The organism is Nocardioides sp. NPDC051685 (assembly GCF_044453405.1).
In the GTDB taxonomy this organism is placed as follows: Bacteria; Actinomycetota; Actinomycetes; order Propionibacteriales; family Nocardioidaceae; genus Nocardioides.
Window position 1 is genome coordinate 744290 of the sequence record NZ_JBITCR010000001.1, and the last position, 55734, is coordinate 800023.

54 protein-coding genes (1 of these 54 running past the window's edge) are annotated in these 55734 nt (G+C 68.9%); 19 read left to right on the plus strand and 35 right to left on the minus strand.

Annotation, left to right across the window (positions count from 1 at the left end):
* Positions 1-145 precede the first annotated feature (145 nt).
* The 3 genes from ACIA03_RS03625 to ACIA03_RS03635 all read right to left on the minus strand — a co-directional run bounded on the left by ACIA03_RS03625 (position 146) and on the right by ACIA03_RS03635 (position 3359).
* A complete protein-coding gene (locus ACIA03_RS03625) occupies positions 146-1075 on the minus strand; it encodes a hypothetical protein (RefSeq protein WP_396979326.1) in 930 nt (309 codons plus the stop codon).
* A 602-nt stretch (positions 1076-1677) separates the two neighbouring features.
* Positions 1678-2355, minus strand: a complete 678-nt coding sequence (locus ACIA03_RS03630) for a hypothetical protein (RefSeq protein WP_396979328.1) — start codon at positions 2353-2355, stop codon at positions 1678-1680.
* Positions 2356-2411: 56 nt separating this feature from the next.
* Complete coding sequence (locus tag ACIA03_RS03635; protein WP_396979330.1) at positions 2412-3359, minus strand: 1,4-dihydroxy-2-naphthoyl-CoA synthase; 948 nt, start codon at positions 3357-3359, stop codon at positions 2412-2414.
* 153 nt (positions 3360-3512) lie between these two features.
* On the opposite strand from ACIA03_RS03635, the gene ACIA03_RS03640 reads away from it, so the two are divergent.
* From ACIA03_RS03640 to ACIA03_RS03655, 4 genes are all read left to right on the plus strand, one after another.
* Complete coding sequence (locus ACIA03_RS03640) at positions 3513-3893, plus strand: MerR family transcriptional regulator (RefSeq protein ID WP_396979332.1); 381 nt, start codon at positions 3513-3515, stop codon at positions 3891-3893.
* Complete coding sequence (gene trxA, locus ACIA03_RS03645) at positions 3890-4225, plus strand: thioredoxin (RefSeq protein ID WP_396979334.1); 336 nt, start codon at positions 3890-3892, stop codon at positions 4223-4225. Before ACIA03_RS03640 ends, trxA begins: the two co-directional genes overlap by 4 nt.
* 46 nt (positions 4226-4271) lie before the next feature.
* Positions 4272-4718: a nitroreductase family deazaflavin-dependent oxidoreductase gene (locus tag ACIA03_RS03650; RefSeq protein WP_396979336.1), complete on the plus strand. Its 447-nt coding sequence runs from the start codon at positions 4272-4274 to the stop codon at positions 4716-4718.
* A gap of 74 nt (positions 4719-4792) precedes the next feature.
* The gene (locus ACIA03_RS03655) at positions 4793-5404 is read left to right on the plus strand and encodes an amino acid-binding protein (RefSeq protein ID WP_396979338.1); all 612 of its coding nucleotides are present in this window, start codon (positions 4793-4795) and stop codon (positions 5402-5404) included.
* 18 nt (positions 5405-5422) lie between these two features.
* On the opposite strand, the gene recD is transcribed toward ACIA03_RS03655, so the two are convergent.
* The 3 genes from recD to recC are packed head-to-tail and all read right to left on the minus strand — an operon-like array spanning position 5423 to position 13811.
* Positions 5423-7180, minus strand: a complete 1758-nt coding sequence (gene recD, locus ACIA03_RS03660) for an exodeoxyribonuclease V subunit alpha (RefSeq protein ID WP_396979340.1) — start codon at positions 7178-7180, stop codon at positions 5423-5425.
* Positions 7177-10443 (minus strand): UvrD-helicase domain-containing protein, encoded by a 3267-nt coding sequence (locus tag ACIA03_RS03665; RefSeq protein WP_396979883.1) that lies wholly within the window; start codon positions 10441-10443, stop codon positions 7177-7179. Before ACIA03_RS03665 ends, recD begins: the two co-directional genes overlap by 4 nt.
* Before the next feature lie 2 nt (positions 10444-10445).
* Positions 10446-13811 carry an exodeoxyribonuclease V subunit gamma gene (recC, locus tag ACIA03_RS03670; RefSeq protein ID WP_396979342.1) on the minus strand — a complete coding sequence of 1122 codons (3366 nt, stop codon included), beginning with the start codon at positions 13809-13811 and terminating at the stop codon, positions 10446-10448.
* Positions 13812-13919: 108 nt separating this feature from the next.
* Here recC and ACIA03_RS03675 point away from each other — a divergent pair, with 108 nt between their 5' ends.
* Complete coding sequence (locus tag ACIA03_RS03675; protein WP_396979344.1) at positions 13920-15314, plus strand: PQQ-binding-like beta-propeller repeat protein; 1395 nt, start codon at positions 13920-13922, stop codon at positions 15312-15314.
* Positions 15315-15323: 9 nt separating this feature from the next.
* On the opposite strand, the gene ACIA03_RS03680 is transcribed toward ACIA03_RS03675, so the two are convergent.
* Positions 15324-15728: a hypothetical protein gene (locus ACIA03_RS03680; protein ID WP_396979346.1), complete on the minus strand. Its 405-nt coding sequence runs from the start codon at positions 15726-15728 to the stop codon at positions 15324-15326.
* A 215-nt stretch (positions 15729-15943) separates the two neighbouring features.
* On the opposite strand from ACIA03_RS03680, the gene ACIA03_RS03685 reads away from it, so the two are divergent.
* Positions 15944-16474 (plus strand): hypothetical protein, encoded by a 531-nt coding sequence (locus ACIA03_RS03685; RefSeq protein ID WP_396979348.1) that lies wholly within the window; start codon positions 15944-15946, stop codon positions 16472-16474.
* 3 nt (positions 16475-16477) lie between these two features.
* The gene (locus tag ACIA03_RS03690; RefSeq protein WP_396979350.1) at positions 16478-17857 is read left to right on the plus strand and encodes a hypothetical protein; all 1380 of its coding nucleotides are present in this window, start codon (positions 16478-16480) and stop codon (positions 17855-17857) included.
* A gap of 132 nt (positions 17858-17989) precedes the next feature.
* On the opposite strand, the gene ACIA03_RS03695 is transcribed toward ACIA03_RS03690, so the two are convergent.
* The 4 genes from ACIA03_RS03695 to ACIA03_RS03710 form a co-directional block, all read right to left on the minus strand.
* Complete coding sequence (locus ACIA03_RS03695; protein WP_396979352.1) at positions 17990-19000, minus strand: hypothetical protein; 1011 nt, start codon at positions 18998-19000, stop codon at positions 17990-17992.
* A gap of 10 nt (positions 19001-19010) precedes the next feature.
* Complete coding sequence (locus ACIA03_RS03700; protein ID WP_396979353.1) at positions 19011-19508, minus strand: PGPGW domain-containing protein; 498 nt, start codon at positions 19506-19508, stop codon at positions 19011-19013.
* A gap of 56 nt (positions 19509-19564) precedes the next feature.
* A complete protein-coding gene (locus ACIA03_RS03705; protein ID WP_396979355.1) occupies positions 19565-19939 on the minus strand; it encodes a DUF805 domain-containing protein in 375 nt (124 codons plus the stop codon).
* A gap of 166 nt (positions 19940-20105) precedes the next feature.
* Positions 20106-21947 (minus strand): phosphoenolpyruvate carboxykinase (GTP), encoded by a 1842-nt coding sequence (locus ACIA03_RS03710; protein WP_396979357.1) that lies wholly within the window; start codon positions 21945-21947, stop codon positions 20106-20108.
* A 320-nt stretch (positions 21948-22267) separates the two neighbouring features.
* On the opposite strand from ACIA03_RS03710, the gene ACIA03_RS03715 reads away from it, so the two are divergent.
* Positions 22268-22729 carry a hypothetical protein gene (locus ACIA03_RS03715; protein WP_396979359.1) on the plus strand — a complete coding sequence of 154 codons (462 nt, stop codon included), beginning with the start codon at positions 22268-22270 and terminating at the stop codon, positions 22727-22729.
* Positions 22730-22765: 36 nt separating this feature from the next.
* Positions 22766-23914 (plus strand): bifunctional glutamate N-acetyltransferase/amino-acid acetyltransferase ArgJ, encoded by a 1149-nt coding sequence (gene argJ, locus ACIA03_RS03720; RefSeq protein WP_396979361.1) that lies wholly within the window; start codon positions 22766-22768, stop codon positions 23912-23914.
* Between the two features lie 32 nt (positions 23915-23946).
* Here argJ and ACIA03_RS03725 read toward each other — a convergent pair whose 3' ends face one another.
* The 10 genes from ACIA03_RS03725 to ACIA03_RS03770 all read right to left on the minus strand — a co-directional run bounded on the left by ACIA03_RS03725 (position 23947) and on the right by ACIA03_RS03770 (position 36070).
* The gene (locus ACIA03_RS03725; RefSeq protein WP_396979363.1) at positions 23947-24621 is read right to left on the minus strand and encodes a sirohydrochlorin chelatase; all 675 of its coding nucleotides are present in this window, start codon (positions 24619-24621) and stop codon (positions 23947-23949) included.
* Complete coding sequence (locus tag ACIA03_RS03730; RefSeq protein ID WP_396979365.1) at positions 24618-25772, minus strand: uroporphyrinogen-III synthase; 1155 nt, start codon at positions 25770-25772, stop codon at positions 24618-24620. The genes ACIA03_RS03725 and ACIA03_RS03730 overlap by 4 nt, the downstream gene beginning before the upstream one ends.
* 192 nt (positions 25773-25964) lie before the next feature.
* On the minus strand, positions 25965-26312 hold the full coding sequence (gene nirD, locus ACIA03_RS03735; protein ID WP_396979367.1) for a nitrite reductase small subunit NirD: 348 nt from the start codon (positions 26310-26312) through the stop codon (positions 25965-25967).
* A complete protein-coding gene (gene nirB, locus ACIA03_RS03740; RefSeq protein ID WP_396979369.1) occupies positions 26309-28915 on the minus strand; it encodes a nitrite reductase large subunit NirB in 2607 nt (868 codons plus the stop codon). The genes nirD and nirB overlap by 4 nt, the downstream gene beginning before the upstream one ends.
* Positions 28912-30393 (minus strand): FAD-dependent oxidoreductase, encoded by a 1482-nt coding sequence (locus ACIA03_RS03745; RefSeq protein ID WP_396979371.1) that lies wholly within the window; start codon positions 30391-30393, stop codon positions 28912-28914. Before ACIA03_RS03745 ends, nirB begins: the two co-directional genes overlap by 4 nt.
* Entirely contained in the window at positions 30390-32429 is a 2040-nt protein-coding gene (locus ACIA03_RS03750) for a molybdopterin oxidoreductase family protein (protein ID WP_396979373.1), read from the minus strand. The genes ACIA03_RS03745 and ACIA03_RS03750 overlap by 4 nt, the downstream gene beginning before the upstream one ends.
* Positions 32430-32659: 230 nt before the next feature.
* Positions 32660-33397 carry an ABC transporter permease gene (locus tag ACIA03_RS03755; protein ID WP_396979375.1) on the minus strand — a complete coding sequence of 246 codons (738 nt, stop codon included), beginning with the start codon at positions 33395-33397 and terminating at the stop codon, positions 32660-32662.
* 79 nt (positions 33398-33476) lie between these two features.
* The gene (ccmA, locus tag ACIA03_RS03760; RefSeq protein WP_396979377.1) at positions 33477-34190 is read right to left on the minus strand and encodes a heme ABC exporter ATP-binding protein CcmA; all 714 of its coding nucleotides are present in this window, start codon (positions 34188-34190) and stop codon (positions 33477-33479) included.
* A gap of 44 nt (positions 34191-34234) precedes the next feature.
* Positions 34235-34831 carry a TetR family transcriptional regulator gene (locus ACIA03_RS03765; protein ID WP_396979379.1) on the minus strand — a complete coding sequence of 199 codons (597 nt, stop codon included), beginning with the start codon at positions 34829-34831 and terminating at the stop codon, positions 34235-34237.
* A 36-nt stretch (positions 34832-34867) separates the two neighbouring features.
* Positions 34868-36070 carry a heparan-alpha-glucosaminide N-acetyltransferase domain-containing protein gene (locus tag ACIA03_RS03770; RefSeq protein ID WP_396979381.1) on the minus strand — a complete coding sequence of 401 codons (1203 nt, stop codon included), beginning with the start codon at positions 36068-36070 and terminating at the stop codon, positions 34868-34870.
* Between the two features lie 74 nt (positions 36071-36144).
* Here ACIA03_RS03770 and ACIA03_RS03775 point away from each other — a divergent pair, with 74 nt between their 5' ends.
* Complete coding sequence (locus tag ACIA03_RS03775) at positions 36145-37350, plus strand: MFS transporter (RefSeq protein ID WP_396979383.1); 1206 nt, start codon at positions 36145-36147, stop codon at positions 37348-37350.
* Positions 37351-37353: 3 nt separating this feature from the next.
* On the opposite strand, the gene ACIA03_RS03780 is transcribed toward ACIA03_RS03775, so the two are convergent.
* The 8 genes from ACIA03_RS03780 to ACIA03_RS03815 all read right to left on the minus strand — a co-directional run bounded on the left by ACIA03_RS03780 (position 37354) and on the right by ACIA03_RS03815 (position 43403).
* Positions 37354-37917 (minus strand): hypothetical protein, encoded by a 564-nt coding sequence (locus tag ACIA03_RS03780; protein WP_396979385.1) that lies wholly within the window; start codon positions 37915-37917, stop codon positions 37354-37356.
* 104 nt (positions 37918-38021) lie between these two features.
* A complete protein-coding gene (locus ACIA03_RS03785; protein WP_396979387.1) occupies positions 38022-38792 on the minus strand; it encodes a sugar phosphate isomerase/epimerase family protein in 771 nt (256 codons plus the stop codon).
* A gap of 10 nt (positions 38793-38802) precedes the next feature.
* Positions 38803-39759, minus strand: coding sequence for a Ppx/GppA family phosphatase (locus tag ACIA03_RS03790; protein WP_396979389.1), 957 nt, complete (start codon positions 39757-39759; stop codon positions 38803-38805).
* A gap of 56 nt (positions 39760-39815) precedes the next feature.
* Complete coding sequence (locus tag ACIA03_RS03795; RefSeq protein ID WP_396979390.1) at positions 39816-40313, minus strand: hypothetical protein; 498 nt, start codon at positions 40311-40313, stop codon at positions 39816-39818.
* Complete coding sequence (locus tag ACIA03_RS03800; RefSeq protein WP_396979392.1) at positions 40306-40893, minus strand: MarR family transcriptional regulator; 588 nt, start codon at positions 40891-40893, stop codon at positions 40306-40308. The genes ACIA03_RS03795 and ACIA03_RS03800 overlap by 8 nt, the downstream gene beginning before the upstream one ends.
* Before the next feature lie 65 nt (positions 40894-40958).
* A complete protein-coding gene (locus ACIA03_RS03805; protein WP_396979394.1) occupies positions 40959-42221 on the minus strand; it encodes an MFS transporter in 1263 nt (420 codons plus the stop codon).
* Positions 42222-42384: 163 nt separating this feature from the next.
* Positions 42385-42816: a YybH family protein gene (locus ACIA03_RS03810; RefSeq protein WP_396979396.1), complete on the minus strand. Its 432-nt coding sequence runs from the start codon at positions 42814-42816 to the stop codon at positions 42385-42387.
* On the minus strand, positions 42813-43403 hold the full coding sequence (locus ACIA03_RS03815) for an NADPH-dependent FMN reductase (protein WP_396979398.1): 591 nt from the start codon (positions 43401-43403) through the stop codon (positions 42813-42815). The genes ACIA03_RS03810 and ACIA03_RS03815 overlap by 4 nt, the downstream gene beginning before the upstream one ends.
* A gap of 135 nt (positions 43404-43538) precedes the next feature.
* On the opposite strand from ACIA03_RS03815, the gene sigJ reads away from it, so the two are divergent.
* The 5 genes from sigJ (at position 43539) to ACIA03_RS03840 (ending at position 47127) form a co-directional block, all read left to right on the plus strand.
* Entirely contained in the window at positions 43539-44426 is an 888-nt protein-coding gene (gene sigJ / locus ACIA03_RS03820; RefSeq protein ID WP_396979400.1) for an RNA polymerase sigma factor SigJ, read from the plus strand.
* A 40-nt stretch (positions 44427-44466) separates the two neighbouring features.
* The gene (locus ACIA03_RS03825) at positions 44467-44877 is read left to right on the plus strand and encodes a 4-oxalocrotonate tautomerase family protein (protein ID WP_396979402.1); all 411 of its coding nucleotides are present in this window, start codon (positions 44467-44469) and stop codon (positions 44875-44877) included.
* A 34-nt stretch (positions 44878-44911) separates the two neighbouring features.
* Positions 44912-45673 carry a hypothetical protein gene (locus ACIA03_RS03830; protein WP_396979404.1) on the plus strand — a complete coding sequence of 254 codons (762 nt, stop codon included), beginning with the start codon at positions 44912-44914 and terminating at the stop codon, positions 45671-45673.
* Between the two features lie 87 nt (positions 45674-45760).
* A complete protein-coding gene (locus ACIA03_RS03835; protein WP_396979406.1) occupies positions 45761-46417 on the plus strand; it encodes a VOC family protein in 657 nt (218 codons plus the stop codon).
* Positions 46418-46536: 119 nt separating this feature from the next.
* A complete protein-coding gene (locus ACIA03_RS03840) occupies positions 46537-47127 on the plus strand; it encodes a class I SAM-dependent methyltransferase (protein WP_396979408.1) in 591 nt (196 codons plus the stop codon).
* On the opposite strand, the gene tgmC is transcribed toward ACIA03_RS03840, so the two are convergent.
* The 3 genes from tgmC to ACIA03_RS03855 form a co-directional block, all read right to left on the minus strand.
* On the minus strand, positions 47102-48310 hold the full coding sequence (gene tgmC, locus ACIA03_RS03845; protein WP_396979410.1) for an ATP-grasp peptide maturase system methyltransferase: 1209 nt from the start codon (positions 48308-48310) through the stop codon (positions 47102-47104). The genes ACIA03_RS03840 and tgmC overlap by 26 nt on opposite strands.
* A 157-nt stretch (positions 48311-48467) precedes the next feature.
* Positions 48468-48725 (minus strand): putative ATP-grasp-modified RiPP, encoded by a 258-nt coding sequence (gene tgmA, locus ACIA03_RS03850; protein WP_396979412.1) that lies wholly within the window; start codon positions 48723-48725, stop codon positions 48468-48470.
* A 51-nt stretch (positions 48726-48776) separates the two neighbouring features.
* Entirely contained in the window at positions 48777-49493 is a 717-nt protein-coding gene (locus tag ACIA03_RS03855; protein WP_396979414.1) for a TetR/AcrR family transcriptional regulator, read from the minus strand.
* A 114-nt stretch (positions 49494-49607) separates the two neighbouring features.
* Here ACIA03_RS03855 and ACIA03_RS03860 point away from each other — a divergent pair, with 114 nt between their 5' ends.
* Both ACIA03_RS03860 and ACIA03_RS03865 read left to right on the plus strand, forming a co-directional pair.
* The gene (locus tag ACIA03_RS03860) at positions 49608-50450 is read left to right on the plus strand and encodes a GntR family transcriptional regulator (protein WP_396979416.1); all 843 of its coding nucleotides are present in this window, start codon (positions 49608-49610) and stop codon (positions 50448-50450) included.
* Positions 50447-51106, plus strand: a complete 660-nt coding sequence (locus tag ACIA03_RS03865) for an HAD family hydrolase (RefSeq protein ID WP_396979418.1) — start codon at positions 50447-50449, stop codon at positions 51104-51106. The genes ACIA03_RS03860 and ACIA03_RS03865 overlap by 4 nt, the downstream gene beginning before the upstream one ends.
* 72 nt (positions 51107-51178) lie before the next feature.
* On the opposite strand, the gene ACIA03_RS03870 is transcribed toward ACIA03_RS03865, so the two are convergent.
* On the minus strand, positions 51179-52021 hold the full coding sequence (locus ACIA03_RS03870) for a LysR family transcriptional regulator (protein WP_396979420.1): 843 nt from the start codon (positions 52019-52021) through the stop codon (positions 51179-51181).
* A gap of 101 nt (positions 52022-52122) precedes the next feature.
* Here ACIA03_RS03870 and ACIA03_RS03875 point away from each other — a divergent pair, with 101 nt between their 5' ends.
* A complete protein-coding gene (locus tag ACIA03_RS03875; protein ID WP_396979422.1) occupies positions 52123-52851 on the plus strand; it encodes an SDR family oxidoreductase in 729 nt (242 codons plus the stop codon).
* A gap of 100 nt (positions 52852-52951) precedes the next feature.
* The gene (locus tag ACIA03_RS03880; protein ID WP_396979424.1) at positions 52952-53716 is read left to right on the plus strand and encodes a D-Ala-D-Ala carboxypeptidase family metallohydrolase; all 765 of its coding nucleotides are present in this window, start codon (positions 52952-52954) and stop codon (positions 53714-53716) included.
* Between the two features lie 8 nt (positions 53717-53724).
* On the opposite strand, the gene ACIA03_RS03885 is transcribed toward ACIA03_RS03880, so the two are convergent.
* On the minus strand, positions 53725-54894 hold the full coding sequence (locus ACIA03_RS03885) for an NAD(P)/FAD-dependent oxidoreductase (RefSeq protein ID WP_396979426.1): 1170 nt from the start codon (positions 54892-54894) through the stop codon (positions 53725-53727).
* Positions 54895-54922: 28 nt separating this feature from the next.
* Positions 54923-55734, minus strand: the 3' portion of a protein-coding gene (locus ACIA03_RS03890; protein ID WP_160026416.1) for a LacI family DNA-binding transcriptional regulator. It continues 226 nt past the right edge of the window; 812 of the gene's 1038 nt are visible here — the last part of the coding sequence; its start codon lies beyond the right edge, outside the window — the gene reads right to left on this strand; it ends in the stop codon at positions 54923-54925.

The window sequence follows — 55734 nt, forward strand, 5'->3', positions numbered from 1 at the left end:
GGCAGACTCAGCCGCCATTGGTGGTAGATGACGGCAGTATGACACTGAACTGTGCAAACGTGCTTGATGGCGCTGGTGTTCGACGGTTACTGACGACCCTTCTGCCACATTTGCTACGCAGGACCTTGCCCAACGCGAAGTTGAACTAAGCCGCCTCCCCAGGCGCCAGGTTCTTCATCCAGTTGTGGCCATTAGATCCCATAATCAACTTCGTCGCGGGACTGTGCTCAAACAGGATCGTCATCAGGTGGTAGACGCTGAGCACCAGCTCCTGGAGCGGCTGATCATCCTCAAGCTTCTCGACAGTGAGCCCCTGAGCAACTGCTTCCGCTAGGTCGATACGACGTCCATGGCTCTTGTGGGTCGAGGCATCGTTGAAATGCTTCGCGACGGCCTTGCCCTTGGCGACTGCGTCCGCGTCGCCGCTGAACATCCACCGCGACAGCCATTCGGCCACCATCGTCTCCGAATAGTCGAGCGCCGCCTGCGCGTCCGCGAGGAGAGCCGGGCCGAGACTCTGCGTGATCGGTGCCCAGACGTGGGCCGCTGCTGGGTTCTTCAGGATCTCCGCGGAGGCGCGCGTGAACTGATCAACCACCCCACGGGCGGACATCGTTCGACCACCAACGGTCAATTGAGGATCGATCGGTCCCAGCTGACTCTGCCGCCCCATCGTGATCTTGTCCGACGCAAGACTGATCATCGTGCCAGCCGACATTGCCAGCGCAGGAACGATCACCTCGACGCTGGCGAACTTCGAGCGCAGGTACTCAACGATGGTTTGCGCAGCGTTCGGGTTACCGCCGGGTGTATGCAGTAGGAGCGTCAGCCCCTTGGACCAGTCCATCCCGTAGATCACACTCATGAACCCGTTGATGTCTTCATGCGTGATGGAAACCATTGGTGCCGGAGCCTGCTTCTGCAGGAAAGCGGCACCGTAGAAGATGACGTTTCGTCCGCCCTGGTGCCGGCTGACTCCTCCGAAGAACTCAGCCCGGCGATCTTCGATCCACTGGCTTTTCTGCGGATCCGGTGTACTGCTGAACTCCTCCAGCAAGTCGTTCCACGAAGGCATCAGTCACACAGGACTAGCCCGGCCGGCGGTGCGCCGTACCAGCGCGGCTCTGCTGGAACGGCTTCGGTGGCCCGAGCCAGCTCCGTGAGCGTGGAAATCTGCGCCACGTCGACATACTCATCGTATAGGCGAGCAGCTTCGACCAAGGGGTCAGGCGACGTCATGGCGCCAGTATGCCGCAGCCGGAAGAGCCGCGACCCATTTTGAGAAAATCGCCTCATGGCTGAGTCGGGCCGCATGCGCTATCGCGACGAGCGCATTGGGAAGCGCTTCGGTCTCTCGTTCTCCACTCATTCAGGCCGGACTCGTCGAAGTCGGCAAGAACCCCCAGACGAACTCACCGAACTCATCATGGGTAGTTGCCGGATCAGGGCTGACACGGTCGCACGGCCGGTCGCCCGAGCCGACGGCTGTCCAACGATTGGGCGACCGCGCCGATCTGGGTAGCGAGCCGCTCGAAGATCTGATGCGGCCCGCGCAAACCCAAGGGCACCAACTCTCTGCGCTCTGTGATGTTCCCGATCGTGATCGCCTCGGCCCGGGCCAGCCAGACCTCAGCGAAGTCGTTGTCGACCGATCGGAATTTCCACGCACGAAGCCGGTCATCCCCGAACTGCTGTGAACCCCGGGTCGTCGTAGCCCATGTCCCGGATCTTCTCGGCCGCGAAGACCACCATGATCTCATCACCCGGGATGAACACGCCCTCCATGGACGGTGGCTGCGGAATGGCGGCAGCCAGCCAGACGCGACCAGCGTCGAAGTCCAGACGGAGCGCAGTAGGTACATCAATCGCACGCGCAGGCTCGACGACCTCCCCGCTCGACAAGGTCGCCGGACCAAGTTCGAGCCGGTCCCACCAAGTCATTGCCTTCCGCACGGGACTGTCCAGGAAGGGTGCCCATCGCGCGTCGCTGTCGGGGCCGATTCGCTCAGGTCCCAACTCTCCGAGTACGAGGTGCCGCTCGATCGGGTCGTCGAAGACCTCGACGCCGTACGGGTGGAACGTGTTGGTCCAGGTCACCGTGACCGGGCCGACATCCGTCGAGAGCTGAACACCCATGACCGCGTGGTGCCAGTCGCCGTAGTCCCAGCGCGCGGGCTCGGGACTGAAGTTGTGGATGTCCCAGTAGTCGACGCCCAGGATTCGCCGACCCACCAGACTCCGGACCTTCGCCTCGAGGCTGGCCCGTGCATCCGGCTCGCTGGACCTCATGGGCTCATGCTTCCTGAACGTGGCAAGAAGCGCGCGCTGAATACCCGGCAGTCGATGCTCGACCACGTTTCTTGCCACACACCCGGGCCCAACAGGCCTCTGAACAGCACAAACGCGCCAGATCAGTAGTACCAGGGGTAGGGCGACCAGTCGGGCTCGCGCTTCTCCAGGAACTGGTCGCGGCCCTCCTGGGCCTCATCGGTCATGTACGCCAGGCGGGTGGTCTCGCCGGCGAACATCTGCTGGCCGACGAGGCCGTCGTCGAGAAGGTTGAAGGCGTACTTCAGCATCCGCTGGGCGGTGGGGGACTTGCCGTTGATCTTGCGGCCCCACTCGAGCGCGACCTCCTCCAGCTCGGCGTGCGGGACGGCGCGGTTGACGGTGCCCATGCGTACGCCGTCCTCGGCCGAGTACTCCTCGGCGAGGAAGAAGATCTCGCGGGCGAACTTCTGGCCGACCTGACGGGCGAGATAGGCCGAACCGTAGCCGCCGTCGAAGGAGCCGACGTCGGCGTCGGTCTGCTTGAAGCGGGCGTTCTCCGCGGAAGCGAGGGTGAGGTCGCAGACGACGTGCAGGGAGTGGCCGCCGCCGGCGGTCCAGCCGGGGACGACGCAGATGACGACCTTGGGCATGAAGCGGATCAGTCGCTGACACTCGAGGATGTGCAGGCGGGCGAGCTTGGCCTTGTCGATCGGGGTGGGCTCCTCCGCGCCGGTCCGGCCGGCGGCGTACGCGTCGGTCTCCTCGTACTGGTAGCCGGCCTTGCCGCGGATGCGCTGGTCGCCGCCGGTGCAGAAGGAGAACTTGCCGTTCTTCTCGGAGGGCCCGTTGCCGGTCAGCAGGACGCAGCCGACGTCGGCGGAGGTGCGGGCGTGCTCGAGCACGCGGAGGAGCTCGTCGACGGTGTGCGGGCGGAAGGCGTTGAGCACGTCGGGACGGTCGAAGGCGATGCGTACGGTGCCGTGCTCCTTGGCCCGGTGATAGGTCAGGTCGGTCAGATCCTCGAAGCCGGGCACCTCGTCCCAGCGGCTCGGGTCGAACGTGTCGGAGACTCCCTCGATGGCGCTCATGCGGCCGAGTCCGTTGAAGGAAGAGAAGCGTACGGCCTCGGCCGCATGAGGCTTGTTGTCGTTCGCTGGCGCTCACTCATGAGGGTGAGGCTATCCGGCCCGCTGATCGCAGGCTTGACCTTGCCCCCAGGGTCAAGGTCTACGGTCGTAGGCGTGCAGATCAAGGAGCTCGCGGATCAGGCCGGCGTGACGGTGAAAGCCGTGCGCTACTACGAGTCACGTGGGCTGCTCACGCCACGACGAGCAGGCAACGGATATCGGGACTATGCCGAGGTGGACGTGCAGGTGGTGCGCGAGATTCGCGCCTTGCTCTCGCTCGGTCTCACCGCCGAGGAGACGCTTCCGTTCGTCGACTGTCTGCGCGCCGGCAACGACCGTGCCGACCTGTGCCCGGCCTCGCTCGAGGCCTATCGGCAGCGCATCGCCGAGATCGACCGGCGGGTGACCGAGCTGACCGCCCTGCGGGGTGAGCTCGCCGGGCTGCTGCACGAAGCCGAGTCCTATCAACCGAACCGACCAGGAGAGAAGCGATGAGTCAGACCGCCATGATCGAGGACATCACCGATGCCCGGTTCGTCGAGGACGTACTCATGTCCGACACGCCCGTGCTGGTGGAGATCTGGGCCGAGTGGTGCCCGCCCTGCCGTCAGCTCGCACCGATCCTCGAGAAGATCGCCGCGGAGCGGGTCGGGAGCCTGCGGGTGGTGAAGCTCAACCAGGACGAGAACCCGGCCACCTCCGCCGACTACCGGGTCATGGCGGTGCCGACGATGCTCCTCTTCCGGGGCGGGAAGCCGGTGCTCCAGCTGGTCGGCGCGCGACCGAAGTCGCATCTCGACCGCGAGATCGACAAGGCCCTCGCCTGATCCCGGCCCCTCGGAATAGGTGCCGTGCCGTGGCGTTGTAGTGGGCATGACCGAACTGCAAGGTGAATACGTCCCGAGCACGGCCGACTGGGTGCGCGAGCAGGTTGCCGCGTTCGAGGCCTCCAACGGCGCCGAGGCCAACGTCCTCGAGCGCGACGGCAAGCCGATCATCCTGATCACCAACCGCGGCGCCAAGACCGGCGCGATCCGCAAGACGCCGCTGATGCGGGTCGAGCGCGACGGCCGCTACCTCGCCGTCGCCTCGATGGGCGGCAGCGACAAGAACCCGGCCTGGGTGGCCAACTTCCGCAAGTACCCCGACATGGTGCTCCAGGACGGCGGCACCAAGGAGGCGTACGTCGCCCGCGAGCTCTCCGGCGCCGAGCGCGAGGAGTGGTGGGACTACGCGGTGAAGACCTGGCCGACGTACGGCGACTACCAGCCCAACACGTCCCGGATCTTCCCGCTCTTCCTGCTGGAGCCGGCCGACTGACAGGTCACCAATTGACCGGTGCGTAACCGGGACAGTGCTACGACTGTCGGTTCACGACGCTAGGGTCTATGGCCATGCCGTTCCTGCTACGCGTCGAGCTGCCCGATGTCCCGGGTTCTCTCGGTCGCCTCGCCTCTGCCATCGGTGAAGCCGGTGGCGACATCGAGGCGATCGAGATCGTCGAGAAGAACAAGGCCGAGGGACTCGCCGTCGACGATGTGCTCCTCGAGACCCAACCGGGGACGATGCCGGACTCCATCGTGTCGGCGTGCAACGAGCTCGACGGCGTGCACGTCGTCTGGATCTCCCGCTACGCCGCCGGCGGCAACCTCTTCCTGGACCTCGAGGCGGTCGAGGATCTCACCGAGAACGCCCACGAGGCGCTCGACCGGCTCGTGGACGTGCTGCCGCTGACGTTCCGTGCCGACTGGGCGATCCGCGTCCACCGCGTCAAGGGCATCGCTCGGGCGACCGACGGCTCACCCGAGAACGTCCCCTTCATCGAGCTCGACCGCCCCGAGCGGATCGAGGTCGAGGGTGAGGACGAGAACATGTTCGCCGGCGCCCGCATCGACGGCAACGAGATCGTCATCATCGGCCGCCGCGGTGGCCCCGACTTCCTCGACTCCGAGCTCGCCCGCCTCGGCCACCTCGCCTCCCTCGCCACCTCGATCGCCCGCTCCTGACCCTCGCCTCGGCGGGGGTCAGTCGTGGCCGAGGCGCTGGCGGAGACCGGAGGCGCGTTGGGCCCGATGGGTGATCGCTGCCGTGACGGCGTCGGGGGTGCCGACGATACGTACGCGCTCCTGGGCCCGGGTGACCGCGGTGTAGAAGAGCTCGCGGGTGAGCAGGGGCGAGTCGTCGGGCGGGAGCAGGACGGTGACGGACCTGGCCTGGCTGCCCTGGGACTTGTGGACGGTCATCGCGTGCAGGGTCTCGATGTCGCCGAGGCGTGACGGCGCGTAGGTCGCGCCCCCGGCGATGGCGACGCGGAGGTCGCCGGCGGCGTCGGAGTAGGTGACGCCGGTGTCGCCGTTGAAGAGACCGAGACCGTAGTCGTTGGCGGTGACGAGGACCGGCCGGCCCGGGTACCACTCGTGGCCCCAGCCGATCCCGAGCGCCTCACCGGTCGTCTCGGCGAGGCCGCGCTCGATCTGCCGGTTCCAGTGGGCGACGCCCCAGGGACCGTCGCGGTGGGCGCAGAGGAGACGCGACTCGTCGAGCATGCGTACGCAGCGCTCCGCATCGCCTGCGAGCGCAGCCTCGTGAAGGGCGACTGCGTGGGTGACCAGGTCGCGCTCGACGCTCGCCATCGCGGTCTCGTCGGCAGGGTCGACGAGCTCGACCGCGGGGTCGCCGGACTTCAGCACGTCGAGAGCGGCGTCGGCGTCGCCGACTCGCAGCGCCTCGGCCAGGGCGCCGATCGCGCCACCGAAGCGATGGGTGATGCGGAGAGCGGCGACGGCATCGGGCGAGCGCACGGCGAGCCCGGCGACGAGGTCGGAGAGCACCGCCCCCGCCTCGACGCTGGCGAGCTGGTCGGGGTCGCCCACGAGGATCAGCCTCGCCTCCGGGCGCACCGCCTCGAGCAGCCGGGCCATCATCGTCAGCGACACCATGCTCGTCTCGTCGACGACGATCACGTCGTGGGGCAGCCGGTTGGTGCGGTGGTGCTTGAACCGCGTCGACGAGCCGGGTCGCCAACCGAGGAGCCGGTGGAGGGTCGAGGCGGTCAGCCCGTTGAGTCGGGCGCGGTCGGCGTCGGTGAACTGCGGCGCGAGCTGCGCGCCTTCGACCGCCTCCTGCAGCCGTGCCGCCGCCTTGCCGGTGGGTGCCGTCAGCGCGACCCGCAACGGGGTCGCGGACTGCTCGGTGAGCAGCGCCAGCAGCCCGGCGACGGTCGTCGTCTTTCCGGTCCCGGGTCCGCCGGTGAGCACCGTCGTCGACTGCCGGGACGCGGCGAGCGCTGCGGCGCGCTGCTCGGCGTAGCCCTCCCCCGGGAAGAGCCGAGCCGCGCTCGCCTCGAGCAGGGCCTCATCGGCCACCGGTCGGGGCGAGGCCAGGCGGGCGAGCAGGTCGTGGCGTACCTGTCCCTCTTCACGGTGATAGCGGTCCAGATAGAGCAGGCCGTCCTCGACCTGCACCAGGGACTGCGCGGCCAGGGGGCTGTCGGCGACCGCCTCCAGCCAACCGTCAGCGGCCGGCCAGGGCAGCGTCTCCTCGGTCTCCCGCAGCGCGGCCAGGTCGACACACACCGACCCGTGCCGGACCGCGCGGACCGCCAGCGCGACCGCCAGCCGCACCTCGTCACGCTCTTCTCCCGCGAGGGCGGCGGCTCGCGTCGCGACGTGTACGTCGGCCGCGGTCAGCACGCCCTCCTTGTTGAACGACGCCAACAGGCCGGTCGCGGACCGGGCCAGCCGTGCGTCGAACGGATCGTCGGACTCCCAGCGCTCGATCATGAGACTCCTCGGTCGAGCAGGTCGGACAGGGCGACCGCCAGGGACGCGGGCGGCTGCCAGGTGAAGACGCCGGTGGGGATGCCGTCGACGACCGGGGTGTCCGGACCGAGCATCCCGCGCACGTAGAGGTAGAGGACCCCGCCGAGATGGGCGTCGGGGTCGTAGCCGGGCAGGCGCCAGCGCAGGAAGCGGTGCACCACCGCGGAGTAGAGCAGCGCCTGCAGCGGGTAGTGGGAGTGGAGCATCGCCTCGGCGAGCTTCGGCTGGGTGTAGTCCATCGCCTCCACCCCCAAGAAGTTGGTCTTGTAGTCCACGACGACGAACCGGCCGCTCGGCAGCCGCAGCACCACGTCCACCGAGCCGGTCAGGTAGCCCCGCAGCGCCTGGTCGCCCAACGGCGGGGTCTCCAACCGGTCGGCGTACGTCACCATCGGGTCGTCCGCCGGAAGATGCTCCCGCAGCAGCGGAGCTAGGTCGCGCAGACGCACGTCCGGCGCACCATGGCCGTCGCCGCCGGCGAGCGGGATCTCGAAGTCGAGCTCGCGCAGCCGGTCGCGCAGCGGGATCTGAGCCAGCGTCAGCCCGTCGGCCAGCGGACCGAGCGAGGTCAGGTTGAGCGGCAGGATCGCTGTCGCGAGGTCCTCCGCGGAGGCCGGCACCGGCCACCAGCGCAGCTGCTCGCGGGTCTTCGTCAGCAGCTCTTCGGCCAGATCAGGGGCCTGCGGGTCGGTGTGTTCCAGGACCGCGTGGACCAGCGACCCGAACCCGGCGCCCTTGGGCAGCTCGGCCATCGGCGAGAGATGTTCCTCCGCCGCGGGGGTCTCGACGAGATCGACGTCCTCGGCGATCGGCTCGTCGTCCTTGCCCTCGACCTCCGGCTCCGAGGTCGCCGTGACGCCCTCGTCGACCCGGATCAGCCCGGAATAGGACGTACGCCGCCACTCCGCGTCCACCTCGCGCGTGAACGCCCGCGCGGCGAGCACGCCGGTCGGCGATTCTCGCACCGTGGGCGCTGCTGTCACCGGAACAGCCTCCTCGGCCACCGGACCGCCGTGGCGCGCGACATTGCTCAGCAGACTCGCCGCGTCCTCGTCGCTCGGCACAGCGACGTTGTCAGGAACCACCGCTTGGCCAGGACCTCGCCCGAACAGCAGCCGGTGGAGTCCACCGGTGGCGGTGTTGGCCGTCGGCGCCCACCAGGCGACGACCTGCGACTGGGCGCGGGTCAACGCGACGTAGAGATCACGCAGCTCCTCCCCCAGCTCCTCGGCCTTGTGGCGCTCCACGTTCGCCGCCCAGGTCGCACCGGTACGGGTGACGTCGATCGTCCGCTGACCGTCGGCGTCGTGGAAGCGGGCGACGTCCGGGTCGCGCACGAAGAAGTCGTAGGCGAAGGGCAGGTAGACGATCGGGTACTGCAACCCCTTCGAGCCGTGCACCGTCACGATCTGCACCGCCGCGGCGTCCGAGTCGAGCCGCCGCGGCCGCTCGGCCGCGGCAGAACGCCGCCGCTCGTCGCGGAACCAGGCCAGCAGCGCCGGCAGCCCGAGCGAGTCGCGCACGGAGATGTCGTGGAGCAGCTGCCCGAGATGACGTACGTCGGTGAGCAGCCGCTCCCCGTCGGTGCGCCGCAGCACCCGCGCGGTGAGCCCGCGCTCTTCCGCCGCCTCGATCAGGGCGGCGACGCCTCGGCCGCGGAGCAGCAGCGCCCAGCCTCGCAGGGTGTCGGCGATGCGGGAGGTCAGCGCCTCGCCGCCCGCGTCGAGCTCGGTCGCGGTGTAGCCGAAGAAGACGCTCAGCCCGGCCGCCCGCACCAGTGGTGTCCGATGAGGTGAGTCGAGCGCCTGCAGCAGCGCGAGCCAGTCCTCGCCTGCGGGCGTCAGAAAGACGTCACCGCCGCCGGCCATCACCGCCGGGATGCCGAGCTCCTGCAGCACGCGCTGGACCAGGAGCCCGTGGGAGCGGATCGCGACGATGACCGCGACGTCCCCGGCCTGGACCGGGCGATCGCACCAGGTCGCGTCGGAGCCGAGCAGCTCGGCGACGTCGCCAGCGAGGTCGCGGGCGATGTGGGTGCGCGCGTCACCGGCGGTGATCATCTTGCCGCGGGTGAGCTTGAAGCCGCCGCGGCCGACGCGACGGATGCGGAACAGCGACGGATGCGGGGCACCGGCCAGCCTCGACCCTGCGTGGTGGGCCTGCACGTCGTGGACGACGATCTCGGGAGAGCCCAGCGCGGCACCTCGCAGGACCACCTGGAGCCGCTCGACGAGCGGCGCGTCGCTGCGCCAGTTGGTGCCGAGCGTCGCCTGGGTCTCGGCGGTCCGGGCGGCGGCCAGGTAGGTGAAGACGTCGCCGCCGCGGAAGGCATAGATCGCCTGTTTCGGGTCACCGATGAGCACCAGGGTCGCGTGGCCCTCGAAGGCCCGCGACAGCACCTGCCACTGCACCGGGTCGGTGTCCTGGAACTCGTCGACCAGCACGATCTTCCATCGCTGCCTCATCCGCGCCCGCGCGGGCGCGGTGGGGTCCTCCAGCGCGACCGCGAGCCGGGAGAGCAAGTCGTCATAGGAGAGGACGCCGCGCATCTGCTTGCGCCGGTCGACCTCGTCGCGCACCGCCTCGGCGAACCGCACCCGAGCTCCTGCCACCAGATCCTCAGAAGGCGCCGGGGCCAGCACCGACTGCGGGTCCTCGACCGCGGTGCGCGCCAACCCGAGCGCGTCGTCGCGGTCGAACGGCGGGCGCTCCCGGGCCTCGCCGAACCACTTCAGGTAGAGATCGTCGACGACCTCCACCACCAGCTCGTCGAGCGACTCGACCAGCTCGGCGCCGGCGTCGGTGTCACCGGCCACGCCCAGCGATCGCAGCACGAGCTGGCAGAACTGGTGGGTCGTCGCGATCGTCGCCCCGTCGAAGGAGGCGAGTGCGTCGCGCACGCGTTCGTGGCGTACCCGAATCTCCTCGTCGGACACATCCAGCAACAGCTCGAGGTGGGCGTCGAGCGGGGTCGGAAGCTGCCCGCGGACGGCCTCCGCGAACGCCCGCTCGGCCTCGACCAGGTGGGAGCGCACCCGGTCACGCAGCTCCTGGGAGGCGGCGCGGCCGAAGGTGATCGCCAGGATCTCGTCGAGCGTCGCCACCCCCTCGACGACGTAGCGGGTGACCAGGGCGCCGATGGTGAAGGTCTTCCCGGTGCCGGCCGAGGCCTCGATCAGGGTCGTGCCGGTCGGGAGCGGTCCGGTCAGGTCGAATCCGTCCATGGTCACCAGCTCCCCTGCTCCGCCTTGAGCAGCGGCGACCAGACCCGCATCGCGAGCGCCCCGAAACGGGACGTCTCCCCGTCGAACTCCTCACCGGGCTCGGGCGGGTCGCCCAGTCCCGGGATCCCGGACTTCGCACCCCAGGCCCGCACCTGTTCCACGTCGGACTCCTCGCCCTCGAACCGTCCGTCGTTCCACTCCCAGCCGGCCTTGTAGAGCGCGTCGTCGACGCCGGCCTGGGTGCGCCGCTGGCGCGCGTAGGCGAGGGAGGTCTTCAGCGGCAGCGGCAGCGGCGCAGACAGCCCTCGGTCGCGCAACCGCACCAGGTCACGCAGCACATCGATCGCGGTGTGGTCGAGCGGCCCGAGCTGGGAGAGCCCGAACGGCGTACGCGACCTGGAGTTGCCCGGGCGGCCCAGCGTCCACGCGCTCCAGGCGCGGTCCTCGTCGGAGGCGGCCAGCGCGACCAGCTGCACCCACGACTCGATCCGCTGCTTGGCACCGAGGCGGGAGTAGGTCACCGGAGCCAGCCGGTCGCCGTAGACCTGGGGGACCGTGCCGGTCAGCCGTCGGCCGTCGCCGAGATCGACCTCGACGTCGACGGCCCGCGCCTGCCCGGTGGAGATGCCGGCCTGCCGCACCCGCAGCGCCTCGGCCGCGATCGGCTTCGCCTTGGTGATCACGTCGGTGAGGATGCGCCAGCCGAGCCACTTCGGAGGGAGTACGCCGCGCCGCCACTCCTGCTGGGTGGCCTGCTCCTCCGACATCCCGGCGAGCAGGTCGTGGAGCAGCCGGTCGCCCACCGACCACTGCCCGAGCCCGTCGAGCTCGACCGGCAGCCCGTCGGAGAGCGGGTCGTCGTCGCGGGGCAGCGCCAGCTCCAGCCGGTCACGGAAGAACGCGCGCACCGGCGCACGGTAGAAGGCGAGCAGTTCCTCGAGCGTCACGTCTGCGGCGGCGGTCGGGGCCAGCGGGGCCGGCAGGAACTCCGGCGGCTCGACCCGGTCGGACACCGCAGCGAGAGCACCGGCCTCGGCGGCCCTGTCGAAGGAGAAGGAGTGCCCCGCCACCAGCGCCCCAGGTGTCAGGTTGCGCGGGTCGAACGGCTGCAGCGGGTGCCTGGTCGTCACGACCTCCTTGACCGGTCTGCCGTCTGCGGAGACGGCGGTCGCGTCCAACGCGTCCAGCAACTCCCCCAGCGGCACCGCGGGCGGCCGTGGCTGTCCCGAGTATTCGTTCGCCCCGGTATAGGTCACCACGAGCGTCTCGGTCGCCGCCAGCAATGCGTCGAGGAACAGCTGCCGATCCTCGCTTCGCAGGTCGCGCTCCCCGGTCTGCGGGTTGCGGGCCAGCAGATCGTCCCCGTCGGTGATCCCGACCCGCGGAAAGACCCCGTCGTCCATGCCGAGCAGGCAGACCACCCGATGCGGGACCGACCGCATCGGCACCAGCGTGGACACCGTCAGCGTTCCGGTGCGGAAGTTGGCGCGCGTCGCCCGCCCGGCCAGCCGCGCCCCCAGGAGCGCGCGCACGTCCGGGAGCCGCAGCTCGTCGACCTCGTGGCCCTTGGCGGCGTCCCTGACCCGGGACAGCTCTCGGGTCACCTGGCCCGACTGCCACTCGTCGTTGGTGGAGACCGACGTCAGCGCGGCGACGCCCTCCTCGATGACCTTCAGCCAGTGCTCCAGCGGGTGCACCCCGGCGAGCTCGTCGGTCACCTCCACCAGCCGGTCGACGAGCTCGGCGAACTTCCCCGCCAGCTCGACGCTGCCACTGCCCACGTCGTCCAACGGCAGCGTCGTATCGAGCCAGGTCGCCGAGTCCTCGGACATGGCCACCCCGGTGAGGATCCGGTCCATCCCGAAGCGCCAGGTGTTGGCGACGTACGTCTCCAGCCCGAAGGGCTCACGGTGCTCCGCGTCGAAACCCCACCTGATCCCGGCGTCCTTGGCCCACTCCTCGAGCTGCTCCAGGGCGTCGTCGTTCAGCCCGAACCGGCGCCGCACCGGGTCGAGATGAGCAAGATCGAGTACGTCGCTGACCCCCGCCCGACCACCGGCCAGGTCGAGCAGTCTGGTGGCCACGTCGAGAAGCGGGTTCGTACGCGTCAGCGACCGGTCCGCCAGCTTCACCCGCAGCCGGTGGGCGGGGTGGCCGGTCTCCCCGGTCATCTCCCCCAGCCCGAACCCGGCCTCGATCAGCGGCGCGAAGGTCTCGATGTCGGGGCACATCACGAGTACGTCCCGCGGCTCCAGGGTGGGGTCGTCCTCGAGCAGGCCGAGGAGCACCTCGCGGAGCACCTCCACCTGCCGCGCCTCGCCGTGGCAGGCATGCACCTGGATCGAACGGTCGCCCGGATCGAGCACCCGCTCGGCGCTCTCTCCGAGCGTGTTGCCCCGGATGTCGGCCTGCAGCCACCCGAGCAGCCGGTCGTCGGTGCCGAGCGCACCATCGATGATCGGCTCCCCCTGGAACGCGTTCAACGAGCGCTGCAGCTCCCGGGTATCCCGCCCCAGCGTCGCGAGCAACGGATGTCCGACGGCATCGTGCGACCGGTCCGCCGTCCGCGCGACGGTCCCGTCCAGTCCCGCGAGCGCCTCCCACAACGCCTCGGAGGGATGTGGCAGCCACAGATGCACCTCCCGGTGCTCCCCCAGTGCCGCGACCAGCTCGACGTCGGTCGCCGACAGCCTGGTGTGGCCGAACAGCGAGACGCGCTCCGGCAGCTCGAACTCCCCCGGCGCCTCCTTCAGCCGCGCGATCGTAGCCGCCTGCCGCTCCACCGGCGTCGGCCCGCCGACCAGCCCGGCAACGGCGCGCCACAACGGCGGCTGCCATGCCAGATCCTCGGCGATCTCTCTCCCGAGCCCGTCGGTGTCCCGTCCCGCACTCCAGTCGGCGACCACCACGGGCCGCTGGTCCGCGTACGCAGCGAACAACCGCGCCAACCGCCGGGCCAGCGCCAACCGCCGCCCCCGTCGACGTACGCCTTCCTCACTCGCATCCCCGTGCCCCAGATGCTGCGCGAGCGGCCTCGCCCACGGCTCGTCCAGCGACGCGTCGACCGCCGCCAGCACCGGCCAGGTCAGCGACTCCGGCGCCCAGGGATCCTCATCCCCCGTGCCCGCGATCTCGGCGAACAGCGACCACGGCGTCCGGAAGTCCACCCCCGCACAGATCCCGTCTGCCCGCCCATCCGCGGCCCCCAGCCGATGCGCCAGCCGCTGCGACAACCACCGCTCCACCCCCCGCGCCGGCACCACCACGACCTCCGTCGCGAACGGATCCCCCAGCGGCACCGACAACAGCTCGCCGAGCGAGTCGGCGAGCAGATCGGTCCGCGGCGCGCGGTGCAGATGTACGACCACAGACCGCAACCTATCGGGCACCGCCGACAGGAATCCTCAGGGCTCAGCGACAGGCGACGAGCGTGTCCAGCCTCCGGAAGACAGCCACCATCGGCGATATTGGTCGCCATGAAGATTCGTCTCGGGATCATCGCCATCGCGTTGACGCTCTCGGCATGCGGCCTCTCGACTACGCCGTCATCCGCTCCCAGCAAGAGTCCGAGCACCGCCCAGTCGTCGGTTCCTCCCACTCTTGAGCCGGGCGAATCTCCGTACTATCAGCCACTCTGGACGCTGAACGATCTCGGTTTCAAGATCGATGTGAGCACACAGTTCGAGATCGTCGGCGACACCGCGCTCATCCGTACCGGCCTGCTCCCGGAAGCAGCTGAGGAACACGCGCCCGAGAGGATGGATCCAGACGAGTACGCCGACAGCGAGTGGCTGGCAGCGGTCGACATACCAAGCCGCAAAGTGATTTGGGAGATGCCCGTCGACAGGTTCTTCGCGGTGCGTGAACTCACCAAGTACCAGGCCATCGTCGATACGTCGGATCCCGCGCTGTACGCCGCTGACGGCAAAGTGGTGGTCGGCTTTCGCGGCAGTAGCAACGCAACATCGGCCAGGCTCACTGGGGTCGCCAGCATCGACCCATCCACGCTGACGGTCAGGTGGGCGAAGCCCTACAAGCAAGTTGTAGACCGCGAAGACATCACGGTCGAGCGACAGTTCGTCGGCGCGCACGACCGTCTGATCATCCAGACCATCGAGGAGTACACGGGCAACACCATGGACGGCGAGCCCAAGCGCACCCACTTCCGCACAACGCAGGCGTTCGACGCATCCACCGGTGAGGTCGCTTGGGAGCGAAAGAACCTCTTCGCCATCTCCGTCTCGAACGGAGTCGTTCTGGCCCGTACGCTGCCCGACGATGCCACGGCCGAGGATGGGTCGCCGTTCGCTGCCGTCGACGCGACCACGGGCAAGACGATGTGGCAGACCAAGTGGCGTACGAATCTCTTCGGCATCTCCAAGGACTGGGTGATGTTCGACCGCGACGACATCGATCCGAAGAAGATCGACCCGAACAAGGGCGTCTACGCGCTCGAGACGGGAGCCAAGAAGGTCGGCTTCAACAAACGCGAACACCCAGCCCTTCCCGCAGGCGGGCGGATCAACACCGACCGCATCTTCCCTGCCGGAGATGGTGTCGTGTGGGACGTCAACGGCCGTGGCCAGGACAAGATCGGTTGGTTGGCCGACGGTGCGGACGCACCAGTTCGGCAGAACTACGATGCGGCAACTCACCTCTTGTCGCCAGTCGTCGCCAACGACCACGTCCTGGCCTACGACTTCTTCGACCCTTGGACCTTCCTCGACGACACGTCGAACCCGGTCGGGGAGCCACTGCCTTTCGAGACCCGCGACAACGAAGTTGGCCTCGCGGGCAGCTATCTCTTCACGACTCCGAAGGACACCGACACATTCGACGCGACGATCACGCTCTACCGCCTGATCCAGTAGCCCTCGAGTTCAGCCCTCGAACTTGAACGACGGCATCACCTGGTTGACCAGCTCATCGATCTGCTTCGGGCTGGCCAGGTCGTTGAGGAACGTCCACGTAACGGTGACCGCCGAGCCATCGATGACCGCACCGTAGGTGTCAATGGTGTTCGTGTCGTTTCCTTCTCGGACGTGGAAGAATTTCACACCACCAAACTCGGCATCGGCCAAACGCTTCGCCCCAGGCTGCTGCAACGTGTCGGCGGCGAGGGCTTCGGTGTCTTCGGAGAGCGTGATGTCCGCATCCAAGAGCGCGAAACCAGGCGAATAGCCGAGATCGTCCTTGGGCGCACTGATGGTGATCCTCGACGACTGCGCCTTCTCGACCTCCCAACCAGCAGGAGCCGCTAGTTGGGCGCCATTAATCTCCGCCACCTGGGACCCCGCAGGCGACTCCGAGCTCGTCGCGGACTCCTCGACCGCTGGCGATGAAGTAGTTCCACCCGGTTCGCCGCTGGAACTTCCACAGGCCCCAACAGCAATAGCGAGGACAACTGATCCAAGGATTGCGAAGGAGCGGCGGGCGGCGGTGCCTGTCCGAGATGCAGTCATGCCGGACAGAGTAGTGGGTCGCCAGTGCCGGATTGGCGGTGACGGCGACGAAGCAGGTGTTTACACTCTGGGTACCGCAAAGAACATCACTCGGGGAGGCCGACATGGCAGGTCCACAATCGACCGGAGTCGACGAGACGCTGGTCAACAGGATCAAGCAAGTCCTAATGGACTCCAAAGACGAGATCTACAAGGTTCACGTCGACAAGCCGACCTCTGGACATCTCGGTGATAGCGCGAGTGCTCGAGGGCTTGAGACGCTGATGAACGTCGCCACAGAGCGGATCAACTCGACCCTTTCGGAGACCAACCAAGCGTTGGTCATGTTCGTGGACGGCCTCGATGAGGCCGCGCGGGCGATCAAGGACGCCGATGACCAGGCAGCGGCTGATCTGCGTAAGCAGATGTACGAAGCCGAGAACCTGATCAAGAAGCCGTTCTTCGAGAACTTGGCGAAAGACAAACGCCTCAACCTCCCAGACGTGCAGTTGCCCTTCTTCCCGCTGTCGACTGAGGCACTCGAGGAGATCGCCTCTCGCTCTGAGTACGGCCAGGACCAGGAGGGCTGACAGATGGCTGGCGTCAAAGGAACGATGATGATCGTGCTCAAGGAGTACATCGCGCGGGCTAACCCGGACGAGGTCGACGCACGTATCAAGCAGTGGGCCGATGCTCGCGACGCTCTTCGAGAGGTCGCAAGAAATCTCAACGACGCGGCGGACAGTTTGCCCCGAGCGTTCGAGGAAACGTCAGAAACGACCGCCGCCGCGACCAACGCGTTCCGAGACTCTGCTAAAAGGCTCCGCGAGAAGGTCAAGCAGCTGGATGCGGCTGTCATGGCGCTGGGCGAGGCTCAGACCACCACGCGGAACGCGCAGAGAATTCACGATCAACTGGAGGCGTCCCTACCGGCCACGCACGGCCCGGCGCCTGACCCGTCGGACTCGAAGTACGCCCAATCCGGCACTGGGGTCGACGCGGCACAAGCGACTCAGAACCAGAAGGCTCTCCAAGCAGACCGTGCCGCCCACGCAGCCCGCGAGCAGGCGATCGCCGAGGCCGAGGCAGCAGCAGCTCAGCAGATCAAGCAGATCGACGAGAGCAACTACAACGCTGAACCTCCCGTACGTGCGATCACCGACGAGCCGAACACCGAAAGCAACAGCACACCCGCGAGCGCCTCATCCCCTGGCTCCTACAGCGCGATCGCGGCATCCCAAGCCCGAATGGCGAAGTACAACTCCGGCACGCTCTACCCCGAAGGCTGGGGCCACGAGCTGATCGCCCAGGAGAAGGCGAACATCGAGGCGGCGAAGGCTGAGAACACGCCTGAGTGGAACGGCACCCAGTGGGTCAACGCCGACGGGTCGCCGGCGCCCTCGACGTCGTACGCGATGGTCGAGACGGCTGACGGGCTCGCCCCGCTTGGGGGCGGGACGAGTGGCATGGCCGCGCTCGCGATCGGTGGCGGAGGGGCTCTGCTCGGTGCTGGTGTGGCCAAGGCGCTTGCCAACAAGTTCGCGGCCGGAGCGTCTGCCAAGGCAGCGACGGCCAGCGCGACGTCGAGGTCGGCAGCCGCCAGGGCCGGTGCCGCCGGTGCCCGCGCGGGTGGCGGAGCTGGCGCCGGAGCTCGCGGAGCTGGTGCCGGGGCCGGCGCACGCGGCGCTGGTGCCGGAGCAGGTGCTCGCGGCGCTGGTGGGCGCGGCGCCCGAGGCGGTGCGACGGGAGCGGGTAGCCGTGGCGGACGCGGCGGAGCTGGCGGTGCCGGCGGCCGCGGCGGGAAGAAGGACGACAAGAGGAACGGCCAGAACCAGGACTGGCAGGCCGACTACTCCGACGACTGGACCGAGACGGCGAGCGACGTCCTGGATCCCAACGCGGCCCGCGGCTGGACCCCTAACCCGCCGCAGAGTGATGGCTCCGGCGCTGACAAGAACGGCCGCAAGGCCTAGTCGGACGAACACCCGCAGCTGAATCGCCGGCCTTGTCCACACGCCGCAAGATCGTGGATGAGGCCGGCGGTCTATGTTGTCCAGAGGACTACGGGGACGAACGAATTTTCGTTCGCCCTGTAATGAGAGGTCTCACCGAAGACGCCAGGTCTCGACGTCCAGCTCCTTGTCGACGATGGCACCGCCAGCGCTCGGAGCAAGCCTGCCCTTGATCCGGATCTGGTGATGCAAGTTCGGTTTGGCGCTGAAGACGAGGATGTCGCCCCAGCCGTAGTCGATCGTCCTCACCGCCGTGTCGCCGTCCAGCGTGACCACGAGACGGCGCACGCCAGCCTCGCTCTGGCTGACTCCCGCGACGCTCAGATCGAGATCCAACAGGACGTACGGGTTGGCTTCATCGGCCCAGCCGAGTCCACGTACGTAGGGCAGCTCCAAAGCAGGACTCGCACCACACGTGAAGCCGACCTCGGCCAGGTCTGGTTGACCCTCAGCGGGGCAGCGGACGCGCTCACCACGTTGCCACGAATCCTTGGTCGGCTGCCCGGCGAGTGCCTCAAGCGGGTCAGCTCTCCCTGGCTCGACGTCGCCGGTCACGAGATCGACAACCTGCGTCTCGCCGTCGTAGTCGACCTCCAAAGTCGGGGACGAGCCCGCTGGCACGCCGACGACCGCGCGGGACCGCTTGTCCGTCGGCTCGTCACTCGGCAACCGGATGCGGTGGCCGTCAGCGACGACCGTCAGGCGCACCAGGCCCATCCCGCCGCTGGTCACCTGCTCGGTGAGATCGGTCTGGTACGTCGCCATGAGCGCCTCACCGACATCTCCCGGATAGACGGAGAGGTCGTCCATCTCCCACTCGATGCCGATCAGTTCGGCTCCGTCGGCAGCCTCGATGTCGTCGAAGGTGTATTCCGAACCGTCATCAAGATAGGACGTCTGATCCTGGAGCCGGAGCATCAGGGCGCCGCTGGGCACGTACACCGAGAGCGGACGATCGGCAGTCGGGTCGTATCCCTCGACAAGTGTCTGACCGACGGCGAGGGTCTTACCGTCGAACGCCTTTTGAGGAGGGTTCCCGCAGCCAGCGGTCACGGCGAGCACAGCAGCGATCACGCAACCGGCGAACATGCTCCGAGAGTTCATGGAGCAAACGTTAGGCGACCTTGTTCATCTCACCCGTGTGCTCGATGTCCTCGTCGAGCTGGTGACGGGCGTCGGGGTGCCCGTGGAAGCGGCGGTAGGAGTAGCCCAGGATGGCGAGGGCGATGATGCACGACCCCAACAGCGTGACACCGGTCCAGTCGCCGCCGAGGAGCCAGAAGGACGCCTCGAGGGGCCACCAGTGCGGCGCGGGCGGGTTGATCAGGAAGACGACGCCGACGGCGCCGATGGAGAGTGACCCCAGGGTCGAGGCCACGATGCGCGGCCACGTCTCGACACCCTCGGCCACGCCTCGCAGCGCCCGGAGCCGCACCGGCTCGACATAGCGACGAGCCCAGGCGTACTGCCGCGACAGCACCGCCAGACCCGCGAAGAGCATCAGCAGGCCGGGGCCGGGCAACACCATCGCGGCGATGCCGAGGACCACGAGCAGCCAGCCAACGGTCTCGTAGGCGAGCCGCTTCGCTGCGGCTCCTGCGAGGGACTTCATGCGAATAGCCTGCCATTCAGGGACAACCCCGAGACCGGCGAGTGGGTTGCGATCGGTCATGCGGCCAGGTCGTACTTTACGCCCTCGGGGCTCGGGAAGGTCAGCCACAGCACCGCGAGCACGATGTCGCCGACCACAGGTACGACCAGGATCAGCTGCCACCAGCCGGAGCGGTTGATGTCGTGCAGCCGCCGCGCGCCGAGCGCGATGGTCGGCACGAACGCGACCAGCGTGTAGAGACCGATCACGAGGCTCACCACGTCGTTGCGCGCCAGCACGACGACGATGAGCATCAGAAGGTTCACGAGCATCGGCCAGAGCAGCTCGGTGCGGCTGGCGCGACCCGAGAATGTCGCGTACTTCTTCCAGAACCGCGCGTACGCCTCGGTGATCGAAGCAGCTCGCAGCGGCTGGCTAAGGGGGATCGTCACGGGCAGGAACCTTAGGTGGCGGAGATCGGCTACGTAAATGTCTGGCCGGGCATCTGTTCCAAATACGAACAAAGTTCATCTGCCCGTCGGAAACAGAAGCAGACGGAAACATCGAAGGGCGGCGTACGGAACGAATTCCGTACGCCGCCCCCGACTGTGGTCTCGATCAGGCCTGAGCGGCCTCGTCGATGGCAGCAGCGACGCGCTTGTGCGCCTCCCAGATCTCCTCGGGCAGCTTGAACTGCTTGAGGTGCTCCTCGCGGAAGCCCATCTCCTGCTTCCAGCGGGCCAGGTCGAGGGAGAGGACTCGGTCCAGGTCCTTCTGCGGCAGCTCGAGGCCGCGCAGGTCCAGTTCGTCCTCGGTCGGGATGACGCCGACGGGGCTCTGCTGGCCCTTGACCTCACCCTTCTTGAACTGCAGCAGCCACAGCAGCGCGCGCACGTTCTCGCGGTAGCCGGGCCACAGGAAGTGACCGTCCTCGGCGTCACGCTGGAACCAGTTGACGTGGGCGAAGACCGGCTTGTCGGTGGCCTCGCCGATGATCTTCAGCCAGTGGCGGGCGTAGTCGCCCTCCTCGTAGGCGAGGAACGGACGCATCGACATCGGGTCGTAGCGCAGCACGCCCTCGAGGCCGTCGGCCGCAGCGGTCGCCTCGGCGCCCAGGGTGAGGCCGTCGTAGACGCCCTCGGCCACGTCGGTGATCGCGCGGATCAGCGGCTCGCGGTCACGGGTGCGGCCACCGAAGATGATCGCGTCGATCGGCACGCCGGCCGCGTCGTCGAAGTCGGGCGCCGCGTTGGGCACCTGCGAGATCGGCGTGGTGAAGCGGGAGTTGGGGTGCGCCCACGGCTCCCGGAGCTCGGAGTCGAGCCGATCGGCGAGGCGCTCGCCCTTCCAGTCGATCCAGCCGTCGAGGTCGTCCGGGTGGTGCTTGGTGAGCCCCTCCCACCAGACCTCATGGGTCTTCTCGTTGTAGGCGACGTTGGTGAAGATCGCGCCCGAGCCCGGCAGGATCGCCTGGATGGCGCCCGGGTTGGTCTTCTCGTTGGTGTCCTTGGCGACACCGAAGACGCCGTTCTCCGGGTTGAAGGCACGCAGCTTGCCGTCCTCGCCGACCCAGATCCAGGCGATGTCGTCGCCGTAGAAGGTGACCTCGTAACGCTCTCCGAGGGCGTCGGGCGAGAGCGTCATCGAGAGGTTGGTCTTGCCAGAGGCCGACGGGAAACCACCGACGACGTGGAACTCCTCACCGGTCTCCTTGTCCTTGATGCCCAGCAGCAGGAACTGCTCGGCCAGGAACTTGCCGGAGGCGCGGCCGTCGTAGCAGGCCTGGCGCAGGCCGTGGGCGATCTTGCCCAGCAGCGCGTTGCCGCCGTAGGAGGAGCCGAAGTGGAGGATCGTACGCTGGTCAGCGACCGTCGCGAACAGGCGCTGGTCCTTGTCGGTCCCCTGCCCGAGGTTGGGCAGGTCGCCGGTCACGTGCACGGCACGGACGAAGGAGTTCGGGTCCGCGAGGTTGTTGATGTAGTCGATGCCGACGCGCGCCATCCGGATCATCTGCTGCACGACCGGGCGGCTGTCGGTGAGCTCGACACCGGCGGCGTAGGCCTCGAGCGGGCTGCCCGCGGGAGCCATCAGGTAGGGAATGACGTACATCGTCTTGCCCACCGAGGCGCCGGTCATCCGCTCGGTGAGCGTCTTGACGGTCTCGTCGGCGGGCTTCCAGTTGTTGTAGACGCCCTTGTCCTCCGGGTTGGAGGTGGCGACCACGGTGCGCTCCTCGGAGCGCGCGGTGTCCTTGCTGTAGGAACGGCTGTAGTAGCGGCCGCCCGTGACCGGGAGGAGCTCGCCTGCTGCGAGGGACTCCTGGAGGAGCCGCTCGTCGTCGGCTGCGCTGACAACCTCGATCTGCTCGGCTCCGGTCACCCCTGCCCAGTAGGAGACGTACTCCCGCACATGAGGATTCGTCAGCCCCGCCTCATCGAGGACCTTGTCCACGTCAACCATTCCGACACCCTTCAAAGTTTCGCCGATTGCAGGCACGTTACCCCAGTTGAAGACGGCTCCAACCGGGGTACCGTGCACCAGAGTGGGTCATCGATCACGGGCCTGGACAATTGATCGATCCAACTGCGGGCCATGTTCCGATAGCCGGTCCTGACCCCCATGTTTAGGTGAGAAACGCCTCATTTCGGTGAGCGGTCCGTAATGTGGATGTGACGCCGATGTCGCACTGTGGCACGAATTACATCTAAGGTTTCGCGGGTGATCCCCCAACACACATCCGTTGAATTGTTTCAGTCTCCGCGCGGTCCAGAGGTCGGCTGATGGACCTCATTCTCGGGACTTTCGCCGCCTCCTTCACCGGAGGCCTCTTCCCCATCATCAACTTCGAGACCTACCTCGCGGTGGCCGCCTCGAACCTGACCTTCTCGGCCCTCGTGCTCGCCCTGGTGGCGGGAATCGGCCAGACCAGCTCGAAGGTCGTCTGGTACTACGCCGGCCACGGCACCACCTCTCTCCCCTTCCTCCGCAAGAAGATGGCGTGCGAGAAGTGGCGGCAGCGGATGGAGAAATGGGAGCGACGCGCGCAGGGACGGCCCGCCTACGCAGGCGGGCTGCTCGCGATCGCCGCGCTCAGCGGGCTTCCGCCGCTGGCGATCCTCGCGGTGGTCTACGGCTCGCTCAAGGCCAACCTGATGCTCTTCGTCGGGATCACGTTCGTCGGCCGCGTACTCCGTTCGTGGGTGATCCTGGAGGCGGCGGCGTTCGCCTGGTTGCGGACATAGGACCTAGGTGGCATCCGCTGGTTCTAGGCTGTGCGCATGCCTCAACCAGCCGGATTCGTCGGAGTCACCGCCAACCTCGGTCTCAAGGAGGGCGCTGACGACTTCGCCGTCGTCGCCGCCCCCTCGGGCCCGGTCACCAGCGCTGCGGTCTTCACCCGATCCCGCTTCGCCGGCGCCTCGGTGCTGCTCTCCCGAACCTCGGACCTCTCCGCGTTCCGCGGGATGGTGACGATCTCGAAGAACGCCAACGTCGCGACCGGTCCGACGGGTGACGCCAACGCCCTGGAGGTACGCCGCCTGGCGGCCGAGCTCGTCGGCGTCCGCCCGGAGGAGCTGCTGGTCGCGTCCACGGGCGTGATCGGTGTGCAGTACCCGATGGACGTGCTCACGCCGGCTCTCGAGAAGCTCGCCGGGACGGCCGGCGAGGCCGACTTCGACGCCGCCGCGGCAGCGATCATGACGACCGACACGGTCGCCAAGATCGAGACCCGCACCGTGGGCGACGCGACGATCACCGGGATCGCCAAGGGCGTCGGGATGCTCGAGCCCGACATGGCCACGATGCTGACCTACTTCTTCACCGACGCCGCGGTGCCCGCCCCCGATCTCGACGCAGCCTTCCGCCGGGTCGTCGACCGCACCTACAACGCGGTCTCGATCGACACCGACACCTCGACCTCCGACACCGCGGCGATCTTCGCCTCGGGGGCGGCGGGCGCTGTCGACCTGGGCGAGTTCGAGGCGGCGCTCTATGACGCCGCGCTCGCGCTGGTGAAGAAGATCGCCTCCGACGGCGAGGGGGCCTCCAAGCTGATCACGGTCGTGGTCAGCGGCGCCCGCGACGACGCCCAGGCCAAGCGCGTCGGCAAGGCCATCGTGAACTCGCCCCTGGTCAAGACCGCCGTCCACGGAGCCGACCCCAACTGGGGCCGGGTCGCGATGGCCATCGGCAAGCTCCGCGAGGAGACCGACATCTCCCCCGAGCACGTCCGCATCGCCTTCGGCGGCACCGAGACCTACCCCGTCCAGGTCTCGGCAAATCTATTGGCAGATTTGTCGACTTATCTGTCTGGTGACGAGGTCTCGATCGAGGTCGATCTCGGGATCGCGTCGGGTGAGTTCACGGTCTACGGCTGCGACCTCACCGACGGCTACATCCGCATCAACGCCGACTACACGACCTGAGCGGCTGGCCGCTGGTCGAGCTCGAACGGCGGTCAACCGGCCTGCGCGGACCGCTCCTCGGCGAGAAGCGCCGAGGCACGGCGTACGACCAGCTCGACGACGTCGGGATGCGGGCCGATGACGTCGGCGACGACCTCGGCGCCGGCGGCCTCGGAGCGGGTTCGGACCAGGTCCGAGAAGAAGCCGGGGGCGAGCAGGTAGGGCGAGACGGCGTCGCCGGGGCGTACGACCTCGTCGATGGGCGGGGCGCCGGAGCCGGAGACGGTGGCGACCCTGACCGGACCGCCCCAGGCCTTCTCGAGCATCAGGCCGGCCTCCGCGATGTCGGCGCGGGCGGAGGGGTCGTTGGAGCCGGCGGCGACCAGGACGACGGGCTGGCCGGGGACCGCCCCGGCAGCGACCAGCCGGGAGACCTGCGCGGAGGAGAGCAGCGGGTCCGGGCCGAGCGCGCGGCCCATGGTCACGGGCAGCCCCTCGGCGGCCTGCGGCAGGTCGACCTTGATGTGGTAGCCGGTCGAGAGCAGCAGCGGGACCACGACAGACGGCTGGCCGTCGGCCAGGACATCGGTCAGCAGCGGCTCGCAGAGCTCCACGTACGCAGCCTTCGACTCCATCGCGAGCGCGCGGCCGGCGCGCTTGGCGATGATCGAGGCGACCGCGTTGCCGAGCAGCTGGCGGGTGCCGTGGGCGGCGACGACGAGCCTCATGAGCCCACCGCCAGCCGGTAGCCGCGCTTCACGACCGTCTGGATGGTCTTGGTGCCCAGCGCCGAGCGGAGCCTGGCGACGGCCATCTCGACCGCGTGCTCGGAGCCGGCGGTGCCGGAGGGGAGCGTGGCGAGCAGGACCTGCCGGGAGACGACGTTGCCCGGGTTGGCGACGAGAGCGCCCAGGACAGCGGCGGGGGCCGGGGAGAGCTTCACCTCGGCGCCGTCGAGGATCACCGCGTCGTCGTGGAGCAGCAGCTGGTGGCCGCCGACGAGCTCGATCATCAGCCCGGAGCGCCGCAGCGGCAGCTCGGCCTCGAGCATCTTGACCATGGCCGCGGTGCGGGAGCGGTCGGGGATCATGGTCGGTACGCCCCACATCTCGAAGGCGGCGGCGGTCACCGGACCGACACAGGCCGCGATCACGTCGGCCTGGAACGCCGCCACGACCTCGTCGCGCAGGCCGACCGAGCCGGCCGCCTGCATGAACGCGGCGACGGCAGGCGCGGAGGTGAACGTCACCGCGTCCAGCTCACCGTCGGCCAACGTCTCGACCAGCCGGAACATCGGCTCCGGGTCCGCAGCCGACTCGACCCGGTAGACGACCACGTTGATGACCTCGGCGCCCTGCCGGGTCAGCGCGTGGGCGACCATCGACAGTGACTGCCCGTGCTCCTGCACCACGATCCGCTTGCCGGTCAGGTCACGGCCGCGCAGGTGCTCCAGGACGTCGTCGAACTCCTCCGACTCCGGTGCCCACAGCTCACGCAGCCCACGGCGCCGGAGCGCCCCGACCGACTTCGGTCCGCGCGCCAGGATCTCGGCTCTGCCGAGCGTCTCCAGGAGCCGGTCGAGGAGCCCCCATTCCTCGGCGGCGTCGAACCACGCGCGGGTCCCGATACCGGTCGTCGCCAGGAACATGTCGATCTTCTGGCCGATGATCTGCTCGGTCACCGCGCGCAGCGCGCCGGCGTCGACCCGGTTGGGGTCGACGGAGAGCGCGGGCGCCCAGACCACCTGGGAGCCTCGCCTCTCGAGCATGTTGATCTGCTCCTCGGCCTTCCGCGCCGCGGTCACCCCGACGCGGAAGCCGCTCAGCGCGCCACTGTCCACATCAGAATCGTAGATCTCCTGAGCATTGTGCACCGCCATGCTTCCACCTTGCGGCGGCAGCGTTTCGCCGTGCGCGGCCTGCTCGATCGTCGGCGCTAACTTTCGCTCACGGCCTCACGGCGTCGCTTCAGGCGAGTAGCGCCCGGCGTCCCTGACGTCTTGGCGCGCGACACGCCGTGAGCGTCTACCCAACGTCAGGGACGCCGGGCGCCGGGCGCACAGGGACAGCACTCAACCACGCAGCGCCCCGATGCGGACCTCCCCGTCGACCACGTCGACCTCGTAGGTCGGCACCCTCACGGCGGGGTCGTCGAGGCACTCGCCGGTCTCGAGCGAGAACGGCTGCTTGAGCAGCGGCGAGGCCACGAACGGCACCTCGCCGCGCGTCCCGACGATCCCGCGGGCAAGCACCGAGGCGTGCCCGTAGGGGTCGAAGTTGGACAGCGCGAAGACGCGGTCGTCGAGGGTCCGGAAGACGGCCACCGCCTCGCCCCTGACCAGCGCGGCGATGCCGGTCTCGGGGTCGATGTCGTCGAGGCGACAGACGGAGATGTACGTCTGGGTCTGCGTCTGGGTCATCGCGACTCCTCCAGGGTGGGTGCGCCGACAGGGATGGTGGCACCGAGCGAGACCGGGCCGTCCGCGACGTCCGGCACGATCTGGCCACGGGTGGACCCGAAGGAGATGTTCGGGTCCGGGATCTCGGGGGCGTTGACGAAGGAGACGAACCGCTTGAGCTTCTCCGGGTCCTCGATCGTCGCCTTCCACTCGTCGAAGTAGCCGTCGACGTGCGTGGCCATCGCGGCCTCGAGCTCCGTGCCCAGTCCGAGGACGTCGTCGACCACGACCTCGCGGACCCGGTCCAGGCCGCCGTCGAGGGAATCGATCCAGGTCGAGGTGCGCTGGAGGCGGTCGGCGGTGCGTACGTAGTACATGAGGAAGCGGTCGAGGTAGCGGACCAGCTCCTCGGTGCTCAGGTCGCCGGCGAGCAGCTGGGCGTGGGCCGGGATGGCGCCACCGTTGCCCCCGACGTACAGGTTCCAGCCCTTCTCGGTGGCGATGACACCGAAGTCCTTGCCGCGGGCCTCCGCGCACTCGCGGGCACACCCGGAGACGCCGCCCTTGAGCTTGTGCGGCGAGCGGAGGCCGCGGTAGCGGGTCTCCAGCATGATCGCGAGGCCGACGGAGTCCTGGACGCCGTAGCGGCACCAGGTCGAGCCGACGCAGGACTTCACGGTCCGCAGCGACTTCCCGTAGGCGTGGCCGGACTCGAAGCCGGCGTCGACCAGACGCTTCCAGATCGCGGGCAGGTCCTCCATCCGGGCACCGAACATGTCGATGCGCTGGCCGCCGGTGATCTTGGTGTAGAGGCCGAACTCCTTGGCCACCTCACCGATCACGATCAGGCCCTCCGGGGTGATCTCACCGCCGGGGATGCGCGGGACGACGGAGTAGGAGCCGTTCTTCTGGAGGTTGGCCAGGTAGGCGTCGTTGGTGTCCTGGAGCTTGCGGTTCTCCTTGGCCAGCACGTGCCCGTTGAGCTGGCTGGCCAGGATGCTCGCCACGGCGGGCTTGCACAGGTCGCAGCCGCGGCCGGTGCCGTGAGCCTCGACGATCTGGTCGAACGTCTTGTAGCCGTGGATCAGCACCACGTCGAAGAGCTCGGCGCGGGTCATCGCGAAGTGCTCGCACAGGCTCGTGTCGACGGTCTTGCCCTGGGCGGTGAAGTAGTCCTCGACGATCTTCTTGACCTGCACCTTGCAGGAGCCGCAGGTGCTTCCGGCCTTGGTGGTCTTGGTGACGTCCGCCGCGCTCTCGCAGCCGTTGTCGACGGCCGCCTCGATGTCACCGCGGGTGACGTTGTTGCACGAGCAGACCTGCGCCTCCAACGGGAGCTGAATTCCTCCCCCACCGCCCGTGGACTGGGGGAGGATCAGCTCCTCCGGGTTCTCCGGAAGCGCGATGCCGGAGGCGACCATGGGACGGAGCAGGCCGTACGCCGAGGCGTCACCGACCAGCACGCCGCCGAGCAGGCGGGTGCCGTCCTCGCTGATCACCAGCTTCTTGTAGACCCCGGCCACAGCATCGGAGTAGGTGAGCTCGAGGCAGTCCGCGGTGGTGCCGTGCGCGTCGCCGAAGCTCGCGACGTCGACACCGAGCAACTTGAGCTTTGTCGACATATCGGCACCGGCGAAGGTGCCGGCGCCGCCCAGGAGGGCGTCGGCGACGACCTCGGCCATGTCATAGCCGGGGGCCACCAGGCCGTACATCTTCCCGCCGGGCGCGGCGCACTCGCCGACCGCCCACACGTGCGGGTCGGAGGACCGGCACTGCTCGTCGACGAGCACGCCGCCACGCTCGGCCAGGTCCAGGCCGGCCGCTCGGGCGAGCGCGTCCCGCGGCCGGATGCCGGCCGAGAAGACGACCATGTCGACCGCCAGCGGCTCCTCGACGTCCTTGAACTTCAGGCCGCTGACCTTGCCGTCGAGCACCCCGCTCTCGTCCTCGTCCACGACCGAGATCTCGGCGTCCGGGGAGATCGACTCCGTCATGACCCCGGTGTGGACCGTGAGGCCGAGGTCGGTGATGTGCCGACCGAGCATGCGGCCGCCGGCCTCGTCGATCTGCACGGACATCAGCCGCGGGTTCATCTCGACCACGTGGGTTTCGACGCCGAGCTGGTGCAGCGCGTTGGCGGCCTCGAGCCCGAGCAGGCCACCACCGATCACGGCCCCGGCCTTCGCGGTCTTCGCGGCCTCGCGGATCGCCTCGAGGTCCTCGATCGTGCGGTAGACGAACACGTTCCCGAGCTCCGAACCCGGCACCGGCGGCACGAACGGCGCCGCTCCGGTGGCGAGCACCAGCTCGTCGTACGCCATCTCCTCGCCGTCGGCGAGCATCACCGTCTGGGCTGCCGTGTCGATCTCGACGACGCTCGTGCCGGTGCGCAGCGTGACCCGCGGGTCCTCGTAGGCACCGGACGGCAGGAAGGAGAGGGCCTCGGCACCGACCTCGAAGAAGCTGGTGAGGGCGACCCGGTCGTACGCCGGGCGGGGCTCCTCACCGAAGACCACGATGTCGTGGGTCTCGGTGAGACCGCGCTCGATCGCGGCGGTCACGAACCGGTGACCGACCATGCCGTGGCCGACGACGACGACCTTCTTGCGGAGGTGAGGGCTCATGACGTAGTTCCTTCCACACTGAGCTGCCCGTTGCTGGGCTGGCTAGCACTGATCTGACTGGCGTTGAGCTGGCTGCCGCTGGGCCGCGTGGCCAGAAGCTGACGTACGGTCGGCGCGCAGCCGCCGCATCCGGTGGTGGCGCGGGTCGTGTCGCGTACGTCCTCGAGGGACCGGCACGCCCGGATCCGGCCGGCGCTGACCCCGGCGCAGGCGCACACCTCCGCGTCGTCGGGGAGCTGCGGGATCGCGGAGCCCGACGAGGACGGCTCGGGCAGCAGCAGCTGTCCGGCCTCGTGCTCGCCGAGGACCGTCTGCCGGTCGAAGGCCTGGGTGATCAGGCCGACCCGGCTCAGGTCGCCGACGAGGGCACCGGCGACGATGCGCCCGTCGCGGACGACCAGCTTGCGGTGGGTGCCCTTGATCGGGTTGGCGATCTCGACGATCTCGCCCGTCTCGTTCTGGGGCTCGCCGAGGACGCAGACGTCCAGGTCGGTGGCACGGAGACGGGCGACGACACGGTGCCCCTCATAGGCCGCCTGGTTCCCGGCGAGGACGTCGGCGAGGACCCCGGCCTGCTCCCAGGCCGGCGAGACGAAGCCGGTCACGGTGGCGTTGTGCTCGGCACAGTCACCGATCGCGTAGACGTCGGGGTCGTCGACGCTGCGCAGCTGGTCGTCGACGACGATGCCGCGGTTGACGGTGAGCTCGGCGCGGCGGGCGAGGTTGGCGCGCGGGCGGCCGCCGGCGGTGAGCACCACCAGGTCGGTCTCGAGGGTGTAGCCGTTGTCGAGCTGGAGACCCTCGTCGGTCAGCCGGATCGCGCGGGCGCCCAGGTAGACCTGGGTGCCGAGCTTGGCCATCGACCGCTTCAGCACCTTGCCGGCCGAGGCGTCGACCTGGCTGCTGAGCAGGTGGTCGCGGCCCTCGACGATCTCGGTCTCGATGCCGCGTACGGCCAGGGCACGGGAGACCTGGAGCCCGAGCAGGCCACCGCCGACGATCACCGCGCTGCGCGGGTGGTCGTGGAGCGTGTCGAGCAGCCGGGCGCAGTCGTCGAGACTGCGGAACGCCTGCACCCGCGGGTCCATCGAGCCGTCCATCCGCACAACGCCGCGGATCGGCGGCAGGCTCGGGATGGCCCCGGTCGCCAGCACCACGGCGTCGTAGGGAATCCGCGTCCGGTCGGCGAGCTCGACCGTCTTGGTGTCTCGGTGGATGTCGACGACGAGGCTGTCCAGGCGGAGGTCGACTCCCCGGTCGGCGTACCACTGCTTCTCGCGCAGGGCCAGCGCGCCGGGACGGTGGGTGCCCTCGAGCACGGCGGAGAGCAGGATCCGGTTGTACGGCACGTGCTGCTCCTCCGCGAGCACGGTCGTCTGCGGGCCGAGGCCGCGCGCGACCAGTCCCTCGACGAGCCGCGCCGCGGCCATGCCGCCACCGATGATGACGATCCGCTTCTCGTTCAGGCGCTCGCTCATGCGCTCACCGCCGCGGCGCAGACCTTGAACTCCGGCATCCGGCTGGAGGGGTCGAGCGCGTCGTTGGTCAGCTTGTTGGCGCCGACCCAGTGGAACGGCACGAAGACCGTGTCCGGGCGGATCGTGGTCACGACCCGCGCCGGCGCCTTCATCTCGCCGCGCGGGGTGCGTACGACCACCGGGTCGCCGTCGTGGGCGCCGACCCGGTCGGCCAGCAGCGGGTGGAGCTCGACGAAGGCGCCGTCGTCGGGAAGGTCCTTGATCCGCCGGGTCTGGGCACCGGACTGGTACTGCGCCAGCACCCGGCCGGTGGTGAGATGGAGCGGGAAGTCGGCGCTCGGGGCCTCAGCCGGGCCGCGGTGGGCGACGTCGATGAAACGGGCCCGGCCGTCGGCGTGGAAGAAGGAGTCGGCGAAGAGGCGCGGGGTGCCTTCGGTGTCCTCGGGGCAGGGCCAGAAGACGCCGTCCTCGTCGCGGATGCGGTCGTAGGTGATCCCGCTGTAGTCGGCCTTGCCACCCTTCGAGGCCGCCCGGAGCTCTTCGAAGATCTCCTCGGGGTCGGTCGACCAGGTCGAAGCGGCACCGAGGCGGGTCGCGAGGCCGGTGATGATGTCGAGGTCGTTCTTCACCCCGTCGGGCGCGCTGATCGCCTGGTTGCGCAGGATGACCCGGCCCTCGAGGTTGGTCATGGTGCCGGTCTCCTCGGCCCACTGCGTCACCGGCAGGACCACGTCGGCGAGCGCGGCGGTCTCGCTCATCACCATGTCGGCGACGACGAGCAGGTCGAGCGCTGCCAGGCGCTCGGTGACGTGGGTGGCGTTCGGGGCGGAGACCACGATGTTGGAACCGAAGACGAGCAGGCTCTTGGGGCCCTCGGGGGTGCCGAGCGCGTCCAGCAGCTCGTAGGCGGAGCGGCCCTTGCCGGGGATCGTCTCGGGGTCGACGCCCCAGACGGCTGCGACGTGCGCGCGGGCCGCGGGATCGTCGATCATCCGGTAGCCCGGAAGCTGGTCGGCCTTCTGGCCGTGCTCACGGCCACCCTGGCCGTTGCCCTGGCCGGTGAGGCAGCCGTAGCCGGCGTACGCCTTGCCGGGCATGCCGAGGGCGAGCGCGACGTTGAGCCAGGCCAGGACGGTCGCGGTGCCCTGGGCGTGCTGCTCGGCCCCGCGCGCGGTCAGGACCGTCACCTTCTCCGCGTTCGCGAGCAAGGTGGCGAGCTCGCGCACCTCGCGCGCCTCGACGCCGGTGACCCGCTCGACCATCTCCGGCCACCAGGCGGCCACGGAGCGGCGTACGTCCTCGAAGCCTGTGGTCCGCTCGGCTATGTAGTCCTCGTCGACCGCGCCGGCCGCGTCGAGCAGGTGCAGGACGCCGAGCGCGAGAGGCAGATCGGTGCCGGGGACCGGCTGGAGGAAGAGGTCGGCACGCTCGCCGGTCGGGGTCAGCCGCGGGTCGATGACGACGACCTTGCCACCGTTCTCGCGCAGCCGGTCGAGGTGACGGGCCGCCGGCGGCATCGTCTCGGCCAGGTTGGACCCGACCAGCACACACACGTCGGTCTTCTCGATGTCGGCCAGCGGGAACGGCAGACCCCGGTCGACGCCGAAGGCCTGGTTGCCCGCCGAGGCCGCGGAGCTCATGCACCAGCGGCCGTTGTAGTCGATCTGGGAGGTGCCGAGGGCGACCCGGGCGAACTTGCCGAGCTGGTAGGCCTTCTCGTTGGTCAGTCCGCCACCACCGAAGACGGCGTTCGCGTCGGCGCCGTTGGTCTTTCGCAGGTCGGAGAGCTTCGAGGCGACCAGGTCGAGCGCCTCGTCCCACGTCGCCGCGCTCCACTCCCCCGTCGCCCGGTCCCGCACCATGGGGGTCGTCAGCCGCTCCCTGCTCCCGCGCAGGCCGGCCGCCGTCCACCCCTTGCGGCAGAGGGCTCCCTCGTTCACCGGGAACGATCGCTCACTGACCTCCAGCCGGGGCCCTTTGCGTGAAAGGGTCATCCCGCACTGCAAGCTGCAGTAAGGACAGTGGGTGTCGGTCACGCGTACTCACACCGTTTCGGGTCGGGGACTGGCGACCTCTACTCTCCGGTGTCAAGGTTTCGCCCCGATCCGCTTCCCGTACCCCTTCCGTCAACTTCCGCTCACCACCTCACAACCCGATCCCGCCGAGTCGGTAGTTCTGGCAGCCGAGTCTGTAGTTGTGGGCGACGAAACTGGAGTCTCGTCGCCCACAACTACAGACTCGGTCCCCACACGTGCGGACTCGGCAGTCAGGGAGTACGCCGCCGTAGCGTCGCCGAGCCGAGGGCGAGGCCGGCGACCACGAACCCGCCGACGACGGCGAGGTCGGACCAGACGTCGCTGGTGCCGGTGGAGGTGACGAGGTGGGTCATCGCGTCGACCGCGTAGGAGAGCGGGAGGACGTCGGAGATGGTGCCCAGCACACTGGGCAGGGAGTCCCGCGGCACCAGGAGCCCGCAGAGCAGGATCTGCGGGACGACGATCGCCGGCATGAACTGCACGGCCTGGAACTCGGTGGTGGCGAAGGCCGAGACGAGCAGCCCGAGCGCGGTGCCGAGGACGGCGTCGACGATCGCGACGACGACGAGCAGAGCGACCGAGCCGGTGATCTCCAGCCCGAGCAGACCCACGCTGACCCCGACGGCCACACCGGACTGGACGGCGGCGAGGAGCCCGAAGGCCAGCGCATAGCCCAGCAGGAAGTCGCCCTTCCCCAGCGGCATCGCGAGCAGCCGCTCGAGCGTCCCCGAGGAGCGTTCGCGCAGCGTGGTCACCGAGGTGACCAGGAACATCACGATGAACGGGAAGATCGCCAGCAGGGCCGGACCGATGCGGTCGAAGATGGGCGCCGGAGACTCCTCGTACATCCACCACAGCAGCGACATCAGCAGCGTCGGCAGGACCACCAGCATCACCAGGGTGCGGTGATCGCGCCGGATCTGGGCGAGCACCCGCCCGGCGACCGCAAGGGTACGTCGCAGACTCACGCCGCCACCTCCGTAGCGCAAGCGCCAGAGTACGGACGCGGCGGCGTGTTGATTGTCTGGTTCGCTCGCTGGCGCTCGCTCATCGTCCTCCCTCCCTCACCAGGGTCAGGAACGCGTGCTCGATGTCGTCCGCGTTCGCCTTCTGCTTGATCTCGGCCGGACTGCCGTCGGCGAGGATCGCGCCCTCACGCATCAGCAGCAGCCGGTCGCACCGGTCGGCCTCGTCCATCACGTGGCTGGACACGATCACGGCCGCGCCGTCCTCCGCCAGCGTTCGGAACGTGCCCCACAGCTGCTCGCGCAGCACCGGGTCGAGCCCGACCGTCGGCTCGTCGAGCACCAGCAGCGACGGCGAGCCGAGCAGCGCCGCCGCCAGCGAGACCCGCGACTGCTGACCACCGGAGAGATCGCGTACGACCTGGTCGGCGTAGGCCACCAGGTCGACCGTCTCGATCGCGGCCGCCACCGAGGAAGACGGGACGCCGAGCACCTTGGCGAAGAAGCGGAGGTTCTCGGTGATCGTCAGATCGTTGTAGACGCTGCTCTCCTGAGTGACATAGCCGATCCGCGAGCGCAACGACGCAGACCCGGCCGGCTCACCATGGACGGTCACCGTCCCGGTCACCTTCGCCTGGACGCCCACCAGCGCGCGCATCAGCGTCGTCTTGCCGCACCCGGACGGCCCGAGCAGCCCGGTCACCTCGCCTGCCCGGATGGAGAAGTCGAGGTCGTGGAGGACCTCGCGCTTCCCGCGTACGACCCGGAGGCCGGACAACTCCACCACGTTATTCATCACATGATGAAATGTGACACGAGGACGCCGCGTGCGCAAGAGGACTACGGCAAAGGCCCGGTCAGATAACCCTGGACCACCGGCGCGTACGTCGCCACCAGCGTGTCCACCGGGGCCGACGCGAGCGGCTCGATCCGGGCGATGTAGCGCAGCGCGACGAGCCCGACCAGCTGCGAGGCCACCAACGTGATCCGCCGCTCGGGTTCATCGAGCTCGAGTGCCTCGCCGACCGGCGCCAGGATCAGCCGGCCGAAGGCATCCGGCACCAGAGCCTTCCCCTCCGGCTCGAAAGCGCTGCGCATCAACGCCATCAACGGGAGCCGGGACTCCTCGTCGTCCCAGATGCTCAGGAGCATACGTATGAGCCGCTCCCCTACCCCGTCGCGGCCCCCGGCGGCGATCAGGGGAACGACGTCTCGCGGATCGACCCGCAGCTCCAGCGAGGCGACGAAGAGGTCCTCCTTGGTGCCGAAGTAGTGGTGCACCAGAGCGGAGTCGACCCCGGCGGCAGACGCGATCCCGCGGACGGACGTCGCGGCGTACCCCTGCTGCGCGAAGCGCTGCCGAGCCGCCGCGAGGATCGCCGCGCGGGTGTCCGGCGAACCGGGTCTGCGCCCCCGCCGCGGTGCCTTCGTGCTCATGCGGTTCACTCGCTGACGCTCGCTCACAAGAGCACGCTAACCCGACGACGGCAGCTCGGGGCGAGGCTCCGTCCGGCGCAACCACGCCGCGGGGCGGCCGACGAGCCATTCGAGCGGCCCGGGGCGACCCCAGGCGGTGACGAGCGCGCCGATCGCCATCACGACGAGGACATGCAGGACGTACGTGTCGGGGGTCTCCGGCGGCCAGACCGCGTCGGTCCTCATCACCACGTGCAGCGTGTAGAGGGTGAGGGTCATCGTGCCCGCACCGAACAGCACCGCCATCGCGGTGCGCCACCGGTCGGGCAACCGCAGCGCGATCATCTGGCAGGCGCCGATGGCGAACATCGAGCTGCCGATCGTCTGCGCCAGGTCGAACGGTGTCGACGAGTGCGGTGCCACGACCAGCAGCCATTGCCAACCGCCGTCGACCGGCGTCTGCCCGTAGAGATCCAGGCTCATCGAGGTCAGTGCTTCGTCGATGTCCATCGCCGGATAGCTGCGCAGCAGCACCTCGGCCACCGACGGCAGCCGGGTCAGCCTCTCCGAGAGCCAGGTGGCCGAGAAGGAGATGATGACGCCGCCCGTCCAGAGCATGGAGACCACGAGCCGGTTGCGCAGGTCGATGCGGCCGATGGCCATCCCGATGAGCAGGTAGGCCAGCCACGGGACGGCCGGGTAGTAGCCGGTGAAGAGCAGCTCGGCGAGCAGCCGGCCGGGCTCCAGCAGCTGGGACGGCTCCGGGCTGGCGAACTGCCGCGGCGGCAGCATCGGCCGGATGACCAGCGACAACAGCGGCCCGAGGACGATCCAGAGCGCGCCGAGCAGCCACAGCCAGCGTGCCCGCAGCCGGAGGAACGGGATGCCGAGCAGGAACAGCACCCCGTAGTAGGTCAGGATGATCGCGATGTTGGTGCCGAGCGAGCCGAGCACCAGCCCGAGCGCGGCGATCAGCACCGCCCGCACGGCCAGCCCCAAGGACCGCGACGCGAGCACCCGCCCCTTCACCGGCTCCTGACGTCCGGTCATCAGCGCCAGGCTGACCCCGGCGAGCACCGCGAAGAGCGCCGCGGACCGGCCACCGGCAACGGCCTGGATCCGGGTCATCTCCCCGGTCGCGTCGACCGGGTCGAGCACGTGCGTCGCCATCATGCCGAGCAGTGCCAGACACCGCGCCACGTCGACACCGACGAGACGGGTCGAAAGTCGGTCGGCGAGGTGGGAGGAGATGGCGGACATCGACCCAAGAGTAGAGATATCTCACGCAGCCGCCAGGTTCACCCGGGCGTACGACCTGCTTTACCGTGAGAACGATGTCCGTAGATGCCTCCCTGACCCGCTCGTGGGCAGGTCACGATGCCGGGAGCAGCGGCTACCGGCGGATCCTGATCGGCCTCTTCGCCGCCGGGATCGCGACCTTCGGGCAGATGTACTCCACCCAGGGCATCCTCCCCACCGTCGCGCACGCGCTCGAGGTCGACGAGGCCTCGGCCGCACTCACCGTCTCCACCGCGACCCTCGGGCTCGCGGTCAGCGTCCTCGGCTGGTCGTGGGTCGCCGACCGCATCGGCCGCGCGCCGGCGATGAAGATCGCGCTCTCGATCTCCCTGGTCCTCGGCCTGCTCACCCCTCTCGCCCCCGGCTTCACCACCCTCCTCGTCCTGCGCAGCCTCGAGGGCCTCGCGCTCGGCGGCGTACCCGCCCTCGCGGTCGCCTACCTCGCCGAGGAGATCCACGTACGCCACGTCAGCCTCGCCGCGGCCATCTACATCTCCGGCACCACCGTCGGCGGCCTCCTCGGCCGGGTCATCACCGGCCCGTTCGCCGACCTCGGCGGCTGGCGGCTGGGCGTCACCGCCGGCGGCGTCCTCTCCGCGATCGCTGCGATCGTCGCCATCACCCTGATCCCGCGCGCCCAGGGCTGGGTCCGCCCGACCGGCAAGCCGACCACGTCCGTACGCGAGGGCGTGCTCGCCAACCTCCGCGACCCGGGCATGCTCGTCCTCTACGGGCAGGCAGCACTGCTGATGGGCGGGTTCGTGGCGACGTACAACTATCTGGGGTTCCGCCTCGAGCGCGAGCCCTTCGGGCTGCCGGTGGCGATCTCCAGCCAGATCTTCTTCGCCTACCTCGGCGGCACCGTGTCGTCCTCGGTCGCGGGTCGCCTGGCCGCCACCCACGGACGCCGAAAGGTCATGCTGACCTGCGTCGTCATCACGATCGTCGGCGTCGCGATGACCTTCCCGGACAACCTCGCGATGGTCCTGACCGGCCTGTTCGTCCTCACCACCGGCTTCTTCGGCGCCCACGGCGTCGCCTCGGGCTGGGTCGGCGCCCGCGCGAAGGTCGGGAAGGCGCAGGCCAGCGCCCTCTACAACCTCTTCTACTACGGCGGCTCCAGCCTCTTCGGGTGGCTGCTCGGCTATGCGTACGTCGTCGGCTGGTGGGGCGTCGCCACCGCCGTCCTCGTCCTCGCCCTGACCTCGCTCACCTGGTCCTGGCTCGCCGCCCGCGACTGAGGTTCAGGATTTCCCGGCGCGAGCTTCACCTGAACAGAATTCCTCGTCGGCCTCTCCGACGACGCAGAGTGTGAGCCCCAGGGGATAACGAAATGAGTCGGCTACCCCATTCACCTCCGTCGCGATCGTGAGGTAAGGCGAGAAGGCGGACCTGTCACCTGACGGAACGACCTCGACGTACAACGCCGCCCCTGCCTCCGAGGCCCCGCACTTCTGGGACACATCTCGCTGGTCTGCGGCCAGGCCTAGCTTCTCGAACGGCTGTCTGGCGCCGCCGACATCCGCCATCTCATCGAGCACCGTGAATCGGCGCACCTCGAGACCGGAGTCGGGCGCCGCATCGACGGCAGTCACTCGTCCGCTGCCGTCGCCCCCTTCGACACAGAGCCCCGTGACATGGATGGTGTTGACCTCACCAGAGGCCACGTCCGCGACTCGAATGCCTGCGGAGAAATCCACCCCGCCCGCTGCAGCGACCCGATCGCCATCACCACGTGAGTCGTCACCACACGCAGTCAGCGCAAGAGCAAAGAACAGTACGCCGCAACCGGCCGGGGTGGTCCTCATTCACGCCACCGCGGCAACTACGAGCCGCCTGCTCGCGACCCGCCGACGAACTCCGACAGAGCCTGGCCCGTCCAGTGAACCTTCACCTGACAAGTTCGTGGCCATCAGGCCTGGAAGTGCTTCCGGGCGAACTCGAGCGACTTACGGAGGTCGGCGACGCGCTCGGCGCGGGAGCGGGCGCGGCGGGTGTTGATCTCGAGGACGATCTCGCCGTCGAACCCCGACGACGCGAGGTGGCGCAGGAAGCGGTCGGCGCCCATGTGGCCGCGGCCGGGGACGAGGTGCTCGTCCTTGGCCGAGCCGGTGCCGTCGGTGAGGTGGATGTGCCGCAGCCGTGACCCGAGCCGCTTCGCCATCTCGATCACGTCGTCGCCGGCGATCGCGGCGTGGGAGAGATCGATGGTGGTGTTGGCGTACTCCTCGGTCGAGGGGTCCCAGTGCGGCAGATACATCTGCGTCGCGCGCCGAGCCGCCCGCCACGGATACATGTTCTCCACCGCGAACTTCAGCCCGGTCGAGCGTTCCAGCGTCGCGATCCCCTCCACGAACCGGGCCGCATACTCGCGCTGCCAGCGGAACGGCGGATGTACGACGACCACCCCCGCGCCGACCTCGGCGGCCATCTCGGCCGACCGCTCGAGCTTGCCCCAGGGCTCGAAGCCCCAGACCTGCTGGGTGAACAGCAGCGTCGGCGCGTGGATCGCGACGATCGGGATGTCGTGGTGCTCGGCGAGCTGCTTGACCGCATGGGTCTGCTGCGACAGCGCGTCGATCCCGACCATGATCTCGACCCCGTCGTAGCCCACCTCGGCCGCATAAGCGAAGCCGCGGGCGGTCGACTCGGGGTAGGTGGAGGACGTCGACAGCGAGATCATCGCGGGTCTCCTATTCGGCGCTTCCGACGTCGGAGCTGCCGATGAAGGACAGGTGGTCGAGGCGGTCGAGGATCAGGCCCTCACGCAGCGCCCACGGGCAGATCTCGAAGGCGGGCAGGTCGAAGATGTCGAGGCACGCCTCGGCCACCAGCGCACCGGGCACGATCTGATGCGCCCGCGACGGGCTGACCCCGGGCAGCTCGGAGAGCTCCTCGAGCGACATCTCGAGCAGCTTGGGGATCCAGCGGCGCAGCTCGGCCAGCGGCAGCTGGCGACGCACGCGCAGCCCTTCGCCGCTCGGTGCGGCGCCACAGATGCGCGCCAGCGAGCGGAACGTCTTCGACGTCGCCACCGCCATGTCCGGCTGGCCGTCGCGCAGGATCCTGCCCGCGTCCTCGGCGATCGAGGCGCGGATCATCCGGCGCAGCTCACGCAGCTCCTCCTCGGTAGGCCGGTCACCGAAGTAGCTGCGCGCCAGCCGGCCGGCGCCGAGCGGCAGCGACCAGGCGACGTACGGCTGCTCGTCCAGTCCGGCCGCGATCTCCAGCGAGCCGCCGCCGATGTCGAAGACGGCCAGCCGTCCGGCCGACCAGCCGAACCAGCGGCGTACGGCCAGGAAGGTCAGCCGCGCCTCGTCGTCGCCCGGCAGGACCTCGATCTCGACCCCGGTCTCGGCATGGACGTGATCGAGCACCTGCTGCGAGTTGCCGGCATCGCGCACCGCCGACGTCGCGAACGCCAGCATCTCCGAGACGCCCTTCTCCTCCCCGACCCGCACCGCGTCGCGGGTGAACTCGGTCAGCGCCACGACTCCGGCGTCGGACATGTCCCCGGAGTCGTCGAGGTGCTCCGCCAGCCGCAGCGGCTGCTTGAAGGAGTACGCCGGCAGCGGGGCCGCCCCGCCGTGGGCGTCGACCACGAGCAGGTGTCCCGTGTTCGATCCGATGTCGAGTACGCCCAGACGCATGGGTTCGACTTTAGTGCCACACCACTCGGATCAGTGATGCGATGTCCATGACTGACTCAGAACGGCCCGAGGCGCGGGAGCAGCTTCTTCATGGCCGCGACGATGCCCGTCGCGTCCTCCAGAGCCTGCCGGGTCTCACCAGCCGTGATGGGCGCGTCACCCACGGACGGGTACTCGGTGTCGTGCCGCCGCAACCGCATGGGCCCGAACGGGCGTACCACGCCGGCTGCACGACCCAACTGGGCCTGAACGGCCTGCTGGGTCGCCTTGTGGGCGCCGATCTCCGAGCGTGCGTGCGGTCGAAGGCCCTGCTTGGCGAGAGTTGCGGTGAGCGCCTTGCGTGCTGCGTCGTAGATCAGCGGGAACGCCGAAGTCGGGTGTGTGTCGAGCATCAGCTTCGCTGCTTCGAGGTGCTCGTCAGCGTGGCTCATCAGCAGATCGGCGTGCTCTGTCGACGGGGCGACCCGCTCGAGATCGCCGTGGTCGATCATCGTCTCGATCTCAGCCTCGCCTTGTGGCCAGTGTCCTGGAGCCACTTCAGGCTGGTCAGTCATCGTCGCTTCCCATCAGATGCACGAGAGGACGGGCCATGATCGTCGCCTTGAAGGAGCCTCCGTCAGCCGTCCACGCCTCCGGCGTCACCACACGGTAGTTCACCTCGCGGCGCAGCGTCCGTTCGACAGGCTCGATCGCCTCGAACAACTCGTCGCGGTCGGGGGTCCCGACCACCAGCAGGTCGATGTCGCCAGGAACGGCGCCCGGCTGCTGGGCGTAACGAGCCGCCCATGAGCCGTGAATGAAGGCGTCGTCGATGCCTGACACCTGTTCGAGTGCCTCGCGCAGCAGTCCGACGGGCCCGAAGGTCAAGGCCATGACCTCGGCCAGAGGGCGATACAGCGGATGGTCCGTCGTGGGCGTGATGGCGCGGTTGCGCCCACGTGCCGTGCTCTTGACCAGGCCGGCATCCTCGAGACGGTCGACCTCACGTTTGACCGTCGGCACCGTCGTACCGACCGCGGCGGCGATCTCGGACAGGCTGGCGTGCTCGTCCGGGTGGAGCAACACCCAGGCCAGTACCTCTCCCTGCAGCCGCGAACGCAGCAACGGTAGAAGAGTCGGACTGGACGTTTTCATAAAACGAACCATACCGTGCGTTTTACGAAAACATCAGCACGTCGTCCCGGATCGACAGATGCCGCTCAGCGGTCGGCGGTGGCCACTGCACGCGCGGAGGTCGAAGCCGCCACGGGACGGCCAGGCTCTCCGATCCGGGCATTGACGACCCCGGCGAGCACGACCACGAGCGCGGCGGCGGCCGGGAGGAGCAGGGCGGCATCGGTGCCCCAGCGCTCGGCGACGTTTCCGGTGATCGCGGAGGCCAGCGACTGACCGAGGATCACGGCGGAGCCGAGCAGGGTCATCACGGTGGCGGACCGGCCGACCGGGCTGCGCCGGGCACCGAGGCCGTACTGCGTGACGAGCGTCGGTCCGATCCCGAGGCCGATGACGAGCAGGGCGAGCACCATCCCGGTCACCGACGACACCCCGGGCAGCGCGAGGGCGCCGACGAGCATCACGCCGCCGAAGACGAGCCAGCGTGCGGCCGAGGTGAAGGCCACCGGGAAGAGGGCGACGCCCAGGGCCAGCGCGGCCGACCCGACACCCATCGCGGCATAGACCAGGCCCGCCTCCTCGGGGCGCCCGTGGTCGCCCATGAACGCCGTCAGCGAGGTGAGCATCGAACCGAAGAAGAGGCCGACGCCGAGGATGCCGACCATGATCACGACCACGCTCGGACGGGCGAGCTCGCGCACGGAGCCGGCAGCCGGCGTACGTCCTGCCGAGGCCTGCGCGGTGGCGGCGCTCGGGTGGAGGGCGAAGGCGGAGACGAAGACCAGGGTGAGGGCCGCGGCGGCGACGACCGGTGCCCACGGGTCGACGGCGACGGCGAGGACTCCCGCGACCACGGGTCCGACGATGAAGACGATCTCGTCGGCCGCCGACTCGTAGGCCATCGTCGAGTTGAGCACCCGGACACGGCGGCCCGGGACGATGCAGGCGGAGATGATCGCCACCAGGCGCGACCGCGACAGCGGCGCGATCTGCGGAGCGGTCGCGCCGACCAGGAACGCCACCGCGAGCACGGCCGCGTCGGGCAGCGGACTGTAGACCACCCAGGCCATCGCAGCCAGCATCGCGCTGCTCGCGGCGCCGACCACCAGCAGCACTCGCCGCTGGCCGAACCGGTCGACCGCGGCGCCGAGAAGCGGGCCGCACGCCGCGGCTCCGATCCCCACCATCGCCGAGTTCAGACCGCCGAGCGCCAGCGACCCGCGGCCCGCGACGACCAGCGTCAGCACCCCGACGACCACCATGGCGTACGGCAGGCGCGCGACCAGCGCGAGCGGGAAGTACGTCCCTCCGACGGCGCGCACCAGACTCTGCTCGCGCTGCTCTGACATCTCTTTCGAACCTCCCGCTGCGAACCGCGGCTCTGTGCCGCCTTGGTCCGCCGGCGGGGCCAGCGCGAGGTGATACACACAATGGATACGGAGCGGTCGCTCCGTCCCCACAAGAATACGCCGCCCACCTCGGCCACCCGGAATCGCCGAGGTGGGCGTCCGGTCAGGGTTCGAGGTCGACCACACCCTTGCCACTGAGGATGTCGAAGGGCACCGAGACCTGGTCGTGGGCGATCACCCAGGTGCCGTCGATCTTCCGCAGCCCGTAGGTGACCCGGACCCACATCCCGGTCGTCGCGACCCCGTTCTTCATCGTCCCGCTGAGCCGGCCGAAGGCATACCCGTACGCCACGTCGTCACCGACGGCCAGGGTCAGGTCCCGCAACTCGTAGTCCACGGTCTCGAAGACCTCGAAGACCTTCGCCCAGTTCGCGAGCTTCGCCTCGATCCCGACGTGCTGGAGCGGCGGCTCGACGTCGAAGGAGATGACATCGGGTGCGTACGGCTCCCGCAGGGTGTCGAGGTCCTTGGCCCGCAGACCGTCGATGACCTTCTGGATCTGGCCACGGATCGCGGCCTCCTCGTGCGTGCTCATGCCCGACCTCCGTCGGCCCCGACGAGGGCGCTCTCACGCAGTGGCGCGAGCGCGGTGCTCCACGCGACGACCTGATCCAGCATGGTGGTGAGCGTGGCGGCGTGGCGCTCGGCGGGCACGAAGGTGGCGTGGTTCTCGAAGTCGGTGAACAGCGAGAGCTCCACCGGACGGCTGACATCGGCCATGCCCAGCGCGCTGCACACCGTACGCAGCTGGGCGACCGCGCGAGCGCCGCCGCTGACTCCGTACGAGACGAATCCGACCGCCTTGTCCGTCCACTCCGCGCAGGCGTGGTCGATGGCGTTCTTCAGGACCCCGGGCATGCCGCCGTTGTACTCCGGGGTCACGATCACGAATCCGTCGAACGGAGCGATCCGCTCGGCCCAGTCGCGGGTGTGCTGGTTCACCGACGGCCCGGACATCGGCGGCACCGGTTCGTCCAGGTGCGGGAGCGGGTGATCGCGCAGATCGACCAGCTCGAAGGCCGCGTCGTCGCGGCGTGAACCCTGGTCATGGACCCAGCGGGCGACCTGTGGACCGTTGCGGTTGGGGCGGGTGCTGCCGATGATGATGCCGATGCTGATCATGTTCCGAGCTCCTTCGAAGCCGTGGTGAGTCTGCTGCCCCTCCGACGAAGCAGGCGTACGGAATGTCAGCCGGTCTGACAGATCGGGTCGCTGTTTCGTCGGATCGGTGTAGACATGCAGACCGAAGGAGCCGCCATGACCGACCCGCACCTCGCCGAGGTGATCAGCGAGCGTCGCCAGCTGATCAACCTCGCCTACCGCCTGCTCGGATCGCTCGCCGAGGCCGAGGACGTGACCCAGGAGACCTACACCCGCTGGTACGCCCTCTCCGACCGGCAACGGGACGCGATCAAGAACCCCGGCGCCTGGATGACGACGGTCGCCAGCCGGATCTGCCTGGATCTGCTCGGCTCGGCACGGGCCCGGCGCGAGCACTATGTGGGCGACTGGATCCCGGAGCCGGTGCCGGGTGGCTGGCTCGACACCGGGTCGGCGCCGGCCGATCCCGCCGACCGGGTCACCCTCGACGAGTCGGTCAGCATGGCCTTCCTGGTGGTGCTCGACTCGATGACTCCGGCCGAGCGGGTCTCCTTCGTCCTGCACGACATCTTCCGCTACACCTTCAACGAGATCGCCGAGGTCGTCGGACGCACCCCGGCCGCCTGCCGACAGCTCGCCTCGCAGGCTCGTCGTCGCATCGACACCTCACGCGACCGCTCCACCGCCGATCGGGAGGATCTCGTCCGGAGCTTCAAGCAGGCCTGGGAGTCCCGCGACATCGAGGCCCTCGTCGGCCTCCTCGACCCGTCGGCGGTCGCGACCGCGGATGGCGGCGGTCTGGCCCTGGCCTTCCTCGAGCCGATCAGCGGCGCCGAGCAGATCGCCGCCGCCTGGATGGAGATCGCCGCCCGCGCGCCGGCGGTGACGATCCAGGAGTGTCCGGTCAACGGCCAGCCCGGCCTGATCGGGCAGGTCGACGGCACCACCGTCTCCGTCTACGCCTTCGACATCGCCGACGGCCGCATCACCCGCATCTGGGCGATGCGAAACCCCGAGAAGCTCGGTCCCTGGCGAGCCGTATGAACCCCCGGACGTCCACCCACGCACTCGAAGGAGCCCCCTCATGCCACACCTGACCGTCCAGGCCGCCGAAGTCCAGCTGGCCGGCCACGAGGACACCCTGATCACCGCACTGACCGACGCCGTCGTCGGCGTCTACGGAGACTGGGCGCGTCCGCTGGTGGTCATACGCCTCGTCGGCGTGCCCACCGGCCGCTGGGCCGTCGGCGGCGTCCCGACCGACAACCCGGCACCGGAGGTGGCCTTCGGCATCCGAGCCGGAGCGCTCGCCCGGCCAGACGGCCGGGACATCGCACGCCGCCTCGTCGCTGCGGTCACCGACGCGGTCGCGACGGCACTGGAACTCGACGACGACCTGCGCGCGACGACGATCGTCGAGCTCATCCCCCAACCCGACGAGCTCGTCGGCGTCGGAGGAACGCTGATCAACGACACCACGGAAACGGAAGGCTGAGCCCGCCTCCCGGTCGACCACGTAGGCTTACGAGGTGCCCGAGGTACCCCTGGATTTCCCGCGTGCGTGGGTGGAGTTCGTCAACCCCGACGACCCGGACGAGCGGATGCGATGTGACCTGACCTGGTTGACATCGGCCTACTCCTGCATCTTCGGCAACGGCTGCCCGGGGATGTTCAAGAGCTCGCCGGACGTCGGGTGCTGCACGCTGGGGGCGCACTTCGCGGACGAGGAGGACGAGGCGCGGACCGCATCGTTCGTCGGCAAGCTGACCCCTGACCTGTGGGAGCAGCACCCGGGGCGTACGCCGACGGCCGACGACTGGGTCGAGCTCGACGACGAGGGCGAGCGCAAGACCCGGGTGACCGACTTCCGCGGGCAGGAGTCCTGCGTCCTCGCCAACCGGCCCGACTTCCCCGGCGGAGCCGGCTGCGCGCTCCACCTGCTCGCCCAGGCCGAGGGCCGGGAGCACTTCGAGACGAAGCCCGACGTGTGCTGGCAGCTGCCGATCCGGCGTACGTTCCGGGATGTCGAGCTCACCGACGGAACGCAATACACCGAGGTGACGATCACCGAGTACGACCGGCGCGGCTGGGGTCCCGGCGGCCACGACCTCGACTGGTACTGCTCCGGCAACACCGAGGCCCACGTCGCCGTCGAGCCCGTCTACCTCACCAACCAGGCCGAGCTGACCGAGCTGATGGGCAAGGCGGCGTACGCCGAGCTCGTCCGTCACTGCGAGGCGCACGTCCGGTCGAGGTCCGCCCTGGCCCTCCATCCCGCCAGCCCGCGCTGAGCGGCCTGAACCCCGGGGTGTATCTCGACGTCAAGAGATAGTGACCCTGGATTGGTCTCTCTCTCAGCGAGAGTTCAGAATCGTTACATGCGCCTGGACCATGTTTCGTACGCTGCAGGACCCGATGGCTTGGTACAGACCGCCAAGCAGCTCGGTGAGCTGCTCGGCCAGGAGTTCGTCGACGGCGGCGTCCACCCCCGCTTCGGCACCCGCAACTACATCCTCCCGATGCGCGGCGGCCTCTACCTCGAGGTCGTCGAGGCGCTCGAGCACCCGGCCAGCGACAAGGCGCCGTTCGGGCAGGCCGTCAAGGCCCGCTCCGCGCTCGGCGGCGGCTGGATCGGCTTCGTGATCGGCGTCGACGACATGACCCCGATCGAGAAGCGGCTCGGCCGCAAGGCCGTCCCCGGCAACCGTCACCTCCCCGACGGCCGCGAGCTCCACTGGCAGCAGATCGGCATCAACGGCCTGATCGCCGACCCGCAGCTGCCCTACTTCATCAAGTGGGAGACCCCCGAGCTCCACCCCGGCAACGCCGGCTCCGACATCACCCTCACCGACCTGGAGATCTCCGGCGACCCCGAGCGGGTCAAGGACTACCTCGGTGACGAGCTGAAGGAGCGGGTCGACCCGTGGACCGGCAAGCCTGCCGAGAACGTCCACATCGACTGGGTCGCCGAGCACGGCACCCCCGGCCTGCTGGCCGCCAAGTTCGTCACCCCACGCGGCGAGGTCCGGATCTGAGCAGGGTCGACCTGCCGGGGGCCACGGGTGCGATCCCGTCCCCCAACATCTGGCACCACACCTCGACCTACGAGATCGAGAACCGTGCGCTCGACCCGCACGGCCGGCTCTGGGCGGCGATGGAAGAGGCCGCGCCGTGGGCCGGACGCGACGTCCTCGACCTCGGCTGCGGGACCGGGTTCTATCTGCCGCGGTTCGCCGAGACGGCCCGGAGCGTCACCGGTATCGAGCCCCATCCGGACCTCGTGACGCTCGCGCGGCGGCGTACGAAGCGGCTCTCGAACGTCACCGTCCACAACGGGATCGCGCAACAGCTCCCGCTGCCACCGGCGTCCGTCGACGTCATGCACGCCCGCTGGGCCTACTTCTTCGGTCCCGGCTCCGAGCCGGGGCTCAGCGAGCTCGACCGGGTGATGCGCCGCGGCGGCGTGGCGATGGTGATCGACAACGACGGCTCCCGCTCGAGCTTCGGGGCGTGGTTCCGCCGCGGCTACCCGAAGGTCCCACCGCCCGACGAGCAGGAGCGGTTCTGGTCGATGCACGGCTGGACGCGCGTCCCCGTCGACATGGACTGGTCCTTCGCCTCGCGCGCGGACCTGGAGGCGGTCGTCCGCATCGAGTTCGACCCCGCCACCGCGGCCGCGATCCTGGAAGAGCACCAGGGGACGTACGTCGACTATGCGGTCAACCTCTGGTGGAAACGCTTCTGACCGGGTGAACCCAGCGCAGACTGGGGGCTGAGGCGAACTCGTAGGTGTGTCCAGATGCGGTCACCTCGAGCAAGACGTCGTCGATGTCAGGGCTGCCGGCCTCCTGCCAGGCGACCACTGCGTCCTCGATCGTGTCCCAGAGCGTCGCCGGACCGCCCTGACGAACCTTCCATCCGGAGCCATCCGAGGCGAGCACCGCGAACGACTCGCCCTCGATATCGAACAGGTAGACCTCCTGTTCGCCGTCGACGGTTGTACTACGGATCAGCTGGGTGCCGGGCGCTGCGACCTGGACCAGGAAGGCCGGCATCCACTCGCCGAGGATCTCCGGGTCGAGAAGAGTCGTACGTTCGGTGTCGGCGTAAGCCGTCCGGAACGCCAGATCGCCGTCGATGACCGCGTCGGCGTGCGCACGGGCAGGCATGAATGACGTACGCCGGATCAACCTGCCCCGTGCGGTGCCGGCGGAGGTGACGGTGAGCTTGGCCAGCCCGGTTCCATAGGCCCAGGTCCCGACCGTGGCCAGGATGATCCCTCCCGGCCGCGTCTGACGCACCCAGGTGTAGGGGATCCTGCGGACGGCGAAGGTCGCGATGGTCCGGTCGTACGGCGCACGGGGTGGGTAGCCCAGGAGGCCATCGCCCGGGTAGGTCCAGGGCGCAAGACCGCTCTCGTTGAGCGACTTCTCCGCACGATCGGCAAGAGCGGCGTCGACCTCGATGCTGGTGACCTGGTCCTCGCCGACCAGCTCGGTGAGCAGGGCTGTCGAGTAACCGGTCCCGGTGCCGAGCTCCAGTACGTTCATCCCTGGCGCGACCTCGAGATCCTCGATCATCGAGGCGACCAGGCTCGGCATGGTGGACGAGGCGGTAGGGAAGCCAACGACCGGCTCGTCGATATCGGCGACAGAGAGGTGGCCGTCGAGCTGGGTGACCAACGAGTCGTCGCGATAGACGACCTCGGCCCATTTCTCCGGCCCGAGTTTCTCGGCTGTGACCGCCTCCCATCGAGCGTCCGTGGTAGGGAGCAGCACTCCCTGCTGGAGGAACGCCTCACGTGGCACTGCCTCGACGGCGGCACGAAGGGCATCCGTACGTATGACCCCTTCGGCCCGGAGCCGGTCGACGAGCCCCCTCCTGGCCGACTCGAAGTGGGAAGTCGTTGGGGTGTGTGGGTCGGTCATGCGATTCCCTGTTCGAGGAGGTCGGCGAACGCGGCGGTGATCCGACGGATTGAGACGTACGACCGGAACTTCGCGACGATTGAGCTCGGTGATGACCATGTCCGCCGTCAGGTCGTCTGCGTCGGTCAGCACCAGCACCGGCCTCCCACCGGTCAGGTCAGTCGCGGTCATTCGACTGGTCGTGGTCGGTGTCGTTGGTGCCGTCCAGGTACGTGCTCACCTGGTTGGTCTCTCGCCCGGTATTGGAGCCATGCTTGGGCATCGCGACGATCTGGCCGTTCGTGTCGGTGTAGATACCTGTCTGGGTCTGCCGATCCACGCCCGCGACCGAGTACGGCTCGATGTCGACGTTCGGATAGGGCTGCATGCGGCTGATGCCCCACGGGCGCCGTGCGTTGGGATTGCTCGCTGTCATTGCAGTTCTCCTTGCACTTGATGGATGACGGAGGGTTTGTGACGTCGCGGGTCAACCGGGCAGTGACTCATCTCGGAATCCCTGAAAGAGTTGAGTGGCAGTGGAGGCTGCCGACGAGATCTGCTGGTCATCGCAGCCGCAGATACGCAGGCACGTGCTGGCGACCGCGTTCGAAGATCTCCCGTCTGGGCTTTCGCCGAGGCTGCGCATGTTGATGGCGCTGTCGACGACCTGGATCAAGATCTCGCCCAGCCGCCGTTGTCCGATCAGGTCGACGATCGCCGGGCGAGCGATCGATGCCCCCAGACGCCCGTATCCATCGGCAAGCTCGACACGAGCATCGCGAAACTGCTCATAGACAGGGCTCTCGGTGACGTCGGGAAGCCGCGACAGCAGTCCGACGTTGTGCGGTGCTGCTTCAAGGGTGCCTACGTCCACCAGCGCGAGCAGATAGAGCGCGGTCTCGTGGGTCTCGGGCGGCACCAGGTGCTCGATCTTGGCGATATTGTCGACCGTCGGACGAACTGAGCGGTTCAGAAGCTCGGCGAGGATGTCGTCCTTGCCCGAGAAGTGATAGTAGAGGGATGCCTGCCTGATCCCGACCGCGTCGGCGATGTCCCTGGTCGAGGTTGCCGCGAAGCCGTGCCGAACGAACAGCAGAGCCGCCACATCGAGGATCTGCTCACGTGGGGCCGCGCTTCCTGCATAAGGAACATGGCGCGGGCGGCCCGCCCGACGATTGGGCGTGTTCCGGTGACGGTCGCTCATCACATGCACCTCCGAGAGTAAGACGAGCCGATCAGTTGGCTATCTTGCCTAGCCTGGCTAGCCATGTCAAGAGGATTGGACTGCCCAACCTAGGCAGGTTGCTACGCTGATCGCGTGAGCCTTGACCCTGACGACCCGCGGCCGCCGTACCAGCAGGTTGCCTCGTCACTGCGGGCCGCGATCCTGACGCGCAAGATCGGGCCAGGCGAAAAACTCCCTAGCCAGCACGAGCTCGCGGCGACGTACGGAGTGGCTCGCATGACCATCCAGCAGGCCCTGCGAATCCTCAAGGACGAGGGCCTCACGGTGTCGCGCCAGGGAAGCGGAGTCTTCGCACGTGCGCGCACCGAGCGGCCGGTTGGTCTGCGGCCACATATCGAGGCGGCATTCGAGGCTGAGAAGGTCACCATCGACTTTCTCGGCTACACCGCCGAGACCCTGCACGGTGTGATCTCTGAACCGCTGGACAAGGTCAGGACCGGCCGCCACACCCCGAAGTCCCTGCACATCCGACTGCTCCTCTCCGACATGAGTCGCCCGCTGTCGTTGCCCGTGCTGGCCAACAACCGGCCCGAAGACTCAGCCGCCGTGCGTGACCGGATGGCAGACATCAGCACACGTCACGCGGGCGCGATCCGCGAGACCGTCCAGGAGTTGGCCGACCTCGCCCTCATCCCCGAAGCAACTGTCGAGACCCGAGTCCACGGGACCGCGCCTTTGTTCAAGTGTTTCATCATCAACGACACCGACATGTTCTTCGGCTACTACCCCGTGGTTCCTCACGACGTCCGCATCGACGGAGAACTGGTGGCCATCCTCGACCCCATGGGCAAGGACGCATCGATGTTCCAATACACCGACGACGGTGACCCTGATTCGACCGACTCCCAGTTCGTGGCCCAGACCCGCGAATGGTTCAACAGCATCTGGAACACGATCGCGATCCCCCACCCGTGACAGCCCCCGCCGATCTGCTCGCCCGAGCCGACGCACTCCTGCTCGACTTCGACGGGCCCCTCGCCAGCCTCATGCCATCGCCGGTCAATGCACGCGCTGCAGACGCCGCACGGGCAGCCATCCCCGGAGTGTCGCTTCCTCCCGACGTTGCCTCCACCACCGATCATCTGGCGGTTCTCCGATACGTCGCCGAGCATCATGGTGACCTCACGGTCGCGGTCGAAAGTGCATGTACACGCGCCGAGATCGACGCTGCACGTCATTGCTCCGCGAGCGCTCACGCCGAGAACCTCGTTGAGTTCATCCACCGACGGAAGTTGCCTGCCGCGGTTGTCAGCAACAACTCGGAGGAGGCCGTCCGCGCATTCCTCGACCGCTATGGCTGGACCAATCACATCACCGCATTCGCTTGCCGCGACCCGCACGATGCCGACCGCTTGAAGCCGAGCCCGTTCCTGCTCGAACGTGCTCTCCGGGCCCTCGACGTCCGGCCATCCGCAGCTCTGTTCATCGGGGACACGCTCAGTGACGTTCAGGCAGCAGCCGCAGCCGGCGTACGCGTCCTCGCTCTTGCTAAAGATCCTCAACGCGAGAGAGAGCTCGCCGACGCCGGGGCGGACGCGGTTGCGAGCCTCACCGATCGGTCCGCGTTGTGACCTGCGCGCGTGGTTCGACGCCACGCCCGATACGTACGTCGGCTACGCCGGTCAACCTCGAGTGAAACGCTTCTAGAGACGGGTCGCGGTCTGGACCAGGGCGGCCAGGGCGAGCGAGCGGCTGTGCTGCGGCCAGGCGATGACCGTGGTGACCTCGGGAGCGTCGAGCACCGGGATGGTGACGATGCCGTGATGCTGCTCGGCGCGTGCGGACTCCGGCAGGACCGCGTACGCCCGGCCGAGCCCGATCAGCTGATAGAGCTGCGCGGAGTCGCGGACCTCCGGACCTGGGCCGTCCGCGAAGCCACCCCCTGACGGCCAGCGCATCGGCGGGAGGCCGGGGATGTCGTCGAGGTCGGCCATCCTCAGCTGCGGCCGGGTCGACCACGGATGGCTGGAGGGCAGGACCGCGACCTGGCCCTCGGTGAGCAGCTCTTCGGAGTCGAGCCCGTCGACGGAGTCGAACGGACGGTGCAGCAGCGCGACGTCGGCGCGGCCGTCGCGCAGCCTCGGCCCCTGCTGCCCGATGCCGCACAGGTCGACCTCGACCTTCACCGACCCCGGCTCCGCGGCGTAGGCGTCGAGCAGCTTGGTGAGGAGCTCGGTGGAGGCTCCGGCCTTGGAGACCAGGACCAGACCGGGCTCGTCGCCACTACCCGCGGCGCGACGGGTGCGACGCTCGGCGGCATCGACCGCGTCGAGCGCGGCGCGGGCCTCGGCGAGGAGCACCCGGCCGGCGTCGGTCAGCGTGACGCCTCGGCTGTTGCGCTCGAGCAGCGTGCCACCCAGACGCCGCTCGAGCTGGCTGATCGCGCGTGACAGCGGCGGCTGGGCGATCCCGAGGCGAGCGGCCGCGCGGCTGAAGTGAAGCTCCTCGGCGACCGCGACGAAGTAGCGAAGCTCCCGGGTCTCCATGGTCTCAACCCTAGCTCCGACCTGGGAACATACCTGCGCGGTATAGGCGCCCACCGAGACGATATTGGAGTGTTCCGCAGCCCCTGGCCAGGCTGGATGACATGAGCGAGAACACGATCGCGCTGGTCACCGGCGCAAACAAGGGAATCGGCTACGAGATCGCCGCGGGCCTCGGTGCGCGCGGCTGGAAGGTCGGCGTCGGCGCCCGCGACGAGGCCCGCCGGGAGGCCGCGGTGGAGAAGCTGCGCGCGAACGGCGCCGACGCCTTCGGGGTGCCGCTGGACGTGACCGACGACGCCAGCGTCGCGACCGCGGCCCGGTTGCTCGAGGAGCAGGGTGGCCTGGACGTACTCGTCAACAACGCCGGCGTCACCGGCGGCATGCCGCAGAACCCGACCGAGATCTCGATCGACCAGATGCGGGTCGCGGTCGAGACCAACGTCTTCGGCGTCGTCCGGGTCACCAACGCGATGCTGCCGCTGCTGCGGCGCTCCGCCTCGCCGAGGATCGTCAACATGTCCAGCAGCGTGGGCTCCCTCGCCCGGCAGACCGCGACGGACGACCCGCTGGCCGTGGGGCCGATCTCGGTGGCGTACAGCCCGACGAAGTCCTACCTCAACGCCGTCACCATCCAGTACGCCAAGGAGCTGCGCGACACGAACATCCTGATCAACCTCGGCTGCCCCGGGTTCGTGGCCACCGACCTGAACGGCTTCCGCGGCGTACGCACGCCCGAGGAGGGCGCTCGGATCGCGATCAGCCTCGCGACCCTGCCCGACGACGGCCCGACCGGCGGCTACTTCGAGGACGCCGGCCCCATTCCCTGGTGATTACATTCACGCGAAATCCAAGTACACGACGTCAAAGGAGGCCACGCTAGGGAGCGACTCGGGTCCTCTCGGACCTCTCGGAAAGATAGGAGCTCCACAGATGCGCCTCGTTCCACGTCCCGGGCGTCGCCTCGGCACGGTCATCGGTTCCCTCCTCGTCACGCTGGCGACCAGCCTGGTCGCCATCACCTCCACGGCCGCCCCCGCCCACGCCGACGCCTGCTACACCTGGAGCGGCACGCTCCAGCAGGGGTCCTCGGGCAACGCGGTCACCCAGCTGCAGATCCGGGTCGCCGGATGGGCGGCCTCCGGCACGATCTTCTCGATCGACGGGTCCTACGGCCCGGCGACCACGACCGCGGTCCGCAACTTCCAGGCCGCCTACGGGCTCTCCGCCGACGGCGTCGCGGGGACGAACACCTTCAACAAGCTGTACGCGCTCCAGGACGACGACTGCACCCCGATCCACTTCGACTGGAGCGAGGTCGACGACGTCTGCTACGGCGGCTGGCCGACCCCGATCTCCGGGGTGACGATCACGCAGGTGAAGGCCAACCTGATGCAGGCGATGTGGCGGGCCGAGGCGATCCGGCACCGGCTCGGCGACAACCCGCTGCGGGTGACCTCGGCCTACCGCTCCAAGGCGTGCAACGACGCCGTCGGCGGAGCCTCCAACAGCAACCACCTCTACGGCCGGGCGATGGATCTGGTGCCCGGCAGCAGCGCGACGACCATGTGTGGCATCGCGCGTGCCTCACGCCAGTCGTTCCCGCAGGTGCTCGGGCCGGGCTACCCCGACCACAGCGACCACATCCACCTCGGCATCCAGTCGAGCATCTACCAGAGCGCCTCGCAGTGCTTCTGAGGCCCTGATCAGGACATATCGGTGAGCTGGTCGGGATCGGCATCGGTCCCGACCAGCTCGCGAAGCTTGTCGTTGACGTCCCAGATCCCGACGTTCATGCCGGCGGTGACGGTCGCACCGCGCCGCCAGTAGGCGATGAACTCGTCACCCTCGGTGTCGCCGCGGAGCAGCACCTCGTCGTCGGGCGCGGAGCGGCCGACGTACTCCATCGAGAACTCGAACTGGTCGGTGAAGAAGTAGGGCTGCCAGTCGTAGACGCCGTCCTTCCCGAGCATCGTCCTGGCCGCCAGCCGGCCCTGCTTGATCGCGTTGTCCCAGTGCTCGACCCGCAGCGGTCCATGCACGGTGTGCGTCGCGAGCGCGACGTCACCCGCTGCGAAGACCCGAGGATCAGACGTACGCAGCCTCTCGTCGACGACGACGCCGTCGCCGACCTCGAGGCCGGCCTGCGCGGCCAGCTCCGTGGCCGGTGCGGCTCCGACGGCGACGAGCACGATGTCGGCGGGGATCTCGCCGGCACTGGTGCGTACGACTCCGGGCTCGATCGCCTCGACCGTCGTCCCGGTGTGGATCTCGACGCCGTGGCGGGTGTGCAGGGCGGCGACGTGCTCGGCGAGGGTCGGGCCGAGGACATTGAGCAGCGGCTGTGCGAGGGCTTCGATGACGACCGCCTTCCCGCCGAGGGCGGTGGCCGACGCCGCGACCTCGAGCCCGATCCAGCCGCCACCGACCGTGACGACCCTGGTGCCGGGCTGGATCGCGTCCTTGAGGTCGCGGGCGTCCTCGACGGTGCGGAGGGTCACCGCGTTCTCGATGCCGGGGATCGGGGGCGTCTTCGGGTCGGCGCCGGTGGCCAGGAGCAGTGTGCCGAAGGGAAGCTCCTCACCGTTGTCGAGGGTGACGGTGCCGTTGTCCAGGTCCAGGGCGGTCGCGGTGGTGCCGGTCAGGACGGTGACGTCATTCTCGGCGTACCACGCCTCGTCGTGGGAGAGCTTGAACTCCTTGGCGCCGGAGAGGAAGTCCTTGGAGAGCTGCGGTCGCTCATAGGGCAGCTCCGGCTCCTTCCCCACCAGGGTCAGGCGGCCGGCGTACCCCTCGTCACGAAGGGCCTCGATGGCGCTGACCGCCGCAAGACCAGCACCGATGACGACGATGTCCTCAATGTCCTCAGTTCCCATGACGCCATCGTCGCGCGGATCCGTCTGTCTATGAAGACCCGCGGACGGTCAGGGCGGGTTTCAGCATCACGCCGGGGGCGGCGTAGGACGGGGTGGCGAGCAGCTCCTCGAGGGCCTTGACCAGCTCGCGCGCGGCCTCCTCGAGCGGAGGACGTACGGAGGTGATGCCCGGCGGCACCGTCTGGGCCACCTGTGAGTCGTCGAAGCCGACGACCGCGATGTCCTCACCGAGGCGGAGTCTTCTTTCGAAGAGGGAGTGGAGCACCCCCATCGCGAGCGTGTCGGAGGCACAGACGAGCGCGGTCGGCTCGGTCTCGTCGAGGATCGCGTCGGCGGCGGCCTTGCCCGAGCTGATCGAGTCCTCGGTGCGCGAGGCCAGGCCGGTGGTCGAGAGACCGTGGGTGTGCATCGCGTGGATCCAGCCGCTCCTTCTCTCCTCACCGAGGAGCGAGTCCTTGTGCCAGCCGATCCAGGCGATCTTGGAATGGCCGCGCTCGATCAGGTGCTCGGTCGCGATCTCGGCGCCGTACGCGAGGTCGACGTCGACCCAGGGGTGCTTGGCGTCGGGCTGGGTCCACGGCCGCCCGAAGGAGACGAACCGCGCTCGCCGCGACTGCAGCCAGGTCGTCTGCTGGCCGCCGAGGTGGGTGTCGGTCACGACGAAGGCGTCGACCGCGGTCGACCGGAGCAGCTCGTCGTAGCCGTCGAGCGGGTCGGCGGGGTCACCGTAGAAGAGGAGCACGTGGTAGCCGGTCTCGGCCGCGGCCTCGACGAAGGAGTGCACGAACCGGTCCATCATCGCGTTGGCCGTGCCCTCCTGGAGGGCGGGCATCCGCAGGC

What these genes read in the sequence shown, in the direction of transcription:
- ACIA03_RS03625 (WP_396979326.1), bottom strand. Translation starts at nt 1,075, where the DNA reads ATGCCTTCGTGGAACGACTTGCTGGAGGAGTTCAGCAGTACACCGGAT.
- ACIA03_RS03635 (WP_396979330.1), bottom strand. Translation starts at nt 3,359, where the DNA reads ATGAGCGCCATCGAGGGAGTCTCCGACACGTTCGACCCGAGCCGCTGG.
- trxA (WP_396979334.1), top strand. Translation starts at nt 3,890, where the DNA reads ATGAGTCAGACCGCCATGATCGAGGACATCACCGATGCCCGGTTCGTC.
- ACIA03_RS03650 (WP_396979336.1), top strand. Translation starts at nt 4,272, where the DNA reads ATGACCGAACTGCAAGGTGAATACGTCCCGAGCACGGCCGACTGGGTG.
- ACIA03_RS03655 (WP_396979338.1), top strand. Translation starts at nt 4,793, where the DNA reads ATGCCGTTCCTGCTACGCGTCGAGCTGCCCGATGTCCCGGGTTCTCTC.
- recD (WP_396979340.1), bottom strand. Translation starts at nt 7,180, where the DNA reads ATGATCGAGCGCTGGGAGTCCGACGATCCGTTCGACGCACGGCTGGCC.
- ACIA03_RS03665 (WP_396979883.1), bottom strand. Translation starts at nt 10,443, where the DNA reads ATGGACGGATTCGACCTGACCGGACCGCTCCCGACCGGCACGACCCTG.
- ACIA03_RS03675 (WP_396979344.1), top strand. Translation starts at nt 13,920, where the DNA reads ATGAAGATTCGTCTCGGGATCATCGCCATCGCGTTGACGCTCTCGGCA.
- ACIA03_RS03690 (WP_396979350.1), top strand. Translation starts at nt 16,478, where the DNA reads ATGGCTGGCGTCAAAGGAACGATGATGATCGTGCTCAAGGAGTACATC.
- ACIA03_RS03695 (WP_396979352.1), bottom strand. Translation starts at nt 19,000, where the DNA reads ATGAACTCTCGGAGCATGTTCGCCGGTTGCGTGATCGCTGCTGTGCTC.
- ACIA03_RS03700 (WP_396979353.1), bottom strand. Translation starts at nt 19,508, where the DNA reads ATGAAGTCCCTCGCAGGAGCCGCAGCGAAGCGGCTCGCCTACGAGACC.
- ACIA03_RS03710 (WP_396979357.1), bottom strand. Translation starts at nt 21,947, where the DNA reads ATGGTTGACGTGGACAAGGTCCTCGATGAGGCGGGGCTGACGAATCCT.
- ACIA03_RS03715 (WP_396979359.1), top strand. Translation starts at nt 22,268, where the DNA reads ATGGACCTCATTCTCGGGACTTTCGCCGCCTCCTTCACCGGAGGCCTC.
- argJ (WP_396979361.1), top strand. Translation starts at nt 22,766, where the DNA reads ATGCCTCAACCAGCCGGATTCGTCGGAGTCACCGCCAACCTCGGTCTC.
- ACIA03_RS03725 (WP_396979363.1), bottom strand. Translation starts at nt 24,621, where the DNA reads ATGAGGCTCGTCGTCGCCGCCCACGGCACCCGCCAGCTGCTCGGCAAC.
- ACIA03_RS03730 (WP_396979365.1), bottom strand. Translation starts at nt 25,772, where the DNA reads ATGGCGGTGCACAATGCTCAGGAGATCTACGATTCTGATGTGGACAGT.
- nirD (WP_396979367.1), bottom strand. Translation starts at nt 26,312, where the DNA reads ATGACCCAGACGCAGACCCAGACGTACATCTCCGTCTGTCGCCTCGAC.
- nirB (WP_396979369.1), bottom strand. Translation starts at nt 28,915, where the DNA reads ATGAGCCCTCACCTCCGCAAGAAGGTCGTCGTCGTCGGCCACGGCATG.
- ACIA03_RS03745 (WP_396979371.1), bottom strand. Translation starts at nt 30,393, where the DNA reads ATGAGCGAGCGCCTGAACGAGAAGCGGATCGTCATCATCGGTGGCGGC.
- ccmA (WP_396979377.1), bottom strand. Translation starts at nt 34,190, where the DNA reads ATGAATAACGTGGTGGAGTTGTCCGGCCTCCGGGTCGTACGCGGGAAG.
- ACIA03_RS03765 (WP_396979379.1), bottom strand. Translation starts at nt 34,831, where the DNA reads ATGAGCACGAAGGCACCGCGGCGGGGGCGCAGACCCGGTTCGCCGGAC.
- ACIA03_RS03770 (WP_396979381.1), bottom strand. Translation starts at nt 36,070, where the DNA reads ATGTCCGCCATCTCCTCCCACCTCGCCGACCGACTTTCGACCCGTCTC.
- ACIA03_RS03775 (WP_396979383.1), top strand. Translation starts at nt 36,145, where the DNA reads ATGTCCGTAGATGCCTCCCTGACCCGCTCGTGGGCAGGTCACGATGCC.
- ACIA03_RS03780 (WP_396979385.1), bottom strand. Translation starts at nt 37,917, where the DNA reads ATGAGGACCACCCCGGCCGGTTGCGGCGTACTGTTCTTTGCTCTTGCG.
- ACIA03_RS03785 (WP_396979387.1), bottom strand. Translation starts at nt 38,792, where the DNA reads ATGATCTCGCTGTCGACGTCCTCCACCTACCCCGAGTCGACCGCCCGC.
- ACIA03_RS03790 (WP_396979389.1), bottom strand. Translation starts at nt 39,759, where the DNA reads ATGCGTCTGGGCGTACTCGACATCGGATCGAACACGGGACACCTGCTC.
- ACIA03_RS03795 (WP_396979390.1), bottom strand. Translation starts at nt 40,313, where the DNA reads ATGACTGACCAGCCTGAAGTGGCTCCAGGACACTGGCCACAAGGCGAG.
- ACIA03_RS03800 (WP_396979392.1), bottom strand. Translation starts at nt 40,893, where the DNA reads ATGAAAACGTCCAGTCCGACTCTTCTACCGTTGCTGCGTTCGCGGCTG.
- ACIA03_RS03805 (WP_396979394.1), bottom strand. Translation starts at nt 42,221, where the DNA reads ATGTCAGAGCAGCGCGAGCAGAGTCTGGTGCGCGCCGTCGGAGGGACG.
- ACIA03_RS03810 (WP_396979396.1), bottom strand. Translation starts at nt 42,816, where the DNA reads ATGAGCACGCACGAGGAGGCCGCGATCCGTGGCCAGATCCAGAAGGTC.
- ACIA03_RS03815 (WP_396979398.1), bottom strand. Translation starts at nt 43,403, where the DNA reads ATGATCAGCATCGGCATCATCATCGGCAGCACCCGCCCCAACCGCAAC.
- sigJ (WP_396979400.1), top strand. Translation starts at nt 43,539, where the DNA reads ATGACCGACCCGCACCTCGCCGAGGTGATCAGCGAGCGTCGCCAGCTG.
- ACIA03_RS03825 (WP_396979402.1), top strand. Translation starts at nt 44,467, where the DNA reads ATGCCACACCTGACCGTCCAGGCCGCCGAAGTCCAGCTGGCCGGCCAC.
- ACIA03_RS03835 (WP_396979406.1), top strand. Translation starts at nt 45,761, where the DNA reads ATGCGCCTGGACCATGTTTCGTACGCTGCAGGACCCGATGGCTTGGTA.
- ACIA03_RS03840 (WP_396979408.1), top strand. Translation starts at nt 46,537, where the DNA reads ATGGAAGAGGCCGCGCCGTGGGCCGGACGCGACGTCCTCGACCTCGGC.
- tgmC (WP_396979410.1), bottom strand. Translation starts at nt 48,310, where the DNA reads ATGACCGACCCACACACCCCAACGACTTCCCACTTCGAGTCGGCCAGG.
- tgmA (WP_396979412.1), bottom strand. Translation starts at nt 48,725, where the DNA reads ATGACAGCGAGCAATCCCAACGCACGGCGCCCGTGGGGCATCAGCCGC.
- ACIA03_RS03855 (WP_396979414.1), bottom strand. Translation starts at nt 49,493, where the DNA reads ATGAGCGACCGTCACCGGAACACGCCCAATCGTCGGGCGGGCCGCCCG.
- ACIA03_RS03870 (WP_396979420.1), bottom strand. Translation starts at nt 52,021, where the DNA reads ATGGAGACCCGGGAGCTTCGCTACTTCGTCGCGGTCGCCGAGGAGCTT.
- ACIA03_RS03875 (WP_396979422.1), top strand. Translation starts at nt 52,123, where the DNA reads ATGAGCGAGAACACGATCGCGCTGGTCACCGGCGCAAACAAGGGAATC.
- ACIA03_RS03880 (WP_396979424.1), top strand. Translation starts at nt 52,952, where the DNA reads ATGCGCCTCGTTCCACGTCCCGGGCGTCGCCTCGGCACGGTCATCGGT.
- ACIA03_RS03885 (WP_396979426.1), bottom strand. Translation starts at nt 54,894, where the DNA reads ATGGGAACTGAGGACATTGAGGACATCGTCGTCATCGGTGCTGGTCTT.